The sequence below is a fragment of the Serratia sp. PGPR-27 genome (assembly GCF_022678525.1).
Taxonomy (GTDB): Bacteria; Pseudomonadota; Gammaproteobacteria; order Enterobacterales; family Enterobacteriaceae; genus Serratia; species Serratia nematodiphila.
On the sequence record NZ_JALBYS010000037.1, the window covers coordinates 1 to 55,661 of the forward strand.

The following is a 55,661-nucleotide window of genomic DNA, read 5'->3' on the forward strand; positions in this document are numbered from 1 at the left end:
GCGGGCAGACGGGCGATTAACGGTTGGAAATGTACAGCGTCACTTCCAGCCCCAGGCGCAGGTCAACAAACTCAGGTTTTTGCCATAACAGCATGATGTTTACCCTCTTTATGTAAAGTAACGGCAGCTAAGCCAAAAAATCCGTTCTATTCCGGCTCAATTCAGGGAGATATCATCAGATATCTCCCTTATTCACTACTACTGCCCGGTATATTCAAAGACCAGAATCGAACCGGGGTTGCTGTGATCGTGCGTAGGATGGTTGGTTTCATCCATAACGTTGCCAAAATTATCTGTCGCTACATAGATTTTCCGCGTATCAGGGCTCACCAACACCGTACGGTAACGATTCGCGGTGTGGAAATATTTAATCACATCCCCCTGCACATCCTTCTTATCCGCATTTAACGGCACTCGGTACAATGCCCCCATTTTCATGGAAGTGATAATAACCGAGTTGCGCCAAGCTTTTATCACGCCATTCTCAGGATAATACGCAATGCTGGAAGGCGCGATTGTCGGCCAACACATATAGGATGAATCGCCCTGGCAACTGGCGTTGTTATAAGTAAACCCTTCTCTTACGGTAAAGAAGGTTTTCAACGGCGCTTTGAAATCAGGTGCGCTCCATTCGGTCTCTTTCTGGATCGGTACGCCCGCCGGGATATGGTTCGGATCCCATTGCAGAGACGGGCAATTTTTAGCCTCGGAGTAGTTCGCGTAAACATATGCTTGATCGTCGCGATAGCCTGCGACATGAGGCCAGCCATAGTTGCCGCCGGCTTCGAGGATATTCAACTCATCGTCGGATGAAGGCCCTTGTTCTGTGGCGTACAGCGTATTGCCGACGAAAACGAGACCTTGCGGATTACGGTGACCGTAGGTGAAAAGATGGCTTTTTATCCCGTGAATCACCGGATTATCACTTGGAACAGTGCCGTCGACATTTAAGCGAATGACTTTACCGGCGTAAGAGGAATAATCTTTTTTAGCCAGCTCGGCTTCGGTCGGGATTCGCTGAGCGTCAATTTTCTTGCAGAAATTGGCACCCTGGTTGTGGCCCTGCTCGCCGATCGTGTAATACAACTTGCCATCAGGCCCAAAACGCAGGCGCCCGCCGTTATGATCGTTGCCAGCTGGGAAACCCGCCAAAATTTCTTTCTCATTCCCCAGTTTTTTGGTTTTCTCGTCGTACTCGAAACGGACGATTTTTGCGTGCTCGTCATTGCCATTCATATAGGTATAGGAGGCGTAGACATAGTTATCCCCTCCCGGCTTCATGAAGTTCGGGGACAGCGCCAGCCCCAATACCCCTTCATGCTGCGGCCCGACATGCACGCCGTCAATCTTGATCGCCACCTGCTTTTCACCCGTTTGCGGGTTGATACGAACGATTGACGCAGCCTTGCGCTCCGTCACCCAGAGGTCGCCATCCGGCCCCCAAATCATGTCCCAGGGCGCATCAAGCCCATTAATCAAAACATGGGCCTTGAAAGGTTCTGCCGTTTGAACAACCGCTTGTTCCCCTTTCGGCGAGTGAGAAGTATCCGCTGCATAGGCCATACCGCAGGTCATCAGAGATATGGCAATCGCGTTGAACATCACACTGAATTTGTTATTCATAATTTCCCATCCTATGCCCAGAAACTTTTATGGATGAATATAAATAAAAAAGGCCAAATTTAGATTTAGGCTCAATCACGGATATTTTCGTGGTAAAGGAAACGATATTGGCATGATGCATACGTGTTCAGCATCGTCGTCATGCCAAATTACCTTCCCACTAACATCCATTGAGAATGGTCAATATCACTTCCCATTCATTTTATCAAAACTGGTCATCAGGTTACGGTAATCCGGAATATGCGTAGAGAACAGCTTGCCCAAGCCTTCAATATCATTACGCCAGTCACGATGCAATTCGCAGGCAACGCCAAACCAGGTCATTAACTGCGCACCGGCCTGAGACATTCTATCCCATGCGGAATGACGCGTGATTTCATTGAAGGTTCCCGATGCATCAGTCACGACAAATACATCAAAACCTTCTTCTAGCGCTGACAACGCAGGAAATGCGACGCAAACCTCCGTAACGACCCCGGCGATAATCAATTGCTTTTTACCGGTGGCTTTGACGGCTTTAACAAAATCGTCATTATCCCAAGCGTTGATATTACCAGGGCGGGGAATAAACGGAGCGTCGGGGAAGATTTCTTTTAATTCAGGCACTAATGGGCCGTTCGGGCCAATCTCAAAACTGGTTGTTAACACCGTAGGCAAATTGAAGTATTTTGCCAGATCGGCAAGCGCCAGAACGTTATTCTTGAATTTGTCGGGATCGATATCACGGACGAGTGAAAGCAACCCCGTTTGATGGTCGACCAATAGCACAGCGGCATCATTTTTATCAAGGCGAACATATTTCTTTGACATATCTCACTCCTTCAAATGGACTGAACGGACTGGGCACAGTACTACAGCGTTAAGGCAAGCTGAAAGATGACAAAGCATAGAATCAATTTTAGTCTCTTTCAGCAGAGAAGCAAATTGAAGACACAAAATCGGAATATTAACAAAAGGCTGATTAAATAAGCCACTCCATCAATCATTTACCTCCCCCCTGAAACAAAATTGGCTTGTCTTGTGAAAAAACCTTAAAAGAAATCAACGTTTTCTTATATAACCAAGGGGACTATCAGCTCTTAAAACCCGGTAAAAACTGAAAAAAATATTTAAAAATCAAATTATTACCTTTCCATGATCGCCATGTGCATTTCACTGTTTTCAGTCTAATGGAGAGCGTCCTTTTTAATAGGGTTAAACGTGCCATTTTTTTTGCTCAAAGTGACAAGGCATCAAAAGCAAAAGGGGCAATCACCAGACGTCAATTAAAATTAGAATTTAACTATATTAATAATTTACGCATTCCCTCCATGGCAGAGACCCGCATGGCGGGATTCATGGAGGTCGTTGAACAATGGCTGTTATTAATCAATGCCGGAAAAGAAACCGTGCCGTTTCTGCTTAACCGACGAATAACACCGGGTGAAAGCGTGAATGTTTTATCAATCACTCGGCTAAATGCCTGTTGACTATTGAAGCCTAACATAAAAGCAATATCAATTATTGGTATATCCGTTTCCGTCAAAGCATAGTACGCAAAGAGCGCCCTTCTCTCTCTGACATAACCGCCCAGGTTGATACCGGCCCGCAATTTAAACACTCGCTGCAGATGCCATTTAGAATAACCTGACTTTCTGGATATGGCATCAATACTCAAATCCCCACCTAAGTTATTATCAATCCAAATAATAATTTCTCGAACGACGCGCTCGCTGATCTTTCCGTTAAATTCGTCAGACATCTTCTCCCTCCTCATTTAATTAACTTCATTGCACAAATAACCAATGGCAGAAAAAGAATGTGCTGTCAAATTATCCCGCAACCTGTCACTCACAGCCAATTGAGTGACGCCCAAAGCAAATTCCGGTTTAAATAATTATCATCACGGCGGTTTACTTAAGCCCCTTAAAACAATCCCCCTTTGTATTACATAAGAGAACTTAATGACATCAGAAACATCATCTGATAAATCCCCGTTCAAGCGATGCAATCAACTATAATTTATGATATTTACATCTTAAGAAGGAACCTATCTCTTATCATTATAGGATGATGGCTTACGGCGCAGAGGAAAAGGAGTGCAGCTTTAATAGAAGACAATAGGAACATTCCCAGTCAGACAGTCATTTTTTAGGCAATGTGAGAAAAATAAACGTTAACGGACAACGTAAAATGGAGAGCGGTGCAATGCGAAAGGACAAGTCCTCCTTATTTAACTGGTCAACTGCCGGCATGCTTGCAGAAGAGCGGCTGAGTGAATTTGATCGCCTGCTGAAACAAAGCCTGATCAGCGTTACAACCACCATCGACGATCACTCCCGCTTCTGGTGCCATCTGTCAACGCTCAAGGCCGGGCAATTCTCCATTACTGACATTAATGGTTCAGCCAAACGCTCACAGCGTGACAGAAAGAATATTCTACGTAGCGCCAGCGACGAATACCACCTCGTGTATGCCGGCGCCACATGGCGATTTATTAATCGATACGGCCAAGAGATCACCGTGCCTGCGGGAAGCGCAATCTTGCTCGATACGCGCAAGGAATATATTTCACTTTTGCCGGAGGGTTTCCTTAATCGCACGCTGGCATTGCCTGCTGAATGGCTCAACACCTGGGTCGCCAATCCCGAAAAAATGATCGAACAAAACCTGAGCGAGCTTTCAGGCTGGGGGAAAGTATTAGCCACCTATCTGGAACAGATTTCTCCGCCTTATCTGAGCACAATCGACTTTCAACCGCCAATGATATTGGATCAAATCGGCATGCTGCTCTCGCTGCTCTATCACGATTTGGTTAGCGAAGATGCCTTGTCCCGCAAATTTAGCCGCGATAGAAATTATCAGAAAATCGTGGAAAGTCTGCATCAAAGACACATGAATTTAGTTCTGACCGCAACGGATATCGCGCGAGAGGTCGGCATTTCAACCAGAACATTACACCGCGTGATGGCCAATCAAGGCACCAGTTTCGGCCAGGCGTTAATCAACTACCGCGCCAACTCCGCATTACGTATGCTCAATACCGAAGAATTTGACGAACTCTCCATCGCAGATATCGCCAAACGGGCAGGCTTTGTCGATGTTTCACACTTCAATCGCGTGTGTAAAACCTATTTTGGCGAGTCTCCCGGCAAGATCAGGAAGAAACGCCCTTAAGCGAATCAAAATGTGAGCATTAACGCGCGCCTTGCAGGCCGGCGAGCTCACCATGTTACATTACGCCGTAGCGTTGGGCAGGCGCACGGTCACGCGGTTATTGGCCGTGGTCAGCTGCAGCGGCGCTTCCTGCCAGCTCACCGCGATAACCAAGACCGGCGGGGCCGGCACGCGCGGCTCACGCCCGTCGGGCCCCACGCTGTAGGCATCCCATTCAATCACGAACACGCCGCCGTCTTGCGGCTCGACCCGTTCAACGAAAAAGGTGGTGTCTGAACCACGCCCACCTGCAGGTTTGTGCGCATAAGAAAGCAGGCAGAACCACTCGCCGGCGAAATAGAGGTGGTACAGGCCATCCACGATATGCTCGCCGCGGAACTGGCAACCGCCGACGCTGAAGGCATCACCCGCCGGGGATTCCGCCACGCGTTCGAGATCGCACACGAAGCGATCGGTCGGCCGGTTATCCAGCCACAACGCATAAGGCGGTGCGTGCAGCAGCGCGGCGGGATCGTCTGCATAGCGCAGATCGGGCGGCAACATCAAACGCGCCGTCAGCGCGCGGCCGCTGGGCAAGGTGATCTCCAGACGATCCGCCGGTTCCTCTATCCACTGCGGCACCCACAGACCGCGCACCTGCCGCAACGCCGTGGCCTCAACCTGCCGACACTTCGCCCGCAGCCGCGCCAGCGCCTCGGCGGAACCGGCGGCCAAGGCTCCCTGCTCACGATCGGTCAGCGCCGGCAGCGCGTACATCACCTGGGCGGCAGGCTCGTACACCGTCAGCCCCTCTCCCTCGCGGCTGCGGGTCGGGATCAGGCGCAACCTGCCGCCGTCCACGTCCTGCGGCTCGGCACTGGCGCCATGCACCATCGCCCCGTCGCGCAGCAGCAGCGTCCAAAAACTGGGGCCGCCCATGCCCAACTCCCCCACGCCGCCTATCTGCCGGTCACAGTCACCGGCATGCGCCATTTCAATCGGCTGCGAATGCCAGTCGGTCTTGCGCCACTCTGCGGCCTCTTCGGGGTCTTGCGCGCCTTTAGCGGCGTACTTCACCCATTGCAGCACGGCAAACAGCGCGATGCACAGCACGCCGACAATCGGGTGATCCTGCCAAATCAACACCCAACCGACGATCAAAAGGGCCCAGGCGGCCATGGCGATATCCTTTTCTAAGAGAAAACCGCCTGATTCTAGCGCAGGAAACGCAAGGGGTTGAAGCCTATGCCATGAATAATTAGCCGTTAGATAGAAAGGTAGTAATTTCAGCATTATTTCTGTGACTATGAAGATCACATAAATAATGTTTCATCGAGTGACTACAACGTAAAAAAGATAACTCTCTGTATCTCAATAAATATTTATTGCCGATTGAAAAACAGAAAGCGTAAAGAGAAAGCCACTTAAAAAATTAACACAACCTTGCTTGCCGCGAGGAAGAAAAACTATTTTTCAGCAATATTCCGAGGTTATTTTATCTCCGCGAAACGGGTCACTTTGCGTTTTATCAACCCAATAGGCTACACACCGCAATTAATAGCATTCCGGAGAGCGGCAATCAAAATCGTTACAGGCATTATCCTTACCTCTGTGGCCGCCTTCAGCGGCGCGTCCTAGGCGGCCGATGCAGAGCCCACTACCGGCAGCGCGGAAGTAATGTCGGAACACGCACACGCCGTGATGGAAAATGGCAGCCCGGTGCCACAGCACGACGTCGCCGGCAAATGCCGGAGTCGAAATATACCGGCATGCTCTCCAGTTCAAATAAAATGATGAGCAAAGAGATACACGGTAAAATGATGATAAAAAACAGTAATGGAATGAAAGACGGCGCGTCCCTTAACAGGAAGCACCGTCATAAAAGCATTAAATCAGGCCAGAATTGTATTTCTGGTTGAATTTATCTTCCGATTGGAACAGATAAATAATGCCTTCGATAAAGCCGACAATCGCCGGGATCCCCGTCCAGCAGAACAGCAGGTAGAACAACCCCCACCACTTCATGCCCAGGTAAAACTTGTGAATGCCCAGCCCACCCAGGAAGATGGCCAGAAGGGCCGCCGCGAGCTTGTCTTTTCTGCTCATAGTGCACTTCTCCTTACTTCTCACCGAACCACCGGCATGTCCAAAAACGGATGCCGCGCCACAGAGCGCCGCATCGCAATGCTTGAGGAGGAAAAAATTCACCCATCAAGGCTCAACAGGGGTAATTATAACAGTGATTAATTAAACGGTTGTTTAACCGGGGAAAGGCAGGAAAAAGACGTACGGCAAGAGGAGGAATATTCCTGCGGCGAAGGCTCAATGCTTTAATATCTTTTTGTTTTTAAATTAAATAATTCGCATACATTCATGACTATCACGCCAGCCGTTGACGCCGCGCTAAGCGTGTTGCCTCTTCGGGGGCCAGATCCTGTCGACTATTTTATTTTCCCTGGTGACTTCCCACTGGCAATCTAGGTGACTCGCATTGATAGGATTCGCAGCGTCAGCCCGGACTAACAGCAATAAAATCGATCTTGAATAACGCGATGTCTATTCTAAAGCCCGTCATTCTGGGGACGATGCCCAGCGATCAGGTTTGCCACCTGTGCATAATCCTTAATAACGCCGGGATGGCGCCGCCCGGTGCAAAAAACAAAGCTACAGCGCTGTTCATTACCGATCAACTTCTCCGCCAGATTTCTGGCTCGCAGATTAGGCGTGGCGTTCATTCTAAGGATCTGCATTTTCTCTGTTTCATTACTTTGGGGATGAAGTTTTTCTTCATACTCTCCCACCATCAGCGTGACCTGATTGACATGCTCATCAATGGTTAACTTGCCGTCAGGAATCAACGCCCCATTGCCCCACCAAATGGATGGGCTGGCCGCTAAATAATTTTGAAATGCATCAGGATGATTAAACAGGGTATACAACACAAAATGACCACCATGCGAGTGGCCTGCCAGCGTTTGCTGGTCTACGTTGACAGGATAATGCGCTTCGATCCATGGTTTAACGCATGCGGCAATAAATTGATAAAACGCTGCCGCTCCGCCCCCCTCCGCAAACTCTTTCTCTCCTGAGGGAACCGTATAATCACGGGTTCTTGCCTTCAAGATATCCACCCCGTCTTGATAGCCAATGCCGATATAAAGAATATCCCCATCGCGTTTTCTGTTGTTACGTTCCGTCACGACCGAAAACTGGGAGTTAGCATCCAAAAGATACAGCGGGTTCAAATTACCGCCAGTCCCCCTGCGGTGAGAGATAAAGACTCTGTATCTTTGACCATTAAAGACAAAGCACTTCGTTCTTGAAATTAAATCTTCACACATAACAACCTCACTTGTTTAAATGAATTAATCGCGTCAATGCCTTATTCTCAGAGAAGAAAAAGACGGTGAGGTCCCAACGTAGCAACGCATATTCCCGTTTACGACGTTTGTGTGTTGTGCGGTTTATGGCACACAAGCCCAGGTATTGCATCATGCACCGGATTAATGGGCTTTAGCGTTGCGGCAGAGTCGGTGACGGAGCGTACGAAAGGAAAAGTTAAAAAATGAGGTGGTGCCGATAATAGGAGTCGAACCTACGACCTTCGCATTACGAATGCGCTGCTCTACCAACTGAGCTATATCGGCATCGAGCCGGGCCTGCGGGGCAAGCCGGAAGTGCGTTGAACAAGGTAGACCTGCGCGCGAAATGAGTCAATAGCCGCCGGGGCGTTTGGTTGTTTTGCAAGCAACCAGACTATCGTGCAGCCCCCTTTTCCAAAAACAATCAGGGCGCAGCACGCTGCGCCCTGACGTCTTTATGACCGCAATGCGGCCTTAGCTGCGCACCAGATCGTCGCCGTAGCCGATCCACTTGTAGGTGGTCAGCGCGTCCAGGCCCATCGGCCCGCGGGCGTGCAGTTTCTGGGTGCTCACCGCCACTTCCGCGCCCAGGCCGAACTGGCCGCCGTCGGTGAAGCGGGTGCTGGCGTTGACGTACACCGCCGAGGAGTCCACCGCGCGCACGAAGTGCTCGGCGCTGCTCAGCGAGCGGGTGAGGATCGCGTCGGAGTGGTTGGTGCCGTGGGTGCGGATGTGGTCGATGGCCTGATCGATATCGTCCACCAGCAGCACGTTCAGATCCAGCGACAGCCATTCGTCGTCGTAATCCTCCGCATTCACCGGCACCACCGTCGCCGGGCCGCCCTGCAGCAGCGGCAGCGCGTTTTCCGCCGCGTGCAGCGTCACGCCCACCGCCGCCATTTTGGCGCTCAGCGCCGGCAGGAACTCGGCGGCGATGCTGCGGTTCACCAGCAGCGTCTCCAGCGAGTTACAGGCGCTCGGGCGCTGGATCTTGGCGTTTTCAATCACCGTCAGCGCCTTGTCGAAATCGACGTCGGCATCCACGTAGGTGTGGCACACGCCGATGCCGCCGGTGATCACCGGGATGGTCGATTGCTCGCGGCACAGCTTGTGCAGGCCGGCGCCGCCGCGCGGGATCAGCATGTCGACATAGCGATCCAGGCGCAGCAGTTCGTTCACCAGCGCGCGATCCGGGCTGTCGATAGCCTGCACCGCCGCCGCCGGCAGGCCGCACTGTTCCAGCGCCTGCTGGATCACTTTCACCGTCGCCTGGTTGGTGTTGTGCGTCTCTTTACCGCCGCGCAGGATCACCGCATTACCGGTTTTCAGGCACAGGCTGGCGACGTCGATGGTGACGTTCGGCCGCGCCTCGTAAATCACGCCGATCACGCCGAGCGGCACCCGGCGGCGCTCCAGCTTCAGCCCGCTGTCCAGCAGGTTACCGTCCAACACGTGGCCGACCGGATCGTTCAGGCGGCACACCTGGCGCACGTCGTTGGCGATCGCCGCCAGCCGCGCCGGGGTCAACAGCAGGCGATCGAGCAGCGCTTCGCTCATGCCGGTGGCGCGCGCCTGCGCCATGTCTTGTTCGTTCGCCAGCAGGATCGCTTCGCTGTTGGCTTCCAGCCTGTCGGCCATCACCGACAGCACCTGATTCTTCTTCGCCGTGCTCAGCACCGCCAGCTGCCAGGAGGCCTGCTTGGCGGCCTTCCCCATCTGCTCCAGCATGCTCACTCCTTAACTGACAATCATATCGTCGCGGTGCACTGCCACCGGACCGTATTCATAACCGAGGATTTCGGTGATTTCCTGCGAGTGGTGCCCGGCGATCATGCGCATCGCATCGCTGTTGTAGCGGCTGACGCCGTGCGCCAGATCGCGCCCCGCCAGGTTGCGGATGCGGATCACTTCACCGCGCGAGAAGTCGCCCTTCACTTCGCGGATGCCCTTTGGCAGCAGCGAGCTGCCGCGCGCCATCATCGCTTCCACCGCGCCGTCGTCGACGGTGATCTCACCGGCCGGCGGCGCGCCGAAGATCCAGCGCTTGCGGTTTTCCAGCGGGGTTTCCAGCGCGTGGAAACGGGTGCCCACCGGTTTGCCTTCGATCACGTCCGCCACCACGCCCGGCTTGCTGCCCGCGGCGATCACCACATCGATGCCGGCGCGGCAGGCCACGTCGGCCGCCTGCAGCTTGGTGCCCATGCCGCCGGTGCCCAGACCGGAGACGCTGTCGCCGGCGATGGCGCGCAGCGCGTCGTCGATGCCGTGCACTTCACGGATCAGTTCGGCCTGCGGGTTGTTGCGCGGATCGGCGGTGTAGAGGCCCTGCTGATCGGTCAGCAGCAGCAGTTTGTCGGCCCCGGCCAGAATGGCCGCCAGCGCCGACAGGTTATCGTTGTCGCCCACTTTGATTTCGGCGGTGGCTACGGCGTCGTTCTCATTGATTACCGGCACGATGCGGTTGTCCAGCAGCGCCGTCATGGTGTCCCGCGCGTTAAGGAAGCGCTCGCGGTCTTCCAGATCGGCGCGCGTCAGCAGCATCTGCCCGACGTGGATGCCGTAAATGGAGAACAGCTGTTCCCACAGCTGGATCAGCCGGCTCTGCCCCACCGCCGCCAGCAGCTGCTTGGAGGCGATGGTGGCGGGCAGCTCGGGGTAGCCCAGGTGTTCGCGCCCGGCGGCGATGGCGCCGGAGGTGACGATGACGATGCGGTGGCCCGCGGCGTGTTGCTGCGCGCACTGGCGCACCAATTCGACGATGTGGGCGCGGTTCAGACGCAGCGATCCGCCGGTCAACACGCTGGTGCCCAATTTCACAACCAATGTCTGGCTGCCGTTCATAGTATTTCTGCCGTGTGTAATGATGAGAAGAAGAGTGCAAAGGTCTTTGTAACAGGAGAGACGCGTTATGCCAACAGGCACAACGCGAAATCAGCACAATACGTGGTCAAACGGGGTCAGGCGGAGAGTTTGATCAGTTTTTCTTTGAAATCGTCGGCGGGTTCCAGCCCCAGCTCCATGGTCGCCAGCAGCTCGCCCAGGCGGCGATGGAAGTCGCGCAGGGTGTCTTCCAGCTTGGCGTTCACTTCATCATCCTTAATGTTTTGCGCCGTCCAGTCGCCTTCCTTGTCGAACAGGCCGAATTGGTACGAATAGGTGAAGCGCGCCTCTTCCGCCTGCAGCTCCATCCACCAGCCCCAGAACTCGCGCTTCTCCGGAGCGGGCTTTACATTGACGCAGACGGCCAAACAATCAAAGAAAAAACGGTCGTTTTCACATTGCCCTTCACGCAGGTACGGCCCCAAGCTGGCAAAACGTTTCATTAGTCGGCTTTTAGGGTGACCACTCGGTAACGTCATTCTCTCACCTCCTCAATGTAGACCACTCTTTTTAACAAACTGTTAAAATTTAGCAACTAATTAACGCATTTTGTCCCTCAGCCAACCGGACATCTGCAGCAACGCCCGGTGGAAGCTGTCGTAGACCGGGGTGCGCGGGATGGCGACCAGCTTGCCGCTCACCGAGGAGGTGACGATCAGCTGCGACTCCTCTTTCGGGCTGAGCGTATCGCGCTCCCAGTAGCCGGAGATCATCGGCGTCGGGCAGCGGCGCCCCAGCAGCCCCTGCATTTTCAGCGAGTAGCTGTTCAGCTCCACCTTCAGCACGTTGTCCGAGGCGTTAGCCATGCCCATGCGGCTCGCCAGCACGTCCATATACATGTCCGGCACGTTCAACTGGGTGCTGCTGTCGCACAGCAGGCGATGCACCACCGGCCCCAGGCAGGCTACGCCGCGCAGCCGCTGCGGCTCCAGGTAGGCCAATCGCACCGCCACGTTGGCGCCGAAGCGGAAGCCGAAGGCGCTCACCCGCTGATGATCCACCCACGGCACCGAGGCCAGCTGGATCAACACCTGCTGGTGCAGGTAGCTGGAGTCCTGCGTCAGCTTCCATTTGCAGGAAGAACCGATCGACGGCATGTCGAGCGTCAGCATGGCGATGCCGTGCGGCGCCAGGTAGTCGCGGAACAGGCGATGATAGTCGGTCTGCAGCGTATCGAGGCTGCCGCACATCAGCACCGTCGGGAACGGCGCTTCGCCCTTCTCCGGCATGTGCAGGAACCCGGTGACGCTGCCGCCGCCTTCGATGCGAAACTCCAGCTCTTTCAGCTGATACGGCAGCAGCAGCGCCGCCTCTTCGTACGCGCGGTTAGCCAGCATCTCCGCCTGTTCGGCCAGTTCGTCGCCCTTCAGGTGCGGGTAGCCGGCGATGCTGTACAGGCTCGCGGCCTTCAGCCAGTATTCGCCGCCGAGCAGCGGATCCTGCTGCTCCGTCGCCCGCTGTTGCCACTGCATGCCCTGATGGATCCACTCGTAGATCCAGTTGCCGTTGCGGTAGCCCACCACGGTATCCAGCCGCTGCGGGTTGCTGCGCTCGGCGTCGGAGGCGGCGATGCGCGCCAGCACTTCGTGGATTTCGATCGGGCTGACGCCGCGCCAGGCCCACAGCAGCGGGTTCAGCATGCGGTACCAGCTGCCGGTGGTGTCGCCTTCCAATGCGGAATGCATGGCGGCGCTCACTTTGTTGCGCGCGCGCAGCACTAGCGTCGAGGTTTCAGGGTGTTTGAATTTGGGCTTGAAAAGAATTTCAGAAAGGTTGGCCTGTGCCATGGTAACAACAGCCTCCGTAAATCTGGCGATAGGCCGCAACAGGCCTACTTAACTGGAGGTAGTGTACCTAACTCTGGCGGGATAAACCAAGATAACGCAAACGCCCGGCATAACCGGGCGTCAGGCGGCTGACAAAGGAGGAAAAAGCGTGGTTTTTCCTCCTTTGTGGTCAACGGCCGAAAATCAATAAATTGATTTTCCTTATTTTTTATATCTTGTCTTCGGTAAGCCTGACAACGCCATCACGTTTATCCTTAAACAAACGCCCGGCATAACCGGGCGTTGACTTGGAACTGGCTGGGCTTAGCGGCCGCCGATAGGGGGAACGAAGCTGACGCCCATGTCCCACGGCTGTTCGATCCAGGTATCCTGCGGGATGTCGATCACATAGTCGTCCACCAGCGGACGGCCCGCCGGCTTGGCGAAGATGGTGACGAAATGCGCTTTCGGGTACATGTCGCGGATCGCTTTTGCGGTGCCGCCGGTATCCACCAGATCGTCCACTACGATGAAGCCTTCACCGTCGCCTTCGGCGCGCTTGAGCACTTTCATTTCGCGCTGGTTGTCATGGTCGTAGCTGGAAATGCAGACGGTATCCACATAGCGAATGCCCAGTTCGCGCGCCAGCAGGCCCGCCGGCACCAGGCCGCCGCGGCTGACGGCAATGATGCCGGTCCATTTGTCGGCAGGCAGCAGGCGGTGCGCCAGCTTGCGTGCATGTATTTGCAGCATATCCCAGGTAACAACGTATTTTTCGCTCATAGAATCGTGTCCCAGCCGGCTGGTGAAGCGGCTTACTTTATAGTTCAGGGGAAAAAAGGTTGCGCGAGATTATAGAGACTGGCCGCGTTGAATTCCAGCTGTACCGAGGAAAACCTCGCGATTTCCGCCGCGCGGCTTTTCGGTGATTGATGCTGAAAAAGCGAACGTTCCCGCCGCGAAGCCGTGTGATCAAGCGCTTAAACCGCACAATACGGGGCGCGCGCCGCCGGAAATAAAGTGATATTCTCTAACGATCGTGCCACGACGCACAGATACCCGCTCACCTCAACCGCGCGGCACGCCCGTCCTGTCGGAGCCTGCCGTCACAGGAGACTTATAGTGTCTGAATTGTCTCAGCTTTCGCCACAGCCGCTGTGGGATATTTTCGCCAAGATCTGTTCTATCCCGCACCCTTCTTATCATGAAGAAGCGCTGGCGCAGCACATCCTCACCTGGGCCAAAGAGAAGAACCTGCACGCCGAGCGCGATCAGGTCGGCAATATCCTGCTGCGCAAACCGGCCACCAAAGGCATGGAAAACCGCAAGCCGGTGGCGCTGCAGGCGCACCTGGACATGGTGCCGCAAAAGAATAACGACACCGTGCACGACTTCGCCAAGGATCCGATCCAGCCTTATATCGCCGGCGAGTGGGTGAAAGCGCGCGGCACCACGCTGGGTGCCGACAACGGCATCGGCATGGCCTCCGCCCTGGCGGTGCTGGCCGATGACAGCGTTGAGCACGGCCCGCTGGAAGTGCTGCTGACCATGACCGAAGAAGCCGGCATGGACGGCGCCTTCGGGCTGCAGCCAAACTGGCTGCAGGCAGACATCCTGATCAATACCGATTCCGAAGAAGAAGGCGAAATCTACATGGGTTGCGCCGGCGGTATCGACTTCATCACCACCCTGCCGCTGCAGCGCGAAGCGGTGCCGGCCGGTTATCAAACCCTGAAGCTGACCCTCAAGGGCCTGAAAGGCGGCCACTCCGGCGCCGAGATCCACGTCGGGCTGGGCAACGCCAACAAACTGCTGGCGCGCTTCCTGTTCGCCCATGCGGCGGCGCTGAACCTGCGCGTGCTGGATCTGAACGGGGGCACCCTGCGCAACGCCATTCCGCGTGAAGCCTCCGCGGTGGTTGCGGTGCCGGCGGAAAAAGCCGACGCGCTGAAAGCACTGAGCCAGGAGTTCCTGGCGGTGCTGCAGAACGAACTCTCCGCCAAAGAGAAGAACATCACCGTGCTGCTGGAGCCGGCCACCAGCGCTTCGCAGGCGCTGAGCGCCGACAGCCAGCAACGCTTCCTGGCGCTGCTGAACGGCACGCCGAACGGCGTGATCCGCATGAGCGACGCGGTCAAAGGCGTAGTGGAAACCTCGCTGAACGTCGGCGTGGTCACCACCAGCGAAAACGAAGCAGAAATCATCTGCCTGATCCGCTCTCTGATCGACAGCGGCAAAGATTACGTGGTCGAGATGCTGACCGCGCTGGGCCAGCTGGCCGGCGCCAAGGTAGCGCCGAAGGGCGGCTACCCGGGCTGGCAGCCGGACGCCGACTCGCCGGTGATGCACCTGGTGCGCGAGCTGTATCAGGAGCTGTTCAACAAGACGCCGAACATCATGGTGATCCACGCCGGCCTGGAATGCGGTCTGTTCAAAAAGCCGTATCCAAACATGGACATGGTATCGATCGGGCCAACCATCACCGGCCCGCACTCGCCGGATGAGCAGGTGCATATCGAAAGCGTCGGTCTGTACTGGAAGCTGCTGACCTCGCTGCTGAAAGCGATCCCTGAGCGCGCGTAATCTGCGCGCTTAACGCAAAAAGCCGGCGACTTGCCGGCTTTTTTATTCCCAAGGCAGCGCCAGCTGCCGCTCCAGCTGCGGATCGAGCAGCGTTACATGCAGCCCCACCAGCCGCACGCCGCGCCCTTCGCGCCGCTCGCGCCACGCCTGCCGCGCCACCTCCAGCAAATCCTGCCGGTTCAGTACCGGGAACACGTGCTCCTGGGTGGTTTGCTGAAAATCCTGAAACTTCAGCTTCACGCCCTGCCGGGCGATGTGCAGATCCGGCTTCACCTTACGCAGCCGCATCTCCAGCTCGGGGTAGAGTTTGTCGATAATCAGCGTTTCGCAGTCTTCCCAGTCGTGAATGTCCTCCGCCAGCGTGCGCTCCACGCCCACCGATTTACGCAGCCGCTCCGCCGAGATTTCGCGCCGATCGATGCCCTGACACCGCTCCCACAGCACCCGGCCGAACTTGCCGAAGCGCTTGAGCAGCTGCGCCAAATCGTATTGCTGCACGTCGGCGCAGGTGATAAGCCCCACGTCCTCCAACCGCTTGGCGGTCACCTTGCCGACGCCGGGGATTTTGCTGAGCGGCAGCTGCTGCAAAAACGCCGGCACCTGCGCCGGGGTGATCACGTATTGCCCATTCGGCTTGTTTATCTCGGAGGCGATTTTGGCGAGAAACTTGATCGGCGCGACGCCGGCCGACGCGGTGAGGTTCAGCTCGTCGGCAATCGCTTGACGGATCTCCTGAGCGATCAGCGTCGCCGAGCCGTTGCATTGCGGGCTGTCGGTCACGTCGAGATAGGCTTCATCGAGCGACAGCGGCTCGATCAACGGAGTATAGCGGGCGAAGATTTCACGGATGTGCAGCGAAGCCTCTTTATAGGCCGCCATGCGCCCCGGCAGCAGGGTGAGATGCGGACACAGCTTGAGCGCCATCGCCGTGGACATGGCGCTGTGTACGCCGTAGCGCCGCGCCGGGTAGTTGGCGGTGCTGATCACCCCGCGCCGATCGGCGCTGCCGCCAATCGCCAGCGGGATATCGCGCAGGCTGGGATCGTCGCGCATTTCCACCGCCGCGAAGAAGCAGTCCATATCGACATGAATGATTTTACGCATCGCACCCTCCAGTAACACTGTATAAGTATACAGTCAGATACCGAAAGCTCAAGGCCGCAGGCTTCGATGAAAGCGCCGTTTCCGCCAGATATTTCCGCGTTGTTAAAAAAGCTTAATTTTTCAATAGTATGATTTCCGCCATCCCGTGCGGCTCACCACAACGATAACGACAAGGTACTCTACATGATCAGATTTTCTTATTTGCTGCTGGCTTCCGCGCTGTCGCTGAGCGCGTTGGCGGCCAGCGCCGCCAACGGTCACGCGCCGGCGATCGTCGCCCATCGCGGCGGCACCGCCGATGCGCCGGAGAACACCCGCATCGCCATCGAAACCGCGCTGAAAAACGGTGCCGACGCCATTTGGATCACCCTGCAAGCATCCAAAGACGGCGTCATCGTGCTGTATCGCCCCTCGGATCTGAAGGCGCTGACCAACCGGCAGGGCCCGGTCTCTGCCTATACCGCCGCGCAATTGGCCGAGACCGATGCCGGCTGGGCGTTCGCCAAAGGCGATACGCATCCGTTCCGCGGCCAGGGCATCGGCATTCCGCGGCTGGACGAGGTGCTAAAGGCGTTTCCGCACGTCACCTTCTATCTGGACATCAAATCCCCGGACGCCGATCCGGCGCAGTTTGGCCAGGCGCTGCTGGCGACGCTGGAAAGCACCGACAGCCTGAACCGCACCCGCGTTTACTCTACCGATGCCAAATACCTGCAGGCGCTGCCGCCGGCCATCCCGCGCTTCGAAAGCCGCGACGAGACCCGCACGCTGCTGGCCAACGTCACCATGGCGCACCAGTGCGATGTCAAACCGGACAACCGACAGCCGCGCTGGTATGGGCTGGAGCTGAAGCGCGAGGTGGAAGTGGTAGAGAAGTACACCCTCGGCGAAGGGCGCTCGAAGGCGTTTCTGACCTGGGATAAAGAATCGATGGACTGTTTCCGCTCGCAGGGCCCGGCGCACATCATTCTGTTCGGCGTCAACACGCCGCAGGAATATCAGCAGGCGCTGGCGCTGGGCGCCGACGGCGTGATGGTCAACTCGCCGGCCGAGGCGAAAAGCTTCCGCAAGGCGAAATAAAAAAACCCGGCCAAGGCTGGGTTTTCGCTTCGCTACAGAATGCGGTGCTTGTCCAACTGCTCGCGCCGCTGCGCCGCTTTGGCTTCGCGCTTTTTGCGCGCATCGCACGGCTCCGGGCAGTCGCAGACTTTCTCCATGCCCAGCGCGGTGATGCCGCCGCAGCTGCCCTGCAGGCTTTTGCGTTTGAACACGTAACCCAGCGACATCCCGCCGACGATCAGCAGGAACAACACGAAGGTAGCGGCGAATACCGTCAACATAGCAACCTCACGAACGCTTTTTCAGATAGGGTTTGAACGCGTCCGAATAACGCTCCTCAAACCCGTCGGCGGTTTTCACGATCATGAACACCGGGATGCCGAGCAGGTTGGCCAGCGCCATGCCGCGCTCCGGCCCCATCACGTTCAGGCCGGTGGACAGGCCGTCGGCGGTCATGCAGGTCGGGCTCAGCACGGTGATCGACACCAACCGATGATGGATCGGGCGCCCGGTGACCGGATCGATGGTGTGCGAATAGCGCACCCCGTCTTGCTCGAAGTAGTTGCGATAGTCACCCGAGGTGGCGATCGACATCTCCCCGGGTTGGATCACCAGCTGCGCCTGCTGCTGCGTACCGGCGGTCGGGCGCTCGATGGCAATGCGCCACGGCTTTTGTTCGCCGTTATGCCCGCGCGTGCGCACCTCGCCGCCGATATCCACCATGTAGTTTTGCACGTGCTGCGATTGCAGGTATTCCGCCACCACGTCCACGCCATATCCTTTGGCGATCGAAGACAGATCGACATACAGCTCGGGGATGCTTTTCACCAGCGCGCTGCCCTGCACCGACAGTTTGTCGGCGCCGGTCCAGGCGCGGCGGTGCGCCAGCTCCGCCTCGCTCGGCACTTTGTCCGGCCGCCCTTCCGGGCCGAAACCCCATAGGTTGACCAGCGGCCCAACGGTCACGTCCAGCGCGCCATCGGTGACGCGATTGATGCGCAGCGCTTCGCGCACCACTTCGGCGGTGGCCGGCGAAACCGGGAACGGCCGGTCAATGTCGCGGCTGGCGTTGAAGCGGCTTAGCTCGGAATCCGGCCGGTAGGTGGACATCTGATCGTTCACCTGCTCCAGCCGTTTGTCGATCTCCGCCTGCATCTCGCGCGCCGACGGCGTATTGTCACCGGTCACGTAACGGATCGAATACGAGGTGCCCATGGTTTTACCCGTCAGATCCACCTGTTCCGGCCCGCAGCCGGTCAGCAGCAGGGTGGCGCTCAGCGCCACGCCCGTCAGCCAGTTCTTCGTCGCCAATGCGCGCAATTTAGCCACCAAAGTCATCCAGCATGATATTTTCGTCTTCGACGCCCAGATCTTTGAGCATATTGATCACCGCGGCGTTCATCATCGGCGGCCCGCACATGTAAAACTCGCAGTCTTCCGGCGCCGGGTGGTTCTTCAGGTAGTTCTCCAGCAGAACATTATGGATAAAGCCGGTGTAGCCGGTCCAGTTATCTTCCGGCTGCGGATCCGACAGCGCCACGTGCCAGGTGAAGTTTTCGTTCTCCGCCTGCAGCTGGTTGAAGTCGTCTTCATAGAACATCTCGCGCAGCGAACGCGCGCCGTACCAGAAAGTGATCTTGCGCTTCGAGTTCAGACGCTTGAGCTGATCGAAGATGTGCGAGCGCATCGGCGCCATGCCCGCGCCGCCGCCGATAAAGATCATTTCGGCGTCGGTGTCCTTGGCGAAGAACTCGCCGAACGGCCCGGAGATGGTTACCTTATCGCCCGGCTTCAGCGACCAGATATAGGAAGACATGATGCCCGGCGGCACGTCCGGATTGTTCGGCGGCGGCGTGGCGATACGCACGTTGAGCATGATGATGCCCTTTTCTTCCGGGTAGTTGGCCATCGAGTAGGCGCGCACCGTGGTGTCGTTCACCGTCGAGCGGTAGCGGAACAGGTTGAACTTGTCCCAGTCGCCGCGATACTCCTGCGGCACGTCGAAGTCGGCGTAGCTGATGTCGTGCGCCGGCGCTTCGATCTGGATGAAACCGCCCGCGCGGAACGGCACGTCTTCGCCATCGGGGATCTTCAGCTTCAGCTCTTTGATAAAGGTGGCTTTGTTATCGTTGGAGATAACTTCGCATTCCCATTTCTTCACGCCGAAGATCTCTTCCGGTAGCTCGATCTTCAGGTTCTGCTTCACGTTCACCTGGCACGCCAGGCGGCAACCCTCTTTCGCTTCGCGCTTGTTGATGTGCGAGAGCTCGGTCGGCAGGATATCGCCGCCGCCCTCTTTGATCACCACCCGGCACTGGCCGCAGGAGCCGCCGCCGCCGCAGGCCGAGGAGACGAAGATCCCCTGGCTGGAGAGCACGTTGAGCAGCTTGTCGCCCGCCGGCGCATGGAAGCTCTTATCCAGATCGCCGTTGATTTCCACCGCGATGTCGCCGGTGTTCACCAGCTTCGATTTGGCGAACAGGATCAGCAACACCAGCACCATCACGATGGCGGTGAACATCGCTACGCCTAAAATAATTTCCATAAATTCTTCCCGCCTTTACAACTGAACACCGGAGAAGGACATGAAGCCCAGCGCCATCAGTCCGGTGGTGATAAAGGTAATGCCCAGGCCGCGCAGCCCTGCCGGCACGTTGGCATACTTGAGTTTTTCGCGGATCCCCGCCATGGCGACGATCGCCAGCATCCAGCCGGTGCCGGAACCGATGCCGTACACCACCGATTCGGCGAAGTTGTAGTCGCGCTGCACCATGAAGGACACGCCGCCGAAGATGGCGCAGTTCACGGTGATGAGCGGCAGGAAGATGCCGAGCGCGTTATACAGCGACGGGAAGAAGCGATCGAGGATCATCTCCAGAATCTGCACCAGCGCCGCGATCACGCCGATGAAGGTGATGAAGTTGAGGAAGCTCAGATCGACGCCTTCCACCAGCGCGCCGTCGCGCAGGATCAGGTTGTAGACCAGGTTGTTCACCGGCACCGAAATGCCGAGCACGATGGTCACCGCGATGCCCAGGCCAAAGGCGGTCGAGACCTTCTTCGAGACCGCCAGGAAGGTACACATCCCGAGGAAGAACGCCAGCGCCATGTTCTCGACGAACACCGCGCGCACAAACAGGCTGATATAGTGTTCCATCGGCCTTTACTCCTTTTCGATCTGCGCCGGCTTCAGGGTGCGCAGCACCCAGATCAGCAGGCCGATGATGAAGAACGCGCTCGGCGCCAGCAGGAACAGGCCGTTCGGCTGATACCAGCCGCCGTTCTGCACCGTTTCCAGCACCGGCACGCCAAACAGCTTACCGGAGCCGATCAGCTCGCGCAGGAAACCGACCAGCACCAGGATCACCCCGTAGCCCAGCCCGTTGCCGATGCCGTCCATAAAGCTCTCGATCGGCGGCGACTTCATGGCGTAGGCCTCGGCGCGCCCCATCACGATGCAGTTGGTGATGATAAGGCCGACGAACACCGACAGCTGCTTGGAGATCTCGAACGCATAGGCGCGCAGCAGCTGATCGACCACGATCACCAGCGAGGCGATGATCGCCATCTGCACGATGATGCGCACGCTGTTGGGAATATGGTGACGGATCAGCGAGATGAAGAAGCTGGAGAACGCGGTCACCAGCGTCACCGCAATGGTCATCACCACCGCCGTCTCCAGCTTGGTGGTCACCGCCAGCGCCGAACAGACGCCCAGCACCTGCAGGGCGATCGGGTTATTGTCGAACAGCGGCCCCAGCAGGACCCGCTTTATCTCTTTGGAATCAGCCATTTTTCAGCGCTCCTTCACGAACTTTTTTCAGGAACGGGCCGAAGCCGTGCTCGCCCAACCAGAAATCAAACGTATGCTGCACGCCGTTGGAGGTCAGCGTGGCGCCGGACAGGCCATCTACCCCGTGCACATCCCCCTGGCGCGCGCCGCCTTTCACCACGCGGATCGCCGGCTGGCCGTTGTCGTCGAACAGCTGCTTGCCGACCCACTGCTGGCGCCAGGACGGGTTCTCGACCTCACCGCCCAGCCCCGGGGTTTCCCCCTGGTCGTAGTAAGTGATGCCCTTGACCGTGTTGCCGTCGTTATCCAGCGCCACGAAGGCGTACATCATCGACCACAGGCCGGTGCCGTATACCGGCAGCACAATCTTGTTCACCTGGCCGCTTTCATCGCGCACCAGGTAGATTTCCGCCTGGTTGCTGCGGCGCTTAATGCCGGCCGGATCGTCGCCCACCGCCAGCGCCACGCTTTTGGCGTCGTCGCGCAGCGCGGCGCCCAGATCGAACGCCGCCGCTTTGCCGGCGACAAACTCGCCGCTGTTCAGATCCACCAGGCGCGGTTCGATGCGCTCGCTGTACAGGCGCTTGACCTGCTCGCTCTCCATTTTCGGCTGCAACAGGCCGGCTACGTCGAGAATATTGCGCTGCTTATCGAGCAGCTTTTGCTCCTGCTGTTTGGACTTCAGGCCGACGGCGGAGCCCGCCACCACCACTGAACACACCAGACACAGCAGCAGCACTACCAGCAGCGTTTTACCGATGCCGTCATTTTTCGCTTCATTCGCCACGGGCTTGTCTCCGCTTGATGTTGGCCTGCACCACCAGGTAATCGAACAGCGGCGCGAACAGGTTGGCGAACAGGATCGCCAGCATCATGCCTTCCGGATAGGCGGGGTTGACCACCCTAATCAGCACGCACATCACGCCAATCAGAATGCCGTACCACCATTTCCCCTTATTGGTGAAGGAGGCGGAAACCGGGTCGGTCGCCATAAAGATCATGCCGAAGGCGAAGCCGCCCAGCACCAGATGCCAGTACCACGGCATGGCGAACATCGGGTTGGTATCGGAACCGATGGCATTGAACAACAGGGCGGAAGCCACCATGCCGAGCATTACCCCGGCGACGATGCGCCAGGAGGCCACGCGGCCGAACAGGATAATCGCCCCGCCGATCAGGATCATCAGCGTGGACACCTCACCGATCGAGCCGGGAATGTTGCCGAGGAAAGCGTCCATCCAGCTGATGGACTGGCCGGTGGCGACGTTGCTCAGGCCGTGCGCCCCGCCCGCGCTCCACTGCGCCAGCGGCGTCGCGCCGGAGAAACCGTCTGCGGAAGTCCACACCAGATCGCCGGAGATCTGCGCCGGATAGGCGAAGAACAGGAAGGCGCGGCCGGCCAGCGCCGGGTTGAGGAAGTTGCGCCCGGTGCCGCCGAAGATCTCTTTGGCCACCACCACGCCGAAGGTGATGCCCAGCGCGGCCTGCCACAGCGGCAGGGTCGGAGGCACGATCAGCGCGAACAGGATGGACGTGACGAAGAAGCCTTCGTTGACCTCATGCTTGCGGATAATGGCGAACAGCACTTCCCAGAAGCCGCCGACGACGAACACCACGGCGTAGATCGGCAGGAAGTAACAGGCGCCCAGCACCATCTTGCTGACCCAGCCGGCGTCGGCCGCCAGCGAGGCGCCGAGCCACTGCGCCAGGCGATAATGCCAGTCGCCCGCCAGCACCTGTTGCAGCGCGTCGCCGCTGTACAGATGGTGCAGCGCCGGGATCGCCTGCTGGCCGACGTTGTACATGCCCCAGAACATCGCCGGGAACACCGCCAGCCACACCAGGATCATCATGCGTTTCAAATCGATGGCGTCGCGCACGTGCGAAGCGCCGCGCGTCACCGTGCCGGGGGTATAAAACACCGTGGTGGTCGCTTCATACAGCGGGTACCACTTTTCCAGTTTGCCGCCCGGCGTGAAGTGATGCTCTATCTTCTCGAAATAATTCTTCAGGCCCATCGGTTATCCTTCCTGCTCAATCTTGGTCAGCACCTCGCGCAGCACCGGCGCGTACTCATACTTGCCGGGGCAAACGAAGGTGCACAGCGCCAGATCTTCCTCGTCCAGCTCCAGACAACCCAGCGCCTGCGCGCTGTCGCTGTCGCCCGCCAGCAGATCGCGCAGCAGCAGCGTCGGCAAAATATCCAGCGGCATCACCCGCTCGTAGTTGCCGATCGGCACCATGGCGCGCTCGCCGCCGTTGGTGGTGGTCGAGAAGGCGAACAGTTTGTTCTTCAGGAAATGGCCCAGCGTGGTGCGGGTAATGGAGAACTTGTTCGGCGACGGCACGATCCAGCCGAACAGCTCTTTGTCGCGCCCTTCTTCCAGCACCGACACCTGCGAGTGGAAGCGGCCGAGCCAGGCGTTCGGCCCGGCGGCGTGCATGCCGTTCAGCACCGAACCGGAGATCACCCGATTCTCGCCGCCTTTCAGGCGGCCGGCGGTCAGCTCATCGAGGCTGGCCCCCAGGCGGGTGCGCAGCAGCGCCGGCTGCGCCACCTGCGGCCCGGCCAGCGCCACCACACGGCGGGTATCGAGCTTGCCGGTGGTGAACAGCGTGCCGATGGCGATCACGTCCTGGTAACCGATGTGCCAAACGGTTTTCTTCAGGCTGACCGGTTCAAGGAAGTGAATGTGGGTGCCCGCCAGCCCGGCGGGATGCGGGCCGGCAAATTCGCTGTAGGCGATCTGCGGGCCGCTCTGCTGGCCAACCGAGGCGCCGGCGGCATGGCACACGTGCACCTTGCCCGCCGTCAGGCGCGCCAGCACCACCAGCCCGGCGTTGAACGCCGCCTGCTGTTCGGCGATGATCACCTGCGGATCGGCGGCCAACGGTTGGGTATCCATCGCGGTGACGAAAATGGCGCGCGGCTCGCTGCCGGGGCTCGGCGTTTTGCTGAACGGGCGGGTGCGCAGCGCGGTCCACAGGCCGCTGGCGATCAGTTCGCTTTCGACCTGTTCACGCGGCAGCTGGCTCAGTTCACCCAGCGGGTAGTGCGCGAACTCGAGCTGATCGTCGCCGCCGTTTTCCAGCGCAATCACCACCGATTGCAATACGCGCCGCTCGCCGCGGTTAATCGCGGCGATGCGGCCGCTGGCGGGTGCCGTGAAGAAAACCCCGGGGTTTTTCTTGTCTTCGAACAACGCCTGGCCTTTCTTAACGGTATCGCCTTCCTGCACCAGCATGGAGGGGCGCATTCCGACATACTCTTCCCCAAGCAGGGCGACATGCTGAATGTTCGGGCCATCTTGGATCGCCTGAACCGGAACCCCGGCTATCGGCAGATCTAACCCTTTTCTGATCTTAATCATAGGATTTATACGATGTAGTTTGGTTTACACGTCTGCCCGGCCCCAGAGGCGGGTGCGGACGATGCCAGGATTGCCGGGCAGTGCGCACGACGGCACGCCCAACATGAACTTTCTCGCAGTGAATATATGGGGTAACGCGCATTCCCTTGATTCCCCCCTCTCCGTTATTTGCGTGACAATCGATGTGTTAACGGCCTGTAGCCAAATAACCATCGAAACGGCCGGGTTATATGCCATAACCCCCGCCGCTTCAATCGCTACCGCGCGTTAAATTGAAGAGAGAATATTAACATTGTTCGCAACATTGTTCTGCGTTCCGTCGTGACTTGGGTCAAGCAAACGCAATTAAATTTCGCCTGTTTTTCACTACTTATCGTTAAAATCTGCCGGTCATTTCACTTTTATCGAGCTTTGTCGTTTTTTTATACATATCACGTATTGCTAAAAATAAACGCGCTGGTAATCTGGCGGTGTTTTGCAGCAGTAAAAACAATAATCAGTGGCATGCTGGCCAGGTTGATTGCGCCGGCAGATAAATATAAGCAGGAATTATAATGAGCAAAATCGCGCTGTTGTTTGCGATGCTTGTTTCTATGCCGATGATCACGGCCTGCAGCGCCAGCGAGCAGGTACCCGACGCGCCGGTAGTTAAACAGCAATTATTGGGTTCGCCGGTCTATATTCAGATCTTCAAAGAGGAACGCAAGCTGGAATTGTATGCCAGAATGGGCAATGAATTCCGCCTGGTCAACACGTTCCCGATCTGTAATTTCTCCGGCGGGCTGGGTCCTAAACGTCGTGAAGGCGACTTTAAAAGTCCTGAAGGCTTTTATAGCGTTGACGCGCGCCATCTGAAACCCGACAGCAAGTATTATCGGGCGATCAATATCGGTTTCCCTAACGATTACGATAAGTCGCAGGGCTATTCCGGCGCTTATCTGATGATCCACGGCGAATGTAAATCGATCGGCTGTTACGCGATGACCAACACCTATATGGATGAGATCTATCGCTACGTCGAAGCCGCCTTCGCCTATGGCCAAAGCCGCGTCGACATCAGCATCTACCCGTTCCGCATGACCGAACAGAACCTGAAACGCCATGCGTCATCCAGCTATATCGCCTTCTGGCGCCAGCTGAAGCCGGGCTACGATTACTTCGCGAAGAACCGCCAACCGCCGACAATGGGCGTGGTCAATGGCCAGTACGTCTTGGGCCAACCGCTGATGAGCAGCGGCGGCATGATGACGCAGTACGCGTCAGCCAGCCCGACGCCCAACACCAACCCCTTCGCTCAGAACAAGCCGCTCACCGAAGTGAAATAACGCGAACTCGCCTGGCTCAATCTTGTGCCAGGTTTCGTTGGCGGTCAGCGGTTGGGTGGCAATCACCGTGACCACATCGTTCGGTGTGGTCTGTTGCTGAAAATCAATCTCCACGTCCTGATCAAGCAACGTCGCCTTGCCGAACGGCGCGCGGCGCGTGATCCAATACAGGTTGGTGGAACAATACGCCATCACGAAGCGCCCGTCCGACAACAGCATATTGAATACCCCTTTCTTGCGCAGCTGGCTCGCCAACAGGCCAATGTAGCGGAATACCGCCGGCCACTGGCTCGGGGTGCGCGGATATTTCAGCGCCAGCTGGTGCAGCAGCCAGCAGAACGCGTATTCGCTGTCGGTCTGGCCGACCGGGCGGAACGTGCCGGTATCCAGCTGGCGATAGCCTTTCAATTGGCCGTTGTGCGCATAGGTCCAGTTGCGGCCCCACAGTTCACGGGTGAACGGATGGGTGTTTTCCAACGCCACTTCGCCGCGGTTGGCCTGGCGAATATGGGACACCACCGCGCAAGACTTGATCGGGTAGTCCTGCACCAGGCGGGCGATCGGCGAGTTGAAGCTCGGCTGCGGATCCTTGAATGTACGGCAGCCGTTCCCTTCATAGAAGGTAATGCCCCAGCCATCCTTATGCGGCCCGGTGCGGCCGCCGCGCTGTACCAGGCCGGTAAAGCTGAAGCAGATATCGGTCGGTACGTTTGCGCTCATCCCGAGCAGTTCACACATCGCCAGCACTCCTTAACCACACTGACACAGGCTGTGCGGGCACGGCATACATGCGGCGCCCGCAGTCTTATTCATGGGGAGCCGCAGCCCCCCGAAGGCTATTACGCCTTAACCATCTCTTTTTCGATCAGCTGAATCAAGATGTGAATCGCTTTAATATGGATTTCCTGAATGCGATCGGCGTAACCGAAGTGCGGCACGCGAATTTCCACATCGGCGGAACCCGCCATCTTGCCGCCGTCCTTGCCGGTCAGGGTGATCACTTTCATCCCCTTGGCACGCGCCGCGTCGATAGCCTTGATGATGTTGCCGGAGTTGCCGGAGGTGGAAATGCCCAGCAGCACGTCGCCTTCGCGGCCCACCGCTTCCACATAGCGCGAGAACACATACTCATAGCCGAAGTCGTTGCTGACGCAGGACAGGTGGCTCACGTCCGAGATGGCAATCGCCGGGTAGCCCGGGCGGTTTTCGCGGTAGCGGCCGGTCAGCTCTTCGGCGAAATGCATCGCGTCGCAATGGGAACCGCCGTTGCCGCAGGAAATCACTTTACCGCCGGCTTTGAAGGAATCCGCCAGCAGCACCGCCGCGCGTTGGATGGCGTCGATGTTGGCGTCGTCATTGATAAATTTCGCCAGGGTATCAGCCGCTTCGTTCAGTTCACTGCGAATAAGGTCGTGGTACATGAGGAACCTCTTGTTATCGTCAAATCTTCCGTTCCGCAGTGTACCGGATCGCGGAAACAGCGAGAAGCATTCTCAGCCAAACAGCGCGTCGGTTAAGGAAGCGGAGAGGTTTTTGATGATTGGTGCTGTCAGTTTGTGACCTGAGTTGTAATTAAACTGTAAACGCATTGATAAAAATTCTGCCTTGTACTAAAACCTATTACATACACACAACAGGTCAGACCTCTTACTACTTCGGAGCTTCTTATGATGGTTCTTAGTATCGTCGTTTTCCTGGCTCTCCTCGGCGTGGTGTTCTACCACCGAGTGAACCTTACCCTCAGCAGCCTGATCCTGGTGGCGTACACCGCCGCCATGGGCGCGATCGGCCTGTGGAGCTTCTGGCTGTTGCTGCCGCTGGCGATCGTGCTGCTGCCGCTGAACCTTTCCTCTGTGCGTCGCTCTCTGCTCTCCGCGCCGGCGCTGCGCGCCTTCCGCAAGGTGATGCCGCCGATGTCCACCACCGAAAAGGAAGCGATCGACGCGGGCACCACCTGGTGGGAAGGCGATCTGTTCCGCGGTGCGCCGGACTGGAACAAGCTGCACAGCTACCCGAAACCGCGCCTGACGGAAGAAGAGCAGGCGTTTATCGACGGCCCGGTGGAAGAAGCCTGCCGCATGGCCAACGACTTCCAGATCACCCATGAACTGGCCGATCTGCCGCCTGAACTCTGGGCGTACCTGAAAGAACACCGTTTCTTCGCGATGATCATCAAGAAAGAGTACGGCGGCCTGGAATTCTCCCCTTACGCTCAGGCGATGGTGCTGCAAAAACTGGCCGGCGTTTCCGGCATCCTGGCGATCACCGTCGGCGTGCCAAACTCCCTCGGCCCGGGCGAACTGCTGCAGCACTACGGTACCGAAGAACAGAAAAACCACTACCTGCCGGGCCTGGCGCGCGGCGACGAGATCCCTTGCTTCGCGCTGACCAGCCCGGAAGCGGGTTCCGATGCCGGCGCGATCCCGGACGTGGGCACCGTGTGCATGGGCGAATGGCAAGGCAAGCAGGTGCTGGGCATGCGCCTGACCTGGAACAAGCGCTACATCACGCTGGCGCCGGTCGCCACCGTACTGGGCCTGGCGTTCAAACTGCATGACCCGAACCGCCTGCTGAGCGACAACGAATCCCCGGGCATCACCTGTGCGCTGATCCCAACCAGCACGCCGGGCGTGGAAATCGGCAACCGCCACTTCCCGCTGAACGTGCCGTTCCAGAACGGCCCGACCCGCGGCACCGACGTGTTCGTGCCGATCGATTACATCATCGGCGGCCCGAAAATGGCCGGCCAGGGCTGGCGCATGCTGGTTGAATGCCTGTCGGTCGGTCGCGGCATCACCCTGCCGTCCAACTCCACCGGCAGCCTGAAATCCATCGCCCTGGCGACCGGCGCCTACGCGCACATTCGCCGTCAGTTCAAAATCTCCATCGGCAAGATGGAGGGGATCGAAGAGCCGTTGGCGCGCATCGCCGGCAACACCTATGTGATGGACGCCGCCGCTTCGCTGATCACCTATGCACTGGTGCAGGGCGAGAAACCGGCCGTGCTGTCGGCCATCGTCAAATACCACTGTACGCACCGCGGCCAGCAGTCGATCGTTGACGCCATGGACATCGCCGGCGGTAAAGGCATCATGCTGGGCGAATCCAACTTCCTGGCTCGTGCTTATCAGGGCGCACCGATCGCCATCACGGTGGAAGGCGCGAACATCCTGACTCGGACCATGATGATCTTCGGCCAGGGCGCGATCCGCTGCCATCCTTATGTGCTGGATGAAATGGCGGCGGCGCAGAACAACGATCTGAACGCCTTCGATAAATCGCTGTTCGGCCACCTGGGCCACGTCGGCAGCAACAAGGTACGCAGCTTCTGGCTGGGCCTGACCAACGGCCGCACCAGCGCCACGCCGACCAAGGACGCGACCCGTCGTTACTATCAACAGTTGAACCGCCTGAGCGCCAACCTGGCGCTGCTGTCGGACGTTTCCATGGGCGTGCTGGGCGGCAGCCTGAAGCGCCGTGAGCGCATCTCCGCTCGCCTGGGGGATATCCTCAGCCAGATGTACCTGGCTTCCGCCGTGCTGAAACGCTTTGACGACGAAGGCCGTCAGAAAGAAGATCTGCCGCTGGTGCATTGGGGCGTGCAAGACAGCCTACATAAAGCCGAACAGGCGCTGGATGATCTGCTGCGCAACTTCCCGAACCGCTTTATCGCCGGCGCGCTGCGCTTCGTGGTCTTCCCGTTCGGCCGCGTGCATACCGCACCGTCCGATCGCCTGGATCATCAGTTGGCCAAGATCCTGCAGGTGCCTTCCGCCACCCGCAGCCGTCTGGGGCGCGGCCAGTACCTGACGCCGAGCGAGCATAACCCAATCGGCCTGCTGGAAGCGGCGCTGGCCGACGTGATGGCCGCCGAGCCGATTCACGAACGCCTGTGCAAGGCGGTCGGCAAAAACCTGCCGTTCACCCGTCTGGATCGTTTGGCGGAGCGCGCGCTGGAAGAAGGCAAGATCAGCGCCGACGAGGCGAAGATCCTGGTGAAAGCCGAAGAGAGCCGCCTGCGCTCCATCAACGTGGACGACTTTGCGCCGGATGCGCTGGCGGCCGCCAAGCCGGAAAAGCCGGCGGCGCAGTCTAAGCGCCAGCAGCAGACCGAAGCGGCTTAAGGTTCACTTCACGTATCCAAGGGGCGATCATCATCGCCCCTTTTTCTTTTGCTTTCATGACAAACTGCGCACCGCGCCGCAGGTTGACGCAACGGCGGATTTAACGGGAAGGAAGTTCGGGTAGACTGCGCAGCGGGTGCTCTGGATCTTTCTGTCCGGCGCCTTGGCAAAGGAGAGAAAGAGAAAGGCCCCGAGTCGATATTATCAACCCGAGGCCACTCTGATGCCTAGCAACATCAGGTTAGCCTCTTACCCGCCGCAAGGCAAGGATAGGGAGGTCAAAAATGCAGCAAAAACGGGTCGTGCTTAAACTGGTGATCGTCTGTATGACGCTGATCGCGTTCATCTGGCTCACCCGCGGTTCGCTGTGCGCACTGCGCATCAGGTTGGGAGACTCGGAGGTTGCGGCCACTTTGGCTTACGAATCCGAACGGTAAGGCAACCCAACGGCGGGGTTCGCCCCGCCCGTTGGCTGATGATGTCAGGCAGGATCCACGAGCACCCGCCTTTTCAGCCTTGCTGACGAATACGCGCCAACAGCGCATCGATATGCTCGATCTGCGGCGCATTGACGATCAGCGTGCGCCCCAAGCCCAGCGCATGACGCTGACAGCCGAGGCGCATGTCGGCGTCGGCGATGCTGTCCAGATCGGCGACGTGCGCCAGGCCGATAGTGCGCCGAATCAGCTCGGTACCGCAGTACCCTATCGCATCAGTCCAGACCTGCAGCAGGAACTGCTCGGCGTAACCCGGCGTCGCCAGCGCCGCATCGCGGCTTTGCTGATGGCACAGCGCCAGGAAACGATCGGCAAAGATCAGCCACAGCTCGCGCACATCCTGCAGACGCTGCTCGCGCCCGGCGGCGGCGTCGCGCGGCCCGAACAGCCCAGGCTGGCCGCAATAGTTGAGCAGCAGGTTGCCTAACGCAGTGCCGACATCAAAACCGATCGGGCCGTAGAAACCGAATTCAGCGTCGATCGCTTTCAATCGCCCTTCCGCCACGAAGATCGAACCGCTGTGGATATCCCCATGCAACAACGCCTCCGCCTTGCTGAGGAAGCGGTGTTTCAGGCCGGCGACCGCCAGCTTCAGCGGCGCATCCTCACGCAGCGCCTGCACCTGCGGCAACAGCGCCGCCTCGAACTGATTGCGCTCATGGTCGATATAGGGATCGGTAAAGAACAGATCTTCGGTGATCTGGCACAGCTCGGGGTTGGTGAAGCGGCTGACTTCCGCCTTTTTCTGCTGCGCCGGCTGATAAAAATCGGAGGTGTGAAACAACGTCTGCGCCAGGTATTCCGCCAGCTGCCCGGCCGCCAGCGGATGATAGTTCCCCTGCACCAGTTCACTGCGCCAGATGCGATGATCGGAGAGATCTTCCTGCACCATCACCGCCAACTCGGGATCGTGATGCAAGACTTTTACCGTATGCCGCGGGCAGAAACCGCCGTGGATCAACAGCGTTTCCGCTTCGATGCGCGCCCGATCCAACGTCAGCGGCCAGGATTCGCCCACGCAGCGCACGTAGGGCAGCGCCTGTTTGACGATCACCCGGCTCACGCCTTCGCGATCGCGGATCTTGAACACCAGGTTCAGGTTGCCGTCGCCGATCTCGTCGGCGCTGACCAGCGCCTGCGGATCGGCCACCTGCCCGTATTGGCGGGCGTATTCAACGGCATCGGCAGCCGTAAACGTACGATAAAGCGACATTCCCCAACCCCTCTGTTCTCTCTCGCTGCCCCCAGCGATTCTGTTTATTTAGACGTAAAAGCATTTGGACGTCTATACATCTGGAAGTCATGTTGGCAGAATAGCGTTTCAGATGCAATAACCTCGCAACAAGGAATTAACCGCCGATGCAAGCGCTTAACACCACCAGTTTGACCCTGCAGGACAACCGCCTTTGGATCCTCGATCAGCAAGCCCTGCCGCAGGAAAAGCGGTGGCGCGCTTGCGACAGCGTGGAGGAGTTGGTCGGGCACATTCACAGCCTGCGGGTGCGCGGCGCACCGCTGATCGGGCTGTCCGCCAGCCTGTTGTTAGCGCTGCTGGCGGAACGCGGTCTGCCGCGCGCCGAGCTGGAGCAGGCGCTGCACACGCTGCGCGCCGCCCGCCCGACGGCGGTTAACCTGATGAACAATCTGGATCGCATGAAGCTGGCGCTGGCGGAGCCTGACTGGGCGCCGGCGATGGTGAACGAAGCGCTGCGGTTGGTGGAGGAAGATCGCCTGCTGTGCGATCGCATCGCCGATCGCGGCGCTGGTCTGGTCAAGCCCGGCAGCCGCCTGCTGACCCACTGCAATACCGGCGGGTTAGCCACCGCCGGCGTCGGCACCGCCATCGGCGTGCTGCTGCGCGCCCACCAGCAGGGCAAGGTGCAACAGGTATGGGTCGATGAAACCCGGCCGCTGCTGCAGGGCGGCCGTCTGACCGCCTGGGAACTGGGCGAGCTGGGCATTCCCTATCGCCTGATCTGCGATTCGATGGCCGCCAGCCTGATGGCGCAGGGCCAGGTCGATGCGGTGTGGGTCGGCGCGGATCGCATCGCCGCCAACGGCGACGTCGCCAACAAGATTGGCACTTACAGCCTGGCGGTGCTGGCGCACTATCACAGCATCCCGTTCTACGTGGCCGCCCCGCACACCACCCACGATCCGCACTGTCCGGACGGCGCCGCCATCCCGATCGAGCAGCGAGCAGCAGCCGAAGTCACCGGCGTTTCAGGCAGCTTTGGCGCCTGCCAGTGGGCGCCGGCCGAGGCGCCGGTCTACAATCCGGCGTTCGACGTCACGCCGGCAAAACTCATCAGCGGGTGGGTGTTCGACAGCGGCGTGATCACGCCGCAACAGGTTGAAGCGGGGATTTTCCGGCGGACGCTGGGTTAACGCCCGCCGGTTAACGATCAGTCCAGACGCGGATAGGCATCGGCGATCTTGTCGCCGGTGAAATGCGCCACCCAGCCTTCCGGGTTGTCGAACACCCGGATCGCGGTAAAGTGCGGCGCCGAGCCCATATCGAACCAGTGGCGGGTGTTGGCCGGCACTGAGATCAGATCGTTCTTTTCGCACAGGATCTGGAAGATCTTGCCGTCCAGATGCAGGCAAAACAGCCCCGCCCCTTCAACGAAAAAGCGCACTTCATCTTCACCGTGCGTATGTTCGGACAGGAATTTTTCACGCAGCGCCTGGCGCTGTTCGTGGTCCGGTCGCATGCTGATCACGTCCCAGCTCTGGTAGCCCTTTTCCGCCACCAGCCGGTCGATCTCATGCTGGTAGGCGGCGATCACCGCCTCCGGCTGCGGATTGTCGCCCAGCTCGCGATCCGCCTGCCAACGCTCAAAGCGCACGCCGATCTGCGCCAGCTGGCGCTGGATTTCCTGCGCGTCGCGGCTCTGCCACAGCGGCTGCTGCGGCGCTGTATCACTGAAAATGGTCAATCCACTCATGAGACAAACTCCCCTAAATCGATGTGATCAAAACGGCTGACCTGTGGATGCCGGCTTTGTGCGTCCGCCTCATCGCGGATCAGCTGGCAGGTATGCCAGCCGGCGGCCTGCGCCGCGTCCAGCTCCTGGTGGATATCGGACAGGAACAGCAGTTCGTCGGGCGCGATGCCGATAGCCTGCGCAATGTTGCGGTACGACGCGGTTTCACGCTTGGCGCCGACGTGCGTGTCGAAATAGCCGCTAAACAGCGGCTGCAGATCGCCGGCGTCGCTGTGGCCGAACAGCAGCTTCTGCGCCTCCACCGAACCGGAGGAATAGACGTAAAGCTGCAGCCCCTGACGCTGCCAGGCGGCCAGCTGCCCCGCGACCTCCGGGTACAGATGCCCGCGGAAATCCCCTTCGCGATAGCCGCTACGCCAGATGATGCCCTGCAGCGCCTTGAGCGCGGTGGATTTGCGGTCTTCATCCATAAAGCGGTACAGCGCGGCGATCAGTGCGTCGAGATCCGCCTGTGGCTGGTCAATTTCAGCGCGCAGCGCCGCCAGCGGCGCGGCGACTTCGCTCTCCGTGGCGTGACGGCGAACAAAATCCGCCAGCCGTTCACGGGCATAGGGAAACAGCACCTGATGCACGAAGCGAATATCGCTGGTGGTGCCTTCAATATCGGTCACGATAGCGCGGATCATTTCGCCTCCAGCAAACGACGTTGCAGTTCGCACTGGAACAGGAATTCCAGCCCTTCGAGATGGCGGCGGGCTTCCGCCACCTGGCTTCCCCAGCAATAGAGACCGTGGCCGCGCACCAGAAAACCGTACTGCAGCGGCGTGACCTCGGCATAGGCCGCCACGCGCGCCGCCAGCCGGGGGATGTCCTGATCGTTATCGAAAATGGGGATCGCCACGCTGTCCAGGTGGCTGCGCTGGCCAGCGAGCGACTTTTGCATTTCGTACCCCTGCAGCACCAACGCATCGCCGCGTTCCACCCGCGACAACACGGTGGCGTTGACGGAATGGGTATGCAGCACCGCGCCAAGGTGCGGGTACAAGCGATAGAGCAGCGTATGCAGCCCGGTTTCCGCCGATGGCGTACGGCCGCTCGGCACGTGATTGTCAGCAATATCCACCCGCAGAAAATCGGCGGCGCTCAGGCTGCCTTTGTCTTTGCCGGATTCGGTGACCAGGCACTGGCGTTCGTCGAGGCGCAACGACATGTTGCCGCCGGTCGCTGGACACCAGCCTTTGTCGCCAATCCAGTGGCAGACCGCCAGTAATGCGGTAAGTTGCGGATTCTCCGTCATTGTTATCGTTTCCCGTTCGGTATAGCGGTCAGCAGGTGAGGCTTAGCCGGCTGCGCGACAGGCTAAGCACTTTTTCTCATTTAGCCATCTAAGCGTCTTGATTGCCAAATACTAGCATCGTGTTATATTGACGGCAATATAAGCGCCTGGAGTATTCACCTGCTATGAGCACTTCCGCATTGATTCCCGAAAGTAAACTGCCTGCCCTGGGCACCACCATCTTCACCCAGATGAGCGCGCTGGCGCAGCAGCATCAGGCGATCAACCTGTCGCAGGGCTTCCCCGATTTCGACGGGCCGGACTACCTGAAAGCACGCCTGGCCTGGCATGTCGCCCAGGGCGCCAACCAGTATGCACCGATGACCGGCGTGGCGGCGCTGCGCGAAGCCATCGCCGACAAAACTGCCGAGCTGTATGGCTGGCAGCCGGACGCCACCGCCGAAGTGACCGTCACCGCCGGCGCTACCGAAGCGCTGTTCGCCGCCATCACGGCGCTGGTGCGCCCCGGCGATGAGGTGGTCTGTTTCGATCCGAGCTACGACAGCTACGCGCCGGCGGTGACGCTGGCCGGCGGCGTACTCAAACGCCTCGCCCTGCAGCCGCCCGCGTTTGCCGTGGATTGGCAACGGTTCGCCGCCGCGCTGTCGCCGCGCACCCGCCTGGTGATCGTCAACACGCCGCACAACCCGTCCGCCACCGCCTGGCAGGCGGAAGACATGCAGCAGCTGTGGCACGCCATCGCCGAACGCGAAATCTACGTACTCAGCGACGAGGTTTACGAACATATCTGCTTCGCCAAAGGCGGCCACGCCAGCGTGTTGGCCCACCCGCAGCTGCGCCAACGCGCGATCGCGGTCTCCTCTTTCGGCAAAACCTTCCACATGACCGGCTGGAAAGTGGGTTACTGCGTGGCGCCCGCCGCGCTGAGCGCCGAGGTGCGCAAGGTGCATCAATACCTGACCTTTTCGGTCAATACTCCGGCGCAGTTGGCGCTGGCGGATAGCCTGCGCACCGAACCGGAGCACTGGCGACAGCTGCCGGCGTTCTATCGCGCCAAGCGCGATCGCTTTGTGCAGGCGCTGGCGAGCAGCCGACTGGAAATTTTACCCTGCGCCGGTACATACTTCTTGCTGGCGGACTACAGCGCCATCTCCGATCTGGACGATGTGGCGTTCTGCCATTGGTTAACTGAGCACGTGGGCGTGGCGGCCATTCCGCTGTCGGTCTTCTGTGCCGATCCTTTCCCTCATAAATTGATCCGGCTGTGCTTCGCTAAACAGGACGCCACGCTGGATGCAGCTGCGGAGCGGTTATGTCGACTTTAAAAATTACCCTGTTGCAGCAACCGCTGGTCTGGCGCGACGGCCTCGCTAACCTGGCCGCCTTCGACGCGTTGCTGGCGCCGATCGTCGGGCGCGATCTCATCGTCTTGCCGGAAATGTTCACCACCGGTTTTGCCATGGATGCCGGCGAGAGCGCCCTGCCCGAACAGCAGGTGATCGACTGGCTGCACGGCTGGGCGGTGAAAAGCCACGCGTTGATCGGCGGCAGCGTGGCGCTGAAAACCGCCGAAGGCGCGGTCAATCGCTTCCTGCTGGTGGAGCCGGGCGGCCAGGTGCATGCCTATGACAAACGCCATCTGTTCCGCATGGCCGGCGAACACCTGCACTACCAGGCCGGCAACCGGCGTGAAATCTTCGAGTGGCGCGGCTGGCGCATCCTGCCGCAGATCTGCTACGACCTGCGCTTCCCGGTCTGGGCGCGCTATCAGCAGGATTACGATCTGGCGCTGTACGTCGCCAACTGGCCGGCGCCGCGCAGCCGCCATTGGCAAACGCTGCTGGCGGCGCGGGCGATTGAAAATCAGGTGTATGTGGCGGGCTGCAACCGGGTGGGCGAAGACCCTAACGGCCTGAACTACAGCGGAGACAGCCTGATCATCAGCCCGCAGGGCGAGATCCTGGCGGATGCCGAGCCCGGCGCGGCCGCGCGGCTGGACGCCGAACTCTCGCTGGAAAACCTGCAAAGTTACCGCAGCGCCTTCCCGGCCTGGCGCGATGCCGACAGTTTTCTGCGTCTTGACTGATTAAACGCGGTCCCAGCCGGCGATCGTCAGGCAATAGGCCTGGATCGCCAGCGCTACGTCCGCCTGCCGCACCGCTTCAGCCGGATGATGGCTGACGCCGCCGGCGCAACGCACGAACAGCATGCCGACCGGCCATTGCGCCGCCACGGCGATGGCGTCATGACCGGCGCCGCTCGGCAGCGCCAGACTCTGCCCCTGTACCTGCTCGACGGCCGCCTGCCAGCGGCGCTGCAGATCACTATCGCAGGCGGTGGCGTCAATGCGGTAAAACTCCTCGCTGGCGAAGCGCGCTCCGCGGCGTGCGCAGATCGTCTGCGCCTGCGCCAGCAACATCTCCAACAGCGCCGCCAGCGGCGCATCCTGCGGGCCGCGCACGTCGAGCGTCAATCGCACTTCGCCCGGGATCACATTGGCCGCGCCCGGCAGGCTCTCGATGCAGCCGACGGTGGCCACCAGATGCGGATCGGCGGCGCGGGTCAACGTTTCAACCGCCGTTATCCATTCCGCCGCGGCCGCCAGCGCGTCTTTGCGCTGCCCCATCGGCACCGTACCGGCATGCCCCGCATCCCCGCTAAAGACACAGTTAAGCCGACGTGCGCCGTTGATCGCCGTCACCACGCCCAGCGCCAGGTCGGCCGCCTCCAGACATGGGCCTTGTTCGATATGCAATTCCAGATAAGCGCGGATTTCCTGCGGCGCGCGGCGCGCCTGCGCGATCGCCGTCGGCTCCAGCCCAAAGTCGCGCATGGCCTGCGCGATGCTCACCCCGTCCGCGTCAGTCTGCGCCAGCCATTCCTGCGGCCATTGGCCGGTCAAGCCGCGGCTGCCCAGCAACGTCACGCCAAAGCGAGCGCCCTCTTCGTCGGCAAAGCCGATCACCTCCAGCGCCAGCGGCAAACGGCGCCCCTGGCGGTGGTATTGCGCCACCGTTTCCAGCGCCGTGAGCACGCCGAGCATGCCGTCATAACGCCCGGCGTTGCGCACCGTGTCCAGATGCGAACCGAGCAGCAGCGCGGGGGCGCCGGGCGTTAGCCCTTCATAACGGCCACAGATATTGCCGACGCTGTCTTGCCACACCCGCATGCCGCTCTCGCGCATCCATTCGCCCACCAGAACGTTGGCGCGCCGATGTTCCGCAGACAAATAAAGACGCGTCAGTTTACCGGGCTCCGCGCTGATCGCCGCCAGCTCGTCACAGCGCGCCATCACCCGCGCGGCGGCCTGCTGCGCCTCCTGCGGCGTCATTCTGGCCGTCCTGCATCGTACAGCTTCCAGGCCGCCTGGAGGGCCTCCCCCTGTTGCGTGGCGAAGCCCAACCGGTTCAACACCGCCTCCAGCGCCGCCAGCGTTTGCAGCACGCAATCTTTGCGCGCGTTGTAGCCCATGGTGCCGATGCGCCAGATCTTGCCCTGCAGCGGGCCGAACGAGGTGCCGATTTCGATGGCGAAATCGTTCAGCATCATCTGCCGCACCTGCTCGCCGTGCACCTGCGGCGGGATCATCACGCCGAGCACGTTATTCATGCGGTGCTCGAGATCGCCGAACACCGCCAGCCCCATGCCTTGGATGCCCGCCAGCATCGCCGCGCCATGCAGCCGGTGGCGGGCAATGGCCTGATCCAGCCCTTCCTCGAGGATCACCCGCGCGCATTCTCGCGCCGCGAACAACATGCTGGTGGCTTCGGTATGGTGATTCAGGCGTTCCGGCCCCCAATAATCCATGATCATGCCGAGGTCGAAATAGTTGGAGTAGATCATCTCGTCGTCGCCGTCGGCATGTTCGGCGGTGCGGATCCCCTCCTCCACGCATTTGCGACGACGCACGATCTCTTCAAACTGCGGGCTGAGGGTGACCGGCGAACTGCCGGAAGGGCCGCCCAGGCACTTCTGCAGCCCGGCGGAGACCGCATCCAGCCCCCAGGCGTCGGTCTCCAGCGGGTTGCCGCCAAAGGACGCCGTCGCATCGGTATAGAACAGCACGCCGTGGCGGCGACAGATATCGCCCAGCTCATGCAGCGGCTGCAGCATGGTGGTGGACGTGTCGCCCTGCACCGTCAGCAGCAGACGCGGGCGCACCCGCTTAATCGCGTCTTCGATGCGATCGGCGCTGAACACCTCGCCCCACGGCGCGTCGATCGTGTGTACCTCGGCGCGACAACGGCGGGCAATTTCGCACAGCAGATGTCCGAAGCGGCCGAATACCGGCACCAGCACCTTATCGCCCGGACGAATGGCAGAAACCAGCAGCGCCTCGATGCCGGCGCGCGAGGTGCCGTCCACCAGCATCGTCCAGCGGTTTTCGGTGCGGAACAGCGCGCGATACAGCGCCATGACCTGATTCATGTAACCGGTCATTGCCGGATCGTACTGGCCGATCAGTTGGCTCGACATGGCGCGCAGCACGCGCGGATCGGCGTTGATCGGCCCCGGCCCCATCAACAGGCGCGCCGGCGGGTTAATCTGTTCGAACTGCGGAGTAGTTAGCATGTTATTTCCTTACCAGCTTAATAACTTGTCATTTTATTTGCCGAGATCAGGCTTCTGACAACCCGCGCACAGAAGCGATAAACTGTTTCAATTCCTGCGTTTGCGGATTGGCGAACAGCGTGCGGCTATTTCCCTGCTCCCACACCTTGCCCTGGTGCATGAATACCACCCGGTCGCCCACCTCGCGGGCGAAGCTCATTTCATGAGTGACCAGAATCAGCGTCATGCCCTCTCGCGCCAACTGTTCCAGCACCTTCAGGACTTCACCCACCAGCTCGGGATCCAGCGCCGAGGTGATCTCATCGCACAGCAACACCTTCGGTTTCATCGCCAGCGCCCGAGCGATCGCCACCCGCTGCTGTTGCCCGCCGGAAAGGTTGGCCGGCGCGTAATGCATGCGCTCACCCAATCCCACCTTGTTCAGCATCTGTTCGGCCAACTCGCGGCACTCGGCAGCGCTTTTTTTCAGCACCCGGCGCGGCGCCAGCATCACGTTTTCCAGCGCCGTCATATGCGGGAACAGGTTAAAGTTCTGAAACACCATGCCAATCGAGCGGCTGATTTCACGCGCCTGCGAATCGCGTTCGGTGATGGTCATGCCGCCCAGTTTGATGCTCCCTTCCTGATACCCTTCCAGCCCGTTGATACAGCGCAATAGCGTGCTTTTACCAGACCCGCTGCGGCCGATGATCGAGACCACCTGTCCCATGTCGATATCCAGATCCACGCCCTTCAACACATGATTCTGACCGTAATATTTTTGAACCTGATTAATGGTGATGATCGGCATGGCATTTCTTCTCCAGATAATGGCTGTAACGCGACAAGGGATAGCACATCAGGAAATAGCCCAACGCGACCAGACCAAACACCTTGAAGGGCTGATAAGTCACATTGTTCAGCATGGTGCCGGCCTTGGTCAGCTCGACGAAGCCAATGATCGACGCCAAGGCGGTGCCCTTGATCACCTGAACCGAGAAACCGACGGTCGGCGCAATGGCGATACGCACCGCCTGCGGCGTGATGACGCGCATCAGCGTCTGCGCGAAACTCAGCCCGAGACAACGGGCTGCCTCCCACTGACCTTTCGGCAAGGCGGCGATGCTGCCGGACCAGATATCCACCAGAAAAGCGCTGGTGAATAGCGTCAGCGCCAGCGCGGCCGCGGTCCATGGGCTGACGTCGACGCCGAACAGCGCCAGACCGAAAAACGCTAAAAACAGCTGCATCAGCAGCGGCGTGCCCTGAAACAGTTCCGCGTAAACGCGGACAAAACGCATTGCCCAGCGGCGCTTGCTCAGGCGCATCAACACCAGCGGCAGCGCCACCAGCGTGCCGCCGAAGAACGCCGTCAACGACAGCAGCAGCGTCCAGCGAGCCGCCAACAGCAGATTGCGCACGATGTCCCAATCGGTAAACGTCAGCATCAGTTTCGGCTCCCTAAAAAACGCCGCCCGGCGGCCAGCAACAGTTGACGCATCAACAGCGACAACAACAGATAAAGCAGCGCCGTCACCAGATAGACTTCAAAGCTGAGGAAGGTGCGCGACTGGATCAGGTTGGCGGCGAAGGTCAGCTCTTCGAACGAGACCTGCGACACCACCGAGGATCCCAGCATCACGATGATGCACTGGCTCACCAACGCCGGATAAATACGCTGCAGCGACGGCGGCAGTACGATGCGTAAAAAGGTCTGGCTGCGGCTGAGCCCCAACACGCGTCCCGCTTCCCACTGCCCCTTCGGCGTGACCTGAATGCCGGCGCGAATAATTTCGGTGCTGTAGGCGCCAAGGTTGATCACCATCGCCAGCAGCGCCGCCTGCCCGGCCGTCAGTTTCCAGCCCAGGCTCGGCAGGCCGAACACGATGAAGAACAACTGCACGACGAACGGCGTGTTGCGCACCACTTCGACGTAAACGCCCCAGAGGCGGCTCAGCGCGCCGGCCCGGCCGCTGCGGATCGCCGCGCCGCAAATGCCCAACGCAACCCCCATCAACGTCGCCAGCGCCGTCAGCGCCATCGTCGTCAGTAACCCCGCCAACAGCTCAGGCATGTAGGGCCAGAGCGAGGAGAAATTCAGCTGATAGGTCATCCGCCGCTCCCGTTATGCGCCAAAACCATCGGGCAGCGGCGCCTTCAACCATTTCTCCGACAGGCCATTCAGCGTCTTGTCCGCCAGCGCCTGTCCAATCAGCGCATCCACTGTGGCTTTCAAGGCCGGTTCTCCCTGGCGCAACCCCACGAAGCACGGCGAATCTTTCAACATGAACTTGGCGGCCGGCGCCTTGCCCGGATTCTGGCGCGCAAGGGCGCTCACCACCATGTTACCGGTGGCGATGTACTGCACCTGCCCGGAGAGATAGGCCGACAGCGTCGTGTTGTTATCCTCATAACGCTTGATCTGCGCCCCTTTAGGCGCGCCGTCGCTCAGCACCATATCCTCCACCGCGCCGCGCGTGACGCCGACGGTCTTGCCATCGAGCTGCGCCATGTTCGCCAACGCGCCGTCTTTCGGACCAAAGACCCCCAGGAAGAACGGCGCATAGGCGCGGCTGAAGGCTATGGTCTTTTCACGCTCCGGATTTTTGCCCAGGCTGGAGATCACCAGATCCACTTTATTGGTCTGCAGATAAGGCACCCGGTTGGCGCTGGTGACCGGCACCAACTGCAACTTAAGTTTCATCTTATCGGCCAGATAACGCGCCATATCGATGTCATAACCCTGGGGCTGCAGATCGGTGCCCACCGAGCCGAATGGCGGGAAATCCTGCGGCACCGCCACGCGCAGGACGCCGCGCTGCCGGATCTCCTGCAATTGATCCGCCATGGTCGGCGCGGCCTGCGCCAGCAAGGCGATCCCGGTGAAAACCGTCCACAGCGTTTTTTTGATGTTCATAGCGTATCCCCGATGGTGAAAAGATGAAACAAAAGATTCTTACACCACAACCTCTGCAACTAATGTGCCAATCGAAAATACGTCGAACCCATGCCTTAACTGGCGCTGATTAACGAGAAAAAAACCTGCCGGCCTCAGCGGGCCGGCGACGGAGAAAGGGAAGGCAGGCAGGCCAGAGCTGCACCAAAAATGTGCATCAGCACCAAAAAAGCGCCGGTTAGCGCGGTTCCAGTTCGTCCAAATCCTGATACAGACCGGCAATATGATGAATACGCGATCGCCCCTGCTCCAACATCTCATGCAGCAGGGCGTTGCTGAGCAGGTTACATAAGCTCATGGCGGCTGAATAGCTGTCGAAGGCGGAGACGCTGTCCAGCGAGGCGGCCAAATGCCAGTCCGCCAGCGGGATCAGCGCCTGCGCCTGCGGTTCGCAGATCAACAGCGTCGGCACCCGGCGAGTTTGCAGCTGCGTCAGTATCGCCTTGAGCTGACGCGGCCGGCGCCGAAACGCCACCACCACCGCCATATCCTGCGGCGCGAGATCGACCAGCTCCTCCGCCAGCGTCTGGCCGGGCTGCGGCATCAGCAGCACCCGCTCCCGCACCTGCATCAGCTGCTGACGCAGATGCATGGCTATCGGATAGCTGTTGCGAAATCCCAGCAGCGCGACCCGCCGCGCCCGCGCCAGCGCGGCGATCACCGCGCCGAATTGCTCCACATCGAGATGGCTCACCCAGTGCGAGAGGTTAGCCATTTCCTGCTTGTAATGCCGCGCCAGCAGCGTATTGCCCTGCACCGCATGCCTCTCGTCGGTCACCGGCATGCCGCTCTGGCGCAGGGTGCGCAGCTCAGCGCGCATGTCCTTGTAGCTGCGATACCCCAACCGCTTGAACAGCCTGCTGACCGTGGCTTTAGAAACCCCGCTCAAGCGCGCCAGCTCGGCGCTGTTGTAACTGATCAGGTCATCGAAATGATCGAGGATAAAGTCGGCGACGCGCTGTTCCTGCGGCGCCAATTGCGGATATTCGTTGCGCAGGCGTTCATCGAAGGGCTGCATCATCACTCTCGCTGTAACTTTTGTTTCACCGGAACATAGCACGCCCCGGCCCCTCACTGACAAGCAATTAATCGTCCTGATTAAAAGTGGAACGCCTCTTGCTTCTGTTATCCAAACGCTCACCTCAGACAAGGGCAGAAACATGATTAACAGCAATACCGCGCCACAGGGCATGGCGGTCACGCCACACCATCTCGCCAGCGAAAGCGCGCTGGCGGTGCTGCGCGAAGGCGGCAACGCCATTGAGGCGATGGTGGCCGCCGCCGCGACCATCGCCGTGGTCTATCCGCACATGAACGGCATCGGCGGTGACGGTTTCTGGCTGATCGTGCCGCCGCAGGGCGAGCCGCTGACCATCGACGCCAGCGGCGCCGCCGGCTCGCTGGCGACGCCGGCGCTGTACGCCGGAGAAAGCCGCATCCCGCAGCGCGGCCCAAAAGCGGCGTTGACCGTGGCCGGCACCGTCGGCGGCTGGCAGGAGGCGTTGGCCTATTCGGCCGAACTGGGCGAAACGCCGCTGCCGCTGTCGCGGCTGCTCGCCGACGCCATACGCTACGCCGCCGACGGCATTCCGGTCACCGCCTCCCAAGAGGCGGCGACGCGCAGCAAACGCCACGAGCTGGAGGAGTTCGCCCCCTTCGCCCGCATTTACCTGCCGCAGGGAAAGATCCCGCTTGCCGGCCAACGATTCTGCCAACCGCAGCTGGCCGATACGCTGCTCGCACTGAGTGAGGACGGGCTCGACAGTTTTTATCGCGGCCCGCTGGCTGAAAGCATGGCGGCGGACATGGCGATGTTGGGCATGCCGCTTACCGCTCAGGATCTGGCGAGTTATCGGCCATGCCGCCGTCCTCCGCTGCGCCTGGAACACCAAAAAGGTGAAATATTCAATCTGGCTCCCCCGACCCAAGGGCTGGTGTCGCTTGCCATCCTCGGGCTGACCGACCGCCTGCCGCTGGTCGGACAGAGCGAAGGCGCCGTGGTGCACGCCGTGGTCGAGGCCACCAAGCTGGCGTTCGATCTGCGCGACCGTTTCATCACCGATCCGCGCCACATGACGCAGGATCCGCAGGCGCTGCTGGCGGCCGACCATTTGGATAGGCTGGCCGGGCGCATCGACGGCCAAAAAGCGGCCGACTGGGGCCAGGGCAAAGGCCCCGGCGATACGGTCTGGATGGGGGTGATGGACAGCAGCGGGCTGGCGGTCTCCTTCATTCAGAGCATCTACCACGAATTCGGCAGCGGCGTGGTTCTGCCGAACAGCGGCGTCCTGTGGCAAAACCGCGGCGCCTCTTTCAGCCTGGACGCCGATCATCTGCTGGCGCTGGCGCCGGGCAAGCAGCCGTTTCATACGCTGAACCCGGCCGCCGCCCGGCTGTATGACGGACGCACGCTGATCTACGGCTCGATGGGCGGTGACGGCCAGCCACAGACTCAAGCGGCGTTATTCGTGCGGCATGTGGTGCAAGGGCTGCCGCTGCAGCAGGCGATCAGCGCGCCGCGCTGGCTGCTGGGGCGAACCTGGGGAGAAAGTTCGGACTCGTTGAAGCTTGAGGGGCGCTTTAACGCGGCGACCCTCGACTATCTGCGACAGCGCGGCCACGCCGTTGAACTGCTGCCGGCGTTCAGCGAAACGGTCGGCCATGCCGGCGCCATCGTACGCCACACCAACGGCATGTTCGAAGGCGCTTTCGATCCACGAAGCAACGGCAGCGCCGCCGGCTTCTGACTCTCTTGTTTATCGGGATCGCTTATGAACAATCAACACGCCGCCGATTGGGCGGCCTATATCCACCAGATGGAAACCGTGCTGGCCGTTGAACTGGACGATGTCCGCCGCCGGGAACTGTTGAAACAGATCGAACGCATCGCCGCGCTGGCCGAACCGCTGATGGCCTTACCGCTGGATCCGCGCCAGGAAATCGCAGGGGTATATCGCCCATGAACCCCTTAAGCGCCCTGTCGCTCGCCGAGATCCGTACGGCCCTTGAACGCGGCGCGCTCTCGGCGCGCGAGATCGTCCGGCATACGCTCGATCACATCGACCGTCAGAATCCCGCGCTGAACGCCTTTACGCACATCACCCGGGAACGCATGCAAAAAGAAGCCGATCGCCTCGACCGTTCGCGCGCGCTTGGGCAAACGCTGCCCGCTTTGGCCGGCATTCCCTATGCGGTAAAAAACCTGTTCGACGTCGCCGGTGAAACCACGCTGGCCGGCGCCCGCTTGTTCAGCGAGCGGCCACCGGCCGGCCGCGACGCCTGGGGCGTCTCCCGGCTGGCGGATCAAGGCGCGTTGCTTTGCGGCATGTTGAACATGGACGCCTACGCCTACGGTTTCACCACCGAGAACAGCCATTACGGCGCCACCCGAAACCCGCATGACCTCGGACGCATCGCCGGCGGCTCTTCGGGCGGCTCGGCCGCAGCGGTGGCTGCCGGCCTGGTGACCTTTTCGCTCGGCAGCGACACCAATGGCTCAATACGCGTGCCCGCCTCGCTGTGCGGCATTTATGGTCTGAAACCGACCTTCGGCCGTCTTTCGCGCAGCGGCAGCCAGCCGTTTGTCGACAGCCTGGATCACATCGGCCCGTTCGCCCGCCGGGTGCACGATCTCGCGACGGTGTATGACGCGATGCAGGGCATCGACGCCGGAGATCCGTTCCAGAGCGATCGGCCGATTACCCGCACCGAAACGTTGCTGACGCAGGGCAGCCAGAACCTACGCTGCGCCGTGTTAGGCGGCTATTTCCTGCAATGGTGCAATGATGACGCCAAAGCCGCAGTCAACCAGGTGGCGCAAGCGCTGGCAGCCAGCGCCGAAGTCGAGCTGCCGCAGGCCGAGCTGGCTCGATCGGCGGCCTTTATCCTCAGCGCCTCAGAGGGCGGCCATCGCTATCTGCCGCAGTTGCGCAGCCAACCCGAACGCTTCGAGCCACTGTCGCGAGAACGACTGCTGGCCGGCGCCATGCTCCCCGCCACCTGGTATTTGCAGGCACAGCGCTTTCGTCACGCGTTTCGCCGGCAAGCCGCGCCGCTGTTCAAGCACTGGGACATTTTGATCGCCCCGGCGACGCCATGCAGCGCCACGCCGATCGGCCAGGAAACGATGCGCATCAACGGCGTCGATCTGCCGATCCGCGCCAGTATGGGCCTGCTGACGCAGCCGATTTCCTTCCTTGGCCTGCCGGTCGTGACGGTTCCTTTGAAAAGCGCATCCGGTCTGCCGATCGGCCTGCAACTGATCGCCCCGCCGTGGCGCGAAGATTTGGCGCTGCGCGCCGCCTATGCGCTGGAATGCGCCGGCATCGCCACTTGCGTCTGCAAACAGGAGTAATCAATGAACAATGAACATATCGATCGGCCGGCGGTGCTGGCGGAGGTCAACGCCGCCTTTTACCGCTATGAGCAGGCGTTAATCAGCAATGACATCGATGTGCTGGACGAGTTGTTCTGGCACGACGCGCGCACGGTGCGCTATGGCGCCACCGAAAGCCTCTACGGTATCGACGAGATCCGCGATTTTCGTCAACGGCGCCCGGCCAACGGACTGGAGCGGCTGTTGGAAAACACCCAAATCACGACTTTTGGTGAAGATATGGCGGTAGCCAGCACGGAATTTCATCGGCCGGGCAGCAATCGCAGGGGGCGGCAAATGCAAACCTGGGTCAAACTGCCCTGTGGCTGGCGCATCGTAGCGGCGCACGTCAGCCTGCTCGACGCGCCTTAGCCTTCACAGGGCTCCAGGCGGTAGAACCCATGATGCAGTCGCGCGGCGACAGCGGCCGACTCAGCACCAGTAGGCCATAAAGTTAACGGTAGCGCGGTCCAGATCGCGTTCGCCGATCAGATAACGGCGCAGGGTTTTCACCGCCGAAGACTCGGCCGCCACCCAGGCATAGAAAGCGTTGCCGCCCGCCGCCCGCTCCCACAACACCTCATCGCTCAGGCTGCTTTCCGCCAGAGACTGCGCTTGCGCGCACGCCGAAGCGGGAATATCCACCCGCTGGCGCACCGCTTCCACCAGCAACGTGCCGTGCGCCAACTGGCGGCCCACATCGCGCGGCAGCCAGTAAACCTCGGCGAACGGGAAGCGGGTCAAATCCAGGCAATCCCCCGCCTGCGGCACTTCGAAGAACGCCTGCACGCGCGGCGGATTGGTCTGCTGCGCCAATTGCTCCAGAATGCCCATCGCCGCCGGCACGGCCGTTTCATCGGCGATCAACAGCGCCTGCTGCAACTGCGCCGGCGGCGCCCATTCGTAGCCGCCGCTGTCGCCGTCGAAGTCAGCGTTGGGGGCGACGGTCTGGATGGCATCACCCGGCTCGGCGTGAGTCGCCCAGGCGGAGGCCGGGCCGTTCACGCCATGCAGCACGAACTCGACGTCCATCTGATTCTGCTCACGGCGCAGCGCACGCAGCGTATAAGTGCGCATCACCGGGCGTCGCTCTTTGGGGATCGCCATGTAATCGCCATACCAGTCCGGGCTATTGGCCAACTGCGGGATCTGGCCGTCCGCCGCCGGGAACAGCAGTTTGATGCGCTGATCCGGCGCTTCCAACTTCATCCGATGAATATCCGCACCTTCAAACACGCAGCGCACCAGCGAAGGTGAAATCAGCGTTTTGCTTTTCAAGGTGATATCAAAAATTCTGTAGCTGGCGGACATGTTCTCGATTCTCCGGCAACGGCTGTCGCTTGAACGTATGGCCGATCGGCTGCCGTGTTGACGGCGTGGGTTGCTCGATCGCGCAGTGGGTAAAATGTTAATAAAACTAATTAATTACGTTAATGTATCGCAAAAAATCATATCATGATTTTATTGATAACAAGAAACGTTATTGATAAAAGAATCATTCTCAAAAATAACGCAATAACAATATCACCTGGGAAATAAATAACGATGAAACGCAAACACCTTTGGGTTTTGAATCCTTGTCTGCTGGCGATGCTTGCGCCAACGGCTTGGGCAGAAGATCAGAAAGCCGGCGCCGAAGAGCAGATGGTGGTCTCCGCCAGCCGTTCACACCGCAGCACGGCGGAAATGGCGCAGACCACCTGGGTGATCGAAAGCCAGGAGATCGAACAGCAGGTTCAGGGCGGCAAAGAGATCAAGGACATGTTGGCACAGCTGATCCCCGGCATGGACGTCAGCGGCCAGGGCCGCACCAACTATGGCATGAATATGCGCGGCCGCTCGATGATGGTGATGATTGACGGCGTGCGCCTGAATTCATCGCGCAGCGACAGCCGCCAGTTGGATTCGATCGATCCGTTCAATATCGATCATATCGAGGTGATTTCCGGCGCGACCTCGCTGTACGGCGGCGGCAGCACCGGCGGCCTGATCAATATCGTCACCAAAAAAGGACAACAGGAACAGCAGGTCGAGTTGCAGGTCGGCGGTAAAACCGGCTTTGGCGGCCATAACGATCACGACGAGAACGTGGCGGCGGCGGTCAGCGGCGGCAACGACAATGCCTCTGGGCGCCTGTCCGTTTCTTACCAGCGCTATGGCGGCTGGTATGACGGCAAAGGCAATGAGGTATTGATCGACAATACCCAAACCGGCCTGCAGTATTCCGATCGCCTCGACGTGATGGGCACCGGCACCCTCAACATCGACGATCATCAACAGCTGCAGCTGACCACCCAATACTACAAAAGCCAATCCGACGGCGATCACGGCCTGTTCCTGGGAGAGAACTTTGCGGCGGTGACCGGCAATGCCAAGGCATATAACAGCGGTAACTTAAACTCCGATCGCATCCCCGGCACCGAACGACATCTCATCAACCTGCAGTATTCCAACACTGATTTCCTCGGCCAGGATTTGGTGGCGCAGGTCTACTACCGCGACGAAACGTTGACCTTCTACCCGTTCCCGACGCTGGCGGGCAAAGCGCCGAACTATTACGTCAGCAGCATTGGCGCTTCGCAGCAAAAAACCGATTTCTACGGTGGCAAGCTGACGTTAAACAGCAAACCTGTCGACGCACTGACGCTGACTTACGGCATTGACGCCGAGCATGAAAGCTTCAACGCCAACCAGCAGTTCTTCAACCTGGCGAAGGCTCAGCAGTCGGGCGGCATGACGCTGGAGAACGCTTACAGCACCGGCCGCTACCCGAGCTATACCACCAGCAACCTGGCGTCGTTCCTGCAGGCCAGCTACGACATCAACCCGATCTTCACCCTGAGCGGCGGCGTGCGTTATCAGTACACCGAAAACAAGATTGATGACTTCGTCGGTTATAACCAGCAGCAGGCAATCGCCACCGGCGCCGCGACGTCCGCCGACGCTATACCGGGCGGGAAAACCGACTACAACAACGCGCTGTTCAATGCCGGCCTGCTGGCGCACCTGACCGAGCGCCAGCAAACCTGGTTCAACTTCTCTCAGGGCTTTGAGATCCCGGATCCGGGCAAATATTACGGTAACGGCACCTACGCGTTGAACGGCGGACATTACCAGTTGCTGAAGAGTGTCAACGTCGGCGACTCCAAGCTGGAAGGCATCAAGGTCAATGCCTACGAGCTGGGCTGGCGCTATACCGGCGATAACCTGCGCACGCAAATCGCCGCCTACTACTCGCTGTCCGACAAGAGCATCGCCATCAACAAAACCGACATGACCATTAACGTCAATGCGGATAAGCGGCGCATCTATGGACTGGAAGGGGCAGTGGACTACTTCTTTGAAGACAGCGACTGGAGCGCCGGCACCAACTTCAACGTTATCCGCTCCGAAACCAAGGTCAACGGCGAATGGAAGAAGCTGGTGGTCGATACCGCCAGCCCTTCGAAAGTCACCGCTTATGTCGGCTGGGCGCCGGGCGACTGGAATCTGCGTTTACAGTCGCAGCAAACCTTCGACGTGTCGGACGATGGCGATTACACCAAGGCCAATTCCACCCAGGGCCGCAAAATCGATGGCTACAACACCCTCGATTTCCTCGGCAGCTATACCCTGCCGGTAGGGAAAATCAGCTTCAGCGTGGAAAACTTGCTGGACAAGGAATACACCACCGTTTGGGGCCAACGCGCGCCGATCCTGTACAGCCCGACCTACGGATCGCCTGAGCTGTACAGCTATAAAGGCCGCGGACGCACCTTCGGCTTGAACTATTCGGTGTTATTCTGAGAATAAGGGGCCGGTCTGCCGGCCCCGTTCATTGGGCCGCGCCGTTTTTCAGAGAACGGAAACGACGAAGCCCTGAGTTATCGCTAACTCAGGGCTTCTGAATAGTGGCGGAACGGACGGGGCTCGAACCCGCGACCCCCTGCGTGACAGGCAGGTATTCTAACCAACTGAACTACCGCTCCGCGCCATTCCCTCTTGCGGGGGAACGAGGCGCATATTACGGACGCCTCTCGGTTCCGTCAACGCCTTTTTCTCCGCAAATGAACCGTTTGCACAGTTTTTCAACGAAGATTCATCCGGTGAGGTTTTTTCACGCAAAAACGCCGTTATTCCGCCGGCGCTCCGCGCCACAGGCAGCTACCGCCCTTCTTCGCCACCAGATCCAGACGCGCCTCATGCGCCTTCACTTCTTCGTCGCTGGCGTAGACCACTTTCATCGCCGTCGCCGGGCGGACAATGCGCTGTATTTCTTGCGCGGCGTCATTTTGCTGGGTATCCCCCTCCATCTGGAACGCTATCGAGGTCTGACCGCCGGTCATCGCCAGATAAACTTCCGCCAGGATCTCGGCATCGAGCAATGCGCCGTGCAGCGTACGCTTGCTGTTGTCTATCTCATAACGGCTGCACAAGGCATCGAGGTTGTTGCGCTTGCCCGGGAACAGGCGACGCGCCATCAACAGGCTGTCGGTGATGGTGCAGAAGGTCTCGGTCTTCGGGATGCCCTGCTGCAACATGCGGAATTCGTGATCCATAAAGCCGATATCGAACGCCGCGTTATGGATCACCAGCTCGCCGCCGCGGATAAAGTCGAGGAATTCCTCGGCAACCTGATCGAAGGTCGGCTTGTCGGCCAGGAAGTCGTCGCTGATGCCGTGTACGCCGTAGGCTTCCGGATCCACCAGCCGATCCGGCTTGATGTATACGTGGAAGTTGCGCCCGGTCAGGCGGCGGTTAATCACCTCCACCGCACCGATTTCGATGATGCGGTGCCCTTCGTAGTGCACCCCAAGCTTGTTCATACCGGTAGTTTCGGTATCGAGGACAATCTGTCTGGTGGTTGTAGAGATCATATTGCAGTGCTCACAGCGCTCGTTTATGTCAGACTTGGCTTTTATAAAACTGATAGGAAGAGTCTACCAGAGATGCTCAAACAGGTAGAAATTTTCACCGACGGCTCCTGCCTTGGCAACCCCGGCCCCGGTGGCTACGGCGCGATACTGCGCTATAAGCAGACGGAAAAAACCTTCAGCGAAGGATTCCGTCTGACCACCAATAACCGCATGGAAATGATGGCGGCGATCGTGGCGCTGGAAGCGCTGACCGTGCCCTGCGCCGTGACGCTCAGCACCGACAGCCAGTACGTGCGCCAGGGCATCACCAGTTGGATCCATAACTGGAAGAAACGCGGTTGGAAAACCGCCGACAAAAAACCGGTCAAAAATGTCGATCTGTGGCAGCGGCTGGATCAGGCCATTCAGCGCCACGAGGTGAAATGGGAATGGGTCAAGGGCCACGCCGGCCATCCGGAGAACGAACGTTGTGACGTGCTGGCGCGCGAAGCGGCCGGTAAACCGACGCAGGAAGACGTCGGTTACCAACCGGAAGCCTAAGGCAGCTTGCGATAGCTCTTGGTCGCGCCCACCGCGCGGCTGAGAGACGGCTTTCTCGCCCCCAGTTTCATCGGCGTAGGCGTCAGCGGCAAGGTGCGCTTACGCGCCACAATCACGCTCATGCAGCCCAGCGCCGGCAAATGGGTGCATAAAAATTTGCCGCCCTTGCGGTGCCACGGCAGTACGTGAAAACGCGCCTGGTGCAACACCTCGTAATTCAGCAGGCTGAGCCAATCCAGCAGCCGCATCTGGGTAAACATGCGGCTGACATAGGGCTGGCGACGACGCAACCCGGGCGCCAGCTTGCCCAACCCCAGCAGGCTGAACGGATTGAAACTGCTGATGACCAACCAGCCGTCGTCGATCAACACCCTGTCCACCTCACGCAGCATGCGGTGCGGATCGTCCGCATAGGACAGCGTATGCGCCAACAGGCAGGCATCTACCGACTTGGCGGCAAACGGCAGTTGATAAGCGTCGGCGACCACCTGCAGCCCCTCCCCCTCCAGCCCTACGTTAACCTGATGGGAGATTGCGCATTTATCCGTGGCTAGCTCGGCGCTGAGCATGCCCATCTTCAACAGATGGAAACCGAACAGCTTGGGCCACCAGGGTTGCAACTGCCGCTCGAGCGCTTCACGATAGTACTCCCCCCACGGCAGCTCAGCCCAGGACTGCGGGCCGGTGAGCTTTTGTAGAGTATGGGCTGGTTTCATGATTTATTATCTTCTTTCAAGCCGTTGCCAACGAGAGGTACACCATGAATCTTATCAGCATTCCCGCCTTCCAGGACAATTACATTTGGTTATTGGATGACCGACAGGGGCGCTGCATTATCGTCGATCCGGGTGAAGCGCGGCCGGTGCTCGAGGCGTTGCAGCGCCTGCAGCTGGCGCCGGCGGCGATCCTGCTGACCCACCATCATCACGATCACGTCGGCGGCGTGGCGCAGATTGTCGCGCAGTACCCTGGCCTGGCCGTCTATGGGCCGCAGGAAACCGCGGACAAAGGCGCCAACCACATCGTCCATGACGGCGACACCTTTGATATCGATGGCCGCCAATACAGGACTATCGCCGTTCCCGGCCATACGCTGGGCCATGTGGCATTCTATAGTGCCCCTTATCTGTTCTGCGGCGACACCATTTTCTCCGCCGGCTGCGGCAGGCTGTTTGAAGGCACCGCCAAACAAATGTACGACTCATTTCAACAACTCGCGCAACTTCCCGATAACACCTTAATTTGCTGCGCGCATGAATATACTCTTTCAAATCTTAAGTTTGCGCGGGCTATTTTGCCGGAAGATCGAGAGATTGAAACATATCAACAACATGTTGAAGCGTTAAGGGCAAAAGGCCAAGCCAGCGTGCCGACCACATTGCAATTAGAGCGCAAAATTAACCTGTTTTTACGTTGCCATGACACTGATTTACAAAAGAAATTAGGCTTTAATTCACCACCAAAAAGCCTTCATTCAGTTTTTTCCGAATTACGCCTGCGGAAAGATAACTTCTAAGCTTTTAGTTGTGTTATTTGGCGAAGCAAAGTATTATTGCTCGTCTTTTAAGCAACTACATTGACACACACATGAAGGCTAAAGCGATATTTCTCGCCTCGGTCTTGCTAGTGGGTTGCCAGTCGTCCAGGCAGGACGCACCGGCGCCAGAACAGCATGCACAGAGTTTGTCTTCGGCTGGTCAAGATGGTGAAGCAGGAGAGTACACAGCAAATGGCCGAGCGAGCTCGGCGCGGTGGTTGGATAACAACAGTCCCGCCGCGCAACAGGACCTGTGGAACTTCATTAGCGACGAGCTGAAGATGGAGGTTCCGGAAAATTCCCGGATCCGTGATCAGAAAAGAAAGTACTTAAAAAGTAAGAGCTATCTCCACGATGTAACATTACGGGCAGAGCCGTACATGTACTGGATAGTCGGGCAGATTAAGAAACGTAATATGCCGATGGAACTGGTACTGCTACCCATAGTGGAGAGCGCTTTTGACCCACACGCCACGTCAAGTGCCAACGCCGCAGGGCTATGGCAAATCGTGCCGCAAACGGGTCGCAATTATGGTTTGAAAAACAATCAGTGGTATGACGGCCGACGCGATGTCGTCGCCTCGACAACCGCTGCGCTTAACATGATGCAGCGCTTGAACCGCATGTTTAACGGCGACTGGTTACTGACCGTAGCCGCCTATAACAGTGGTGAAGGCCGCGTGATGCAAGCGGTGAAGGCAAACAAACGCCAGGGTAAGCCAACCAATTTCTGGGCATTGTCGCTTCCGCGTGAAACGTCAATCTATGTCCCGAAAATGCTGGCGCTGAGCGACATCATCAAGAACAGCAAGAAGTACGGCGTGAAACTCCCGAAAACGGATGAAACCCGTGCGCTGGCGCGTATCGATGTCGGACAGCAGATCCAGCTGACTCAGGCGGCTGAGATGGCTGGGCTTTCAGTCACCAAGATGAAAGCGTATAACCCAGGCTACAAAAAAGGCGTTACGGCACCCAACGGGCCCCATTACATCATGGTTCCCAAAGGACATGCCGAGCAACTGAAAGACTCGCTGGCCGATGGCCAGATCGCCGTGACTCAGCCAACGACGCAGTTGGCGAAGAACAGCGGTTTGACCGGTGGCAGTTCGTATAAAGTGCGCTCCGGCGACACCTTATCGGGCATTGCCAAACGGCTGAACGTTAAGACCAGCGATTTGCAGAGTTGGAACAACTTACGCGCCAAGAGCGCCATAAAAGTTGGGCAAACCCTGCAAGTGGCCAGCAATACTGGCAGTAACAGCAGTATCACCTACCAGGTTCGTAAAGGTGATTCGCTCGCCAGTATCGCACGTCGTCACGGCGTCGATATTAACGACGTGATGCGTTGGAATTCAACGCTCGCCAAAGGCAACCTGCAGCCAGGTCTGAAGCTGACCCTGTTTGTCGGCAACAAGCTAACGCCGGATACTTAAATGTTCGGCACAAAAAAAGCACCCTTCGGGGTGCTTTTTTATTAGCTGCGATTCACCATACCGGCGAGTCTTTCTCCGGATGAAACTCCACCAACAGCGGGTTGTGATCCGACGCGCTGGTCACCAGCACCGACGCCTCCACCACCCCCAGATTGCGGTAAAATACGAAATCCAGTGGACGACCGAAGGCCTTGCGGCGATGGTCGTCGGTGAAACTCACCTCGCGCAGCGCCATCTCTCCGGCGAAGTCATACAGCGCATTGATGCGCTTGCGGCTCCAGGCGTTGAAGTCCCCGGCCATGATCACCGGCCCCCGGTGACTGGCGATCTGTTCGCCTATCGGCCCCAACTGCTTGCTGTAGACGTCGACGCCCAGGCTAAAGTTCACCGCATGGATGTTCACCACCATCAACAGCTCGCCGTTGTACAGCGGATAAACGGTGATCAGGGCCGACTTGGACAGCCGCAGCAGCGGCTCTCGCTCGCGCAGCGGGCAACAGTAAACAGGATGAGCGGCCGCCAGCGTCATCACGCCGGAAGGGTGCT

At 59.3% G+C, this 55,661-nt stretch carries 55 protein-coding genes and 2 tRNA genes (1 of these 57 running past the window's edge); 17 read left to right on the top strand and 40 right to left on the bottom strand.

What is annotated here, in order from left to right; translation table 11 throughout:
• Positions 1-16: 16 nt before the first annotated feature.
• The 4 genes from pqqA to MMS95_RS18600 form a co-directional block, all read right to left on the bottom strand.
• A complete protein-coding gene (pqqA, locus tag MMS95_RS18585) occupies positions 17-94 on the bottom strand; it encodes a pyrroloquinoline quinone precursor peptide PqqA (RefSeq protein ID WP_004930284.1) in 78 nt (25 codons plus the stop codon).
• A 104-nt stretch (positions 95-198) separates the two neighbouring features.
• Entirely contained in the window at positions 199-1,623 is a 1,425-nt protein-coding gene (locus MMS95_RS18590; protein ID WP_033634070.1) for a glucose/sorbosone family PQQ-dependent dehydrogenase, read from the bottom strand.
• Between the two features lie 186 nt (positions 1,624-1,809).
• Positions 1,810-2,433: an isochorismate family cysteine hydrolase YcaC gene (gene ycaC / locus MMS95_RS18595; RefSeq protein WP_033634071.1), complete on the bottom strand. Its 624-nt coding sequence runs from the start codon at positions 2,431-2,433 to the stop codon at positions 1,810-1,812.
• A 472-nt stretch (positions 2,434-2,905) separates the two neighbouring features.
• The gene (locus MMS95_RS18600; RefSeq protein WP_156866560.1) at positions 2,906-3,364 is read right to left on the bottom strand and encodes a helix-turn-helix domain-containing protein; all 459 of its coding nucleotides are present in this window, start codon (positions 3,362-3,364) and stop codon (positions 2,906-2,908) included.
• Between the two features lie 446 nt (positions 3,365-3,810).
• Here MMS95_RS18600 and MMS95_RS18605 point away from each other — a divergent pair, with 446 nt between their 5' ends.
• Positions 3,811-4,779, top strand: coding sequence for an AraC family transcriptional regulator (locus tag MMS95_RS18605; RefSeq protein WP_085336590.1), 969 nt, complete (start codon positions 3,811-3,813; stop codon positions 4,777-4,779).
• 60 nt (positions 4,780-4,839) lie between these two features.
• Here MMS95_RS18605 and MMS95_RS18610 read toward each other — a convergent pair whose 3' ends face one another.
• From MMS95_RS18610 to gpt, 9 genes are all read right to left on the bottom strand, one after another.
• Complete coding sequence (locus MMS95_RS18610) at positions 4,840-5,937, bottom strand: hypothetical protein (protein WP_085336591.1); 1,098 nt, start codon at positions 5,935-5,937, stop codon at positions 4,840-4,842.
• A gap of 708 nt (positions 5,938-6,645) precedes the next feature.
• Positions 6,646-6,864 (bottom strand): TM2 domain-containing protein, encoded by a 219-nt coding sequence (locus MMS95_RS18615; RefSeq protein ID WP_004930265.1) that lies wholly within the window; start codon positions 6,862-6,864, stop codon positions 6,646-6,648.
• 455 nt (positions 6,865-7,319) lie between these two features.
• Positions 7,320-8,099: an alpha/beta hydrolase-fold protein gene (locus MMS95_RS18620; protein WP_072010129.1), complete on the bottom strand. Its 780-nt coding sequence runs from the start codon at positions 8,097-8,099 to the stop codon at positions 7,320-7,322.
• Positions 8,100-8,329: 230 nt separating this feature from the next.
• Positions 8,330-8,405, bottom strand: a tRNA-Thr gene (locus MMS95_RS18625).
• A 189-nt stretch (positions 8,406-8,594) separates the two neighbouring features.
• Positions 8,595-9,848 carry a glutamate-5-semialdehyde dehydrogenase gene (proA, locus tag MMS95_RS18630; RefSeq protein ID WP_019454296.1) on the bottom strand — a complete coding sequence of 418 codons (1,254 nt, stop codon included), beginning with the start codon at positions 9,846-9,848 and terminating at the stop codon, positions 8,595-8,597.
• Between the two features lie 9 nt (positions 9,849-9,857).
• Positions 9,858-10,961, bottom strand: coding sequence for a glutamate 5-kinase (gene proB / locus MMS95_RS18635; RefSeq protein ID WP_033634090.1), 1,104 nt, complete (start codon positions 10,959-10,961; stop codon positions 9,858-9,860).
• A gap of 116 nt (positions 10,962-11,077) precedes the next feature.
• The gene (gene crl, locus MMS95_RS18640; RefSeq protein ID WP_004930258.1) at positions 11,078-11,479 is read right to left on the bottom strand and encodes a sigma factor-binding protein Crl; all 402 of its coding nucleotides are present in this window, start codon (positions 11,477-11,479) and stop codon (positions 11,078-11,080) included.
• A 60-nt stretch (positions 11,480-11,539) separates the two neighbouring features.
• The gene (gene frsA / locus MMS95_RS18645) at positions 11,540-12,787 is read right to left on the bottom strand and encodes an esterase FrsA (protein ID WP_021504999.1); all 1,248 of its coding nucleotides are present in this window, start codon (positions 12,785-12,787) and stop codon (positions 11,540-11,542) included.
• Between the two features lie 303 nt (positions 12,788-13,090).
• Complete coding sequence (gene gpt / locus MMS95_RS18650) at positions 13,091-13,549, bottom strand: xanthine phosphoribosyltransferase (RefSeq protein WP_004930253.1); 459 nt, start codon at positions 13,547-13,549, stop codon at positions 13,091-13,093.
• Positions 13,550-13,888: 339 nt separating this feature from the next.
• On the opposite strand from gpt, the gene pepD reads away from it, so the two are divergent.
• Complete coding sequence (pepD, locus tag MMS95_RS18655; RefSeq protein WP_049241371.1) at positions 13,889-15,349, top strand: beta-Ala-His dipeptidase; 1,461 nt, start codon at positions 13,889-13,891, stop codon at positions 15,347-15,349.
• Positions 15,350-15,391: 42 nt separating this feature from the next.
• Here the strand turns inward: pepD and dinB are convergent, their stop codons facing one another.
• Positions 15,392-16,453 (bottom strand): DNA polymerase IV, encoded by a 1,062-nt coding sequence (gene dinB / locus MMS95_RS18660; protein WP_044031884.1) that lies wholly within the window; start codon positions 16,451-16,453, stop codon positions 15,392-15,394.
• Between the two features lie 183 nt (positions 16,454-16,636).
• On the opposite strand from dinB, the gene MMS95_RS18665 reads away from it, so the two are divergent.
• Positions 16,637-17,533 (top strand): glycerophosphodiester phosphodiesterase family protein, encoded by an 897-nt coding sequence (locus MMS95_RS18665; protein ID WP_242142063.1) that lies wholly within the window; start codon positions 16,637-16,639, stop codon positions 17,531-17,533.
• A gap of 32 nt (positions 17,534-17,565) precedes the next feature.
• Here MMS95_RS18665 and nqrM read toward each other — a convergent pair whose 3' ends face one another.
• The 8 genes from nqrM to MMS95_RS18705 are packed head-to-tail and all read right to left on the bottom strand — an operon-like array spanning position 17,566 to position 24,676.
• Positions 17,566-17,793 (bottom strand): (Na+)-NQR maturation NqrM, encoded by a 228-nt coding sequence (gene nqrM, locus MMS95_RS18670; RefSeq protein ID WP_004930244.1) that lies wholly within the window; start codon positions 17,791-17,793, stop codon positions 17,566-17,568.
• 7 nt (positions 17,794-17,800) lie between these two features.
• Complete coding sequence (locus MMS95_RS18675) at positions 17,801-18,850, bottom strand: FAD:protein FMN transferase (protein ID WP_075686135.1); 1,050 nt, start codon at positions 18,848-18,850, stop codon at positions 17,801-17,803.
• Entirely contained in the window at positions 18,834-20,057 is a 1,224-nt protein-coding gene (nqrF, locus tag MMS95_RS18680; RefSeq protein WP_242142065.1) for an NADH:ubiquinone reductase (Na(+)-transporting) subunit F, read from the bottom strand. The genes MMS95_RS18675 and nqrF overlap by 17 nt, the downstream gene beginning before the upstream one ends.
• A 15-nt stretch (positions 20,058-20,072) precedes the next feature.
• A complete protein-coding gene (nqrE, locus tag MMS95_RS18685) occupies positions 20,073-20,669 on the bottom strand; it encodes an NADH:ubiquinone reductase (Na(+)-transporting) subunit E (RefSeq protein ID WP_015376732.1) in 597 nt (198 codons plus the stop codon).
• Between the two features lie 6 nt (positions 20,670-20,675).
• Positions 20,676-21,305 carry an NADH:ubiquinone reductase (Na(+)-transporting) subunit D gene (locus MMS95_RS18690; protein WP_004930232.1) on the bottom strand — a complete coding sequence of 210 codons (630 nt, stop codon included), beginning with the start codon at positions 21,303-21,305 and terminating at the stop codon, positions 20,676-20,678.
• Positions 21,298-22,092: a Na(+)-translocating NADH-quinone reductase subunit C gene (locus MMS95_RS18695; protein WP_242142067.1), complete on the bottom strand. Its 795-nt coding sequence runs from the start codon at positions 22,090-22,092 to the stop codon at positions 21,298-21,300. Before MMS95_RS18695 ends, MMS95_RS18690 begins: the two co-directional genes overlap by 8 nt.
• Entirely contained in the window at positions 22,082-23,323 is a 1,242-nt protein-coding gene (locus MMS95_RS18700; protein ID WP_021505005.1) for an NADH:ubiquinone reductase (Na(+)-transporting) subunit B, read from the bottom strand. The genes MMS95_RS18695 and MMS95_RS18700 overlap by 11 nt, the downstream gene beginning before the upstream one ends.
• A gap of 3 nt (positions 23,324-23,326) precedes the next feature.
• A complete protein-coding gene (locus MMS95_RS18705; protein WP_033634100.1) occupies positions 23,327-24,676 on the bottom strand; it encodes a Na(+)-translocating NADH-quinone reductase subunit A in 1,350 nt (449 codons plus the stop codon).
• 554 nt (positions 24,677-25,230) lie between these two features.
• Here MMS95_RS18705 and dpaA point away from each other — a divergent pair.
• Entirely contained in the window at positions 25,231-26,001 is a 771-nt protein-coding gene (gene dpaA, locus MMS95_RS18710; protein ID WP_156866562.1) for a peptidoglycan meso-diaminopimelic acid protein amidase, read from the top strand.
• Here the strand turns inward: dpaA and MMS95_RS18715 are convergent.
• On the bottom strand, positions 25,936-26,739 hold the full coding sequence (locus MMS95_RS18715) for a class II glutamine amidotransferase (RefSeq protein WP_004930222.1): 804 nt from the start codon (positions 26,737-26,739) through the stop codon (positions 25,936-25,938). The genes dpaA and MMS95_RS18715 overlap by 66 nt on opposite strands.
• Before the next feature lie 101 nt (positions 26,740-26,840).
• Positions 26,841-27,422 (bottom strand): D-sedoheptulose 7-phosphate isomerase, encoded by a 582-nt coding sequence (gene lpcA, locus MMS95_RS18720; RefSeq protein WP_004930220.1) that lies wholly within the window; start codon positions 27,420-27,422, stop codon positions 26,841-26,843.
• Between the two features lie 246 nt (positions 27,423-27,668).
• On the opposite strand from lpcA, the gene fadE reads away from it, so the two are divergent.
• Positions 27,669-30,125 (top strand): acyl-CoA dehydrogenase FadE, encoded by a 2,457-nt coding sequence (gene fadE, locus MMS95_RS18725; protein WP_033634101.1) that lies wholly within the window; start codon positions 27,669-27,671, stop codon positions 30,123-30,125.
• Positions 30,126-30,409: 284 nt separating this feature from the next.
• Complete coding sequence (locus MMS95_RS18730; protein WP_082997621.1) at positions 30,410-30,562, top strand: Hok/Gef family protein; 153 nt, start codon at positions 30,410-30,412, stop codon at positions 30,560-30,562.
• Between the two features lie 73 nt (positions 30,563-30,635).
• On the opposite strand, the gene mtnK is transcribed toward MMS95_RS18730, so the two are convergent.
• Complete coding sequence (mtnK, locus tag MMS95_RS18735; RefSeq protein WP_033634102.1) at positions 30,636-31,835, bottom strand: S-methyl-5-thioribose kinase; 1,200 nt, start codon at positions 31,833-31,835, stop codon at positions 30,636-30,638.
• 146 nt (positions 31,836-31,981) lie between these two features.
• On the opposite strand from mtnK, the gene mtnA reads away from it, so the two are divergent.
• Entirely contained in the window at positions 31,982-33,010 is a 1,029-nt protein-coding gene (gene mtnA / locus MMS95_RS18740; protein WP_156866563.1) for an S-methyl-5-thioribose-1-phosphate isomerase, read from the top strand.
• Between the two features lie 17 nt (positions 33,011-33,027).
• On the opposite strand, the gene MMS95_RS18745 is transcribed toward mtnA, so the two are convergent.
• The 3 genes from MMS95_RS18745 to MMS95_RS18755 are packed head-to-tail and all read right to left on the bottom strand — an operon-like array spanning position 33,028 to position 34,867.
• A complete protein-coding gene (locus MMS95_RS18745) occupies positions 33,028-33,570 on the bottom strand; it encodes an acireductone dioxygenase ARD (RefSeq protein ID WP_015376726.1) in 543 nt (180 codons plus the stop codon).
• The gene (gene mtnC, locus MMS95_RS18750) at positions 33,567-34,256 is read right to left on the bottom strand and encodes an acireductone synthase (RefSeq protein WP_021505012.1); all 690 of its coding nucleotides are present in this window, start codon (positions 34,254-34,256) and stop codon (positions 33,567-33,569) included. The genes MMS95_RS18745 and mtnC overlap by 4 nt, the downstream gene beginning before the upstream one ends.
• Entirely contained in the window at positions 34,253-34,867 is a 615-nt protein-coding gene (locus MMS95_RS18755) for a methylthioribulose 1-phosphate dehydratase (protein WP_033634104.1), read from the bottom strand. Before MMS95_RS18755 ends, mtnC begins: the two co-directional genes overlap by 4 nt.
• A 164-nt stretch (positions 34,868-35,031) precedes the next feature.
• Here MMS95_RS18755 and MMS95_RS18760 point away from each other — a divergent pair, with 164 nt between their 5' ends.
• The gene (locus tag MMS95_RS18760; RefSeq protein ID WP_048326838.1) at positions 35,032-36,192 is read left to right on the top strand and encodes a pyridoxal phosphate-dependent aminotransferase; all 1,161 of its coding nucleotides are present in this window, start codon (positions 35,032-35,034) and stop codon (positions 36,190-36,192) included.
• Positions 36,180-36,953 carry an amidohydrolase gene (locus tag MMS95_RS18765; protein ID WP_033634107.1) on the top strand — a complete coding sequence of 258 codons (774 nt, stop codon included), beginning with the start codon at positions 36,180-36,182 and terminating at the stop codon, positions 36,951-36,953. The genes MMS95_RS18760 and MMS95_RS18765 overlap by 13 nt, the downstream gene beginning before the upstream one ends.
• On the opposite strand, the gene hpxK is transcribed toward MMS95_RS18765, so the two are convergent.
• The 7 genes from hpxK to MMS95_RS18800 all read right to left on the bottom strand — a co-directional run bounded on the left by hpxK (position 36,954) and on the right by MMS95_RS18800 (position 43,392).
• Positions 36,954-38,198, bottom strand: coding sequence for an allantoate amidohydrolase (gene hpxK, locus MMS95_RS18770; protein ID WP_060558620.1), 1,245 nt, complete (start codon positions 38,196-38,198; stop codon positions 36,954-36,956).
• Entirely contained in the window at positions 38,195-39,439 is a 1,245-nt protein-coding gene (locus MMS95_RS18775; protein ID WP_033634109.1) for an alanine--glyoxylate aminotransferase family protein, read from the bottom strand. Before MMS95_RS18775 ends, hpxK begins: the two co-directional genes overlap by 4 nt.
• Positions 39,440-39,485: 46 nt before the next feature.
• Positions 39,486-40,229, bottom strand: coding sequence for an amino acid ABC transporter ATP-binding protein (locus MMS95_RS18780; protein ID WP_033634110.1), 744 nt, complete (start codon positions 40,227-40,229; stop codon positions 39,486-39,488).
• Complete coding sequence (locus MMS95_RS18785) at positions 40,210-40,866, bottom strand: amino acid ABC transporter permease (RefSeq protein ID WP_033634111.1); 657 nt, start codon at positions 40,864-40,866, stop codon at positions 40,210-40,212. The genes MMS95_RS18780 and MMS95_RS18785 overlap by 20 nt, the downstream gene beginning before the upstream one ends.
• Entirely contained in the window at positions 40,866-41,531 is a 666-nt protein-coding gene (locus MMS95_RS18790) for an amino acid ABC transporter permease (RefSeq protein ID WP_242142069.1), read from the bottom strand. The genes MMS95_RS18785 and MMS95_RS18790 overlap by 1 nt, the downstream gene beginning before the upstream one ends.
• 12 nt (positions 41,532-41,543) lie before the next feature.
• Positions 41,544-42,335 (bottom strand): transporter substrate-binding domain-containing protein, encoded by a 792-nt coding sequence (locus MMS95_RS18795; protein ID WP_033634113.1) that lies wholly within the window; start codon positions 42,333-42,335, stop codon positions 41,544-41,546.
• A 217-nt stretch (positions 42,336-42,552) separates the two neighbouring features.
• Positions 42,553-43,392, bottom strand: a complete 840-nt coding sequence (locus MMS95_RS18800) for a MurR/RpiR family transcriptional regulator (RefSeq protein WP_033634154.1) — start codon at positions 43,390-43,392, stop codon at positions 42,553-42,555.
• A 142-nt stretch (positions 43,393-43,534) separates the two neighbouring features.
• Between MMS95_RS18800 and MMS95_RS18805 the strand changes: the two genes are divergently transcribed.
• The 4 genes from MMS95_RS18805 to hpxZ are packed head-to-tail and all read left to right on the top strand — an operon-like array spanning position 43,535 to position 47,121.
• Complete coding sequence (locus MMS95_RS18805; protein ID WP_156866564.1) at positions 43,535-45,121, top strand: gamma-glutamyltransferase family protein; 1,587 nt, start codon at positions 43,535-43,537, stop codon at positions 45,119-45,121.
• A 24-nt stretch (positions 45,122-45,145) separates the two neighbouring features.
• Positions 45,146-45,337 (top strand): oxalurate catabolism protein HpxX, encoded by a 192-nt coding sequence (gene hpxX, locus MMS95_RS18810; RefSeq protein WP_033634115.1) that lies wholly within the window; start codon positions 45,146-45,148, stop codon positions 45,335-45,337.
• The gene (locus MMS95_RS18815; protein ID WP_049277497.1) at positions 45,334-46,728 is read left to right on the top strand and encodes an AtzE family amidohydrolase; all 1,395 of its coding nucleotides are present in this window, start codon (positions 45,334-45,336) and stop codon (positions 46,726-46,728) included. The genes hpxX and MMS95_RS18815 overlap by 4 nt, the downstream gene beginning before the upstream one ends.
• A gap of 3 nt (positions 46,729-46,731) precedes the next feature.
• Positions 46,732-47,121 (top strand): oxalurate catabolism protein HpxZ, encoded by a 390-nt coding sequence (hpxZ, locus tag MMS95_RS18820; RefSeq protein WP_033634117.1) that lies wholly within the window; start codon positions 46,732-46,734, stop codon positions 47,119-47,121.
• Positions 47,122-47,181: 60 nt separating this feature from the next.
• Here hpxZ and MMS95_RS18825 read toward each other — a convergent pair whose 3' ends face one another.
• Positions 47,182-48,060 (bottom strand): siderophore-interacting protein, encoded by an 879-nt coding sequence (locus MMS95_RS18825; protein WP_004930199.1) that lies wholly within the window; start codon positions 48,058-48,060, stop codon positions 47,182-47,184.
• A gap of 234 nt (positions 48,061-48,294) precedes the next feature.
• Between MMS95_RS18825 and MMS95_RS18830 the strand changes: the two genes are divergently transcribed.
• On the top strand, positions 48,295-50,535 hold the full coding sequence (locus tag MMS95_RS18830) for a TonB-dependent siderophore receptor (RefSeq protein WP_049241342.1): 2,241 nt from the start codon (positions 48,295-48,297) through the stop codon (positions 50,533-50,535).
• A 105-nt stretch (positions 50,536-50,640) separates the two neighbouring features.
• Here MMS95_RS18830 and MMS95_RS18835 read toward each other — a convergent pair.
• Positions 50,641-50,717 (bottom strand) — tRNA-Asp (locus tag MMS95_RS18835).
• Positions 50,718-50,861: 144 nt separating this feature from the next.
• Complete coding sequence (dnaQ, locus tag MMS95_RS18840) at positions 50,862-51,605, bottom strand: DNA polymerase III subunit epsilon (RefSeq protein WP_004930195.1); 744 nt, start codon at positions 51,603-51,605, stop codon at positions 50,862-50,864.
• A 72-nt stretch (positions 51,606-51,677) separates the two neighbouring features.
• Here dnaQ and rnhA point away from each other — a divergent pair, with 72 nt between their 5' ends.
• Positions 51,678-52,145, top strand: coding sequence for a ribonuclease HI (gene rnhA, locus MMS95_RS18845; protein ID WP_004930193.1), 468 nt, complete (start codon positions 51,678-51,680; stop codon positions 52,143-52,145).
• On the opposite strand, the gene MMS95_RS18850 is transcribed toward rnhA, so the two are convergent.
• Positions 52,142-52,861, bottom strand: a complete 720-nt coding sequence (locus MMS95_RS18850) for a class I SAM-dependent methyltransferase (RefSeq protein ID WP_004930191.1) — start codon at positions 52,859-52,861, stop codon at positions 52,142-52,144. The two genes, rnhA and MMS95_RS18850, sit on opposite strands and share 4 nt — an antisense overlap.
• A 44-nt stretch (positions 52,862-52,905) precedes the next feature.
• Here MMS95_RS18850 and gloB point away from each other — a divergent pair, with 44 nt between their 5' ends.
• Together gloB and mltD are read left to right on the top strand one after the other, a co-directional pair.
• Entirely contained in the window at positions 52,906-53,661 is a 756-nt protein-coding gene (gene gloB, locus MMS95_RS18855; protein WP_060558614.1) for a hydroxyacylglutathione hydrolase, read from the top strand.
• A gap of 71 nt (positions 53,662-53,732) precedes the next feature.
• A complete protein-coding gene (mltD, locus tag MMS95_RS18860; protein WP_004930188.1) occupies positions 53,733-55,115 on the top strand; it encodes a murein transglycosylase D in 1,383 nt (460 codons plus the stop codon).
• A gap of 52 nt (positions 55,116-55,167) precedes the next feature.
• On the opposite strand, the gene MMS95_RS18865 is transcribed toward mltD, so the two are convergent.
• On the bottom strand, positions 55,168-55,661 hold the 3' portion of the coding sequence (locus MMS95_RS18865; RefSeq protein WP_025160092.1) for an endonuclease/exonuclease/phosphatase family protein. Its footprint extends 301 nt past the window's final position; the window shows 494 of its 795 coding nt (coding positions 302-795); the start codon falls outside the window, past its right edge; it ends in the stop codon at positions 55,168-55,170.

What these genes read in the sequence shown, in the direction of transcription:
- pqqA (WP_004930284.1), bottom strand. Translation starts at nt 94, where the DNA reads ATGCTGTTATGGCAAAAACCTGAGTTTGTTGACCTGCGCCTGGGGCTG.
- MMS95_RS18590 (WP_033634070.1), bottom strand. Translation starts at nt 1,623, where the DNA reads ATGAATAACAAATTCAGTGTGATGTTCAACGCGATTGCCATATCTCTG.
- ycaC (WP_033634071.1), bottom strand. Translation starts at nt 2,433, where the DNA reads ATGTCAAAGAAATATGTTCGCCTTGATAAAAATGATGCCGCTGTGCTA.
- MMS95_RS18600 (WP_156866560.1), bottom strand. Translation starts at nt 3,364, where the DNA reads ATGTCTGACGAATTTAACGGAAAGATCAGCGAGCGCGTCGTTCGAGAA.
- MMS95_RS18605 (WP_085336590.1), top strand. Translation starts at nt 3,811, where the DNA reads ATGCGAAAGGACAAGTCCTCCTTATTTAACTGGTCAACTGCCGGCATG.
- MMS95_RS18610 (WP_085336591.1), bottom strand. Translation starts at nt 5,937, where the DNA reads ATGGCCGCCTGGGCCCTTTTGATCGTCGGTTGGGTGTTGATTTGGCAG.
- MMS95_RS18615 (WP_004930265.1), bottom strand. Translation starts at nt 6,864, where the DNA reads ATGAGCAGAAAAGACAAGCTCGCGGCGGCCCTTCTGGCCATCTTCCTG.
- MMS95_RS18620 (WP_072010129.1), bottom strand. Translation starts at nt 8,099, where the DNA reads ATGTGTGAAGATTTAATTTCAAGAACGAAGTGCTTTGTCTTTAATGGT.
- proA (WP_019454296.1), bottom strand. Translation starts at nt 9,848, where the DNA reads ATGCTGGAGCAGATGGGGAAGGCCGCCAAGCAGGCCTCCTGGCAGCTG.
- proB (WP_033634090.1), bottom strand. Translation starts at nt 10,961, where the DNA reads ATGAACGGCAGCCAGACATTGGTTGTGAAATTGGGCACCAGCGTGTTG.
- crl (WP_004930258.1), bottom strand. Translation starts at nt 11,479, where the DNA reads ATGACGTTACCGAGTGGTCACCCTAAAAGCCGACTAATGAAACGTTTT.
- frsA (WP_021504999.1), bottom strand. Translation starts at nt 12,787, where the DNA reads ATGGCACAGGCCAACCTTTCTGAAATTCTTTTCAAGCCCAAATTCAAA.
- gpt (WP_004930253.1), bottom strand. Translation starts at nt 13,549, where the DNA reads ATGAGCGAAAAATACGTTGTTACCTGGGATATGCTGCAAATACATGCA.
- dinB (WP_044031884.1), bottom strand. Translation starts at nt 16,453, where the DNA reads ATGCGTAAAATCATTCATGTCGATATGGACTGCTTCTTCGCGGCGGTG.
- MMS95_RS18665 (WP_242142063.1), top strand. Translation starts at nt 16,637, where the DNA reads ATGATCAGATTTTCTTATTTGCTGCTGGCTTCCGCGCTGTCGCTGAGC.
- nqrM (WP_004930244.1), bottom strand. Translation starts at nt 17,793, where the DNA reads ATGTTGACGGTATTCGCCGCTACCTTCGTGTTGTTCCTGCTGATCGTC.
- MMS95_RS18675 (WP_075686135.1), bottom strand. Translation starts at nt 18,850, where the DNA reads ATGACTTTGGTGGCTAAATTGCGCGCATTGGCGACGAAGAACTGGCTG.
- nqrF (WP_242142065.1), bottom strand. Translation starts at nt 20,057, where the DNA reads ATGGAAATTATTTTAGGCGTAGCGATGTTCACCGCCATCGTGATGGTG.
- nqrE (WP_015376732.1), bottom strand. Translation starts at nt 20,669, where the DNA reads ATGGAACACTATATCAGCCTGTTTGTGCGCGCGGTGTTCGTCGAGAAC.
- MMS95_RS18690 (WP_004930232.1), bottom strand. Translation starts at nt 21,305, where the DNA reads ATGGCTGATTCCAAAGAGATAAAGCGGGTCCTGCTGGGGCCGCTGTTC.
- MMS95_RS18700 (WP_021505005.1), bottom strand. Translation starts at nt 23,323, where the DNA reads ATGGGCCTGAAGAATTATTTCGAGAAGATAGAGCATCACTTCACGCCG.
- MMS95_RS18705 (WP_033634100.1), bottom strand. Translation starts at nt 24,676, where the DNA reads ATGATTAAGATCAGAAAAGGGTTAGATCTGCCGATAGCCGGGGTTCCG.
- dpaA (WP_156866562.1), top strand. Translation starts at nt 25,231, where the DNA reads ATGAGCAAAATCGCGCTGTTGTTTGCGATGCTTGTTTCTATGCCGATG.
- MMS95_RS18715 (WP_004930222.1), bottom strand. Translation starts at nt 26,739, where the DNA reads ATGTGTGAACTGCTCGGGATGAGCGCAAACGTACCGACCGATATCTGC.
- lpcA (WP_004930220.1), bottom strand. Translation starts at nt 27,422, where the DNA reads ATGTACCACGACCTTATTCGCAGTGAACTGAACGAAGCGGCTGATACC.
- fadE (WP_033634101.1), top strand. Translation starts at nt 27,669, where the DNA reads ATGATGGTTCTTAGTATCGTCGTTTTCCTGGCTCTCCTCGGCGTGGTG.
- MMS95_RS18730 (WP_082997621.1), top strand. Translation starts at nt 30,410, where the DNA reads ATGCAGCAAAAACGGGTCGTGCTTAAACTGGTGATCGTCTGTATGACG.
- mtnK (WP_033634102.1), bottom strand. Translation starts at nt 31,835, where the DNA reads ATGTCGCTTTATCGTACGTTTACGGCTGCCGATGCCGTTGAATACGCC.
- mtnA (WP_156866563.1), top strand. Translation starts at nt 31,982, where the DNA reads ATGCAAGCGCTTAACACCACCAGTTTGACCCTGCAGGACAACCGCCTT.
- MMS95_RS18745 (WP_015376726.1), bottom strand. Translation starts at nt 33,570, where the DNA reads ATGAGTGGATTGACCATTTTCAGTGATACAGCGCCGCAGCAGCCGCTG.
- mtnC (WP_021505012.1), bottom strand. Translation starts at nt 34,256, where the DNA reads ATGATCCGCGCTATCGTGACCGATATTGAAGGCACCACCAGCGATATT.
- MMS95_RS18755 (WP_033634104.1), bottom strand. Translation starts at nt 34,867, where the DNA reads ATGACGGAGAATCCGCAACTTACCGCATTACTGGCGGTCTGCCACTGG.
- MMS95_RS18760 (WP_048326838.1), top strand. Translation starts at nt 35,032, where the DNA reads ATGAGCACTTCCGCATTGATTCCCGAAAGTAAACTGCCTGCCCTGGGC.
- MMS95_RS18765 (WP_033634107.1), top strand. Translation starts at nt 36,180, where the DNA reads ATGTCGACTTTAAAAATTACCCTGTTGCAGCAACCGCTGGTCTGGCGC.
- hpxK (WP_060558620.1), bottom strand. Translation starts at nt 38,198, where the DNA reads ATGACGCCGCAGGAGGCGCAGCAGGCCGCCGCGCGGGTGATGGCGCGC.
- MMS95_RS18775 (WP_033634109.1), bottom strand. Translation starts at nt 39,439, where the DNA reads ATGCTAACTACTCCGCAGTTCGAACAGATTAACCCGCCGGCGCGCCTG.
- MMS95_RS18780 (WP_033634110.1), bottom strand. Translation starts at nt 40,229, where the DNA reads ATGCCGATCATCACCATTAATCAGGTTCAAAAATATTACGGTCAGAAT.
- MMS95_RS18785 (WP_033634111.1), bottom strand. Translation starts at nt 40,866, where the DNA reads ATGCTGACGTTTACCGATTGGGACATCGTGCGCAATCTGCTGTTGGCG.
- MMS95_RS18790 (WP_242142069.1), bottom strand. Translation starts at nt 41,531, where the DNA reads ATGACCTATCAGCTGAATTTCTCCTCGCTCTGGCCCTACATGCCTGAG.
- MMS95_RS18795 (WP_033634113.1), bottom strand. Translation starts at nt 42,335, where the DNA reads ATGAACATCAAAAAAACGCTGTGGACGGTTTTCACCGGGATCGCCTTG.
- MMS95_RS18800 (WP_033634154.1), bottom strand. Translation starts at nt 43,392, where the DNA reads ATGCAGCCCTTCGATGAACGCCTGCGCAACGAATATCCGCAATTGGCG.
- MMS95_RS18805 (WP_156866564.1), top strand. Translation starts at nt 43,535, where the DNA reads ATGATTAACAGCAATACCGCGCCACAGGGCATGGCGGTCACGCCACAC.
- hpxX (WP_033634115.1), top strand. Translation starts at nt 45,146, where the DNA reads ATGAACAATCAACACGCCGCCGATTGGGCGGCCTATATCCACCAGATG.
- MMS95_RS18815 (WP_049277497.1), top strand. Translation starts at nt 45,334, where the DNA reads ATGAACCCCTTAAGCGCCCTGTCGCTCGCCGAGATCCGTACGGCCCTT.
- hpxZ (WP_033634117.1), top strand. Translation starts at nt 46,732, where the DNA reads ATGAACAATGAACATATCGATCGGCCGGCGGTGCTGGCGGAGGTCAAC.
- MMS95_RS18825 (WP_004930199.1), bottom strand. Translation starts at nt 48,060, where the DNA reads ATGTCCGCCAGCTACAGAATTTTTGATATCACCTTGAAAAGCAAAACG.
- MMS95_RS18830 (WP_049241342.1), top strand. Translation starts at nt 48,295, where the DNA reads ATGAAACGCAAACACCTTTGGGTTTTGAATCCTTGTCTGCTGGCGATG.
- dnaQ (WP_004930195.1), bottom strand. Translation starts at nt 51,605, where the DNA reads ATGATCTCTACAACCACCAGACAGATTGTCCTCGATACCGAAACTACC.
- rnhA (WP_004930193.1), top strand. Translation starts at nt 51,678, where the DNA reads ATGCTCAAACAGGTAGAAATTTTCACCGACGGCTCCTGCCTTGGCAAC.
- MMS95_RS18850 (WP_004930191.1), bottom strand. Translation starts at nt 52,861, where the DNA reads ATGAAACCAGCCCATACTCTACAAAAGCTCACCGGCCCGCAGTCCTGG.
- gloB (WP_060558614.1), top strand. Translation starts at nt 52,906, where the DNA reads ATGAATCTTATCAGCATTCCCGCCTTCCAGGACAATTACATTTGGTTA.
- mltD (WP_004930188.1), top strand. Translation starts at nt 53,733, where the DNA reads ATGAAGGCTAAAGCGATATTTCTCGCCTCGGTCTTGCTAGTGGGTTGC.